Annotated in this window: 48 protein-coding genes and 1 pseudogene (1 of these 49 only partly in view); 27 read left to right on the forward strand and 22 right to left on the reverse strand. The window is 61.9% G+C overall.

Annotation, left to right across the window (positions count from 1 at the left end):
* The 7 genes from rdgB to QRN10_RS13325 all read right to left on the reverse strand — a co-directional run.
* Positions 1-163, reverse strand: partial view of an RdgB/HAM1 family non-canonical purine NTP pyrophosphatase gene (rdgB, locus tag QRN10_RS13295; RefSeq protein ID WP_285428524.1) — the beginning only. 434 nt of this gene lie to the left of the window's left edge; the window shows 163 of its 597 coding nt (coding positions 1-163); it begins with the start codon at positions 161-163; the stop codon falls past the left edge of the window.
* Positions 160-594 carry a DUF4426 domain-containing protein gene (locus tag QRN10_RS13300; protein ID WP_181076521.1) on the reverse strand — a complete coding sequence of 145 codons (435 nt, stop codon included), beginning with the start codon at positions 592-594 and terminating at the stop codon, positions 160-162. Before QRN10_RS13300 ends, rdgB begins: the two co-directional genes overlap by 4 nt.
* 21 nt (positions 595-615) lie before the next feature.
* A complete protein-coding gene (gene metW / locus QRN10_RS13305; RefSeq protein WP_181076522.1) occupies positions 616-1,236 on the reverse strand; it encodes a methionine biosynthesis protein MetW in 621 nt (206 codons plus the stop codon).
* A 7-nt stretch (positions 1,237-1,243) separates the two neighbouring features.
* Entirely contained in the window at positions 1,244-2,383 is a 1,140-nt protein-coding gene (metX, locus tag QRN10_RS13310; RefSeq protein ID WP_181076524.1) for a homoserine O-succinyltransferase MetX, read from the reverse strand.
* 140 nt (positions 2,384-2,523) lie between these two features.
* Positions 2,524-3,111, reverse strand: a complete 588-nt coding sequence (locus QRN10_RS13315; protein ID WP_181076526.1) for a YggT family protein — start codon at positions 3,109-3,111, stop codon at positions 2,524-2,526.
* Between the two features lie 24 nt (positions 3,112-3,135).
* Positions 3,136-3,954, reverse strand: a complete 819-nt coding sequence (proC, locus tag QRN10_RS13320) for a pyrroline-5-carboxylate reductase (RefSeq protein ID WP_285428525.1) — start codon at positions 3,952-3,954, stop codon at positions 3,136-3,138.
* 33 nt (positions 3,955-3,987) lie between these two features.
* A complete protein-coding gene (locus QRN10_RS13325) occupies positions 3,988-4,674 on the reverse strand; it encodes a YggS family pyridoxal phosphate-dependent enzyme (protein ID WP_181076529.1) in 687 nt (228 codons plus the stop codon).
* A gap of 57 nt (positions 4,675-4,731) precedes the next feature.
* Between QRN10_RS13325 and QRN10_RS13330 the strand changes: the two genes are divergently transcribed.
* Positions 4,732-5,766 (forward strand): type IV pilus twitching motility protein PilT, encoded by a 1,035-nt coding sequence (locus tag QRN10_RS13330; RefSeq protein WP_253509705.1) that lies wholly within the window; start codon positions 4,732-4,734, stop codon positions 5,764-5,766.
* Positions 5,767-5,827: 61 nt separating this feature from the next.
* Here the strand turns inward: QRN10_RS13330 and QRN10_RS13335 are convergent, their stop codons facing one another.
* Positions 5,828-6,463: a C40 family peptidase gene (locus tag QRN10_RS13335; RefSeq protein WP_181076532.1), complete on the reverse strand. Its 636-nt coding sequence runs from the start codon at positions 6,461-6,463 to the stop codon at positions 5,828-5,830.
* A gap of 249 nt (positions 6,464-6,712) precedes the next feature.
* Here QRN10_RS13335 and QRN10_RS13340 point away from each other — a divergent pair, with 249 nt between their 5' ends.
* Entirely contained in the window at positions 6,713-7,141 is a 429-nt protein-coding gene (locus QRN10_RS13340) for an NINE protein (protein WP_219855145.1), read from the forward strand.
* A 72-nt stretch (positions 7,142-7,213) separates the two neighbouring features.
* On the opposite strand, the gene QRN10_RS13345 is transcribed toward QRN10_RS13340, so the two are convergent.
* From QRN10_RS13345 to gshB, 7 genes are all read right to left on the reverse strand, one after another.
* Positions 7,214-8,485: a dihydroorotase gene (locus QRN10_RS13345; protein ID WP_285428527.1), complete on the reverse strand. Its 1,272-nt coding sequence runs from the start codon at positions 8,483-8,485 to the stop codon at positions 7,214-7,216.
* Positions 8,482-9,486 (reverse strand): aspartate carbamoyltransferase catalytic subunit, encoded by a 1,005-nt coding sequence (locus QRN10_RS13350; RefSeq protein WP_181076535.1) that lies wholly within the window; start codon positions 9,484-9,486, stop codon positions 8,482-8,484. Before QRN10_RS13350 ends, QRN10_RS13345 begins: the two co-directional genes overlap by 4 nt.
* A 24-nt stretch (positions 9,487-9,510) precedes the next feature.
* Positions 9,511-10,017 carry a bifunctional pyr operon transcriptional regulator/uracil phosphoribosyltransferase PyrR gene (pyrR, locus tag QRN10_RS13355; RefSeq protein WP_181076537.1) on the reverse strand — a complete coding sequence of 169 codons (507 nt, stop codon included), beginning with the start codon at positions 10,015-10,017 and terminating at the stop codon, positions 9,511-9,513.
* An 82-nt stretch (positions 10,018-10,099) separates the two neighbouring features.
* A complete protein-coding gene (gene ruvX / locus QRN10_RS13360) occupies positions 10,100-10,537 on the reverse strand; it encodes a Holliday junction resolvase RuvX (RefSeq protein ID WP_003176676.1) in 438 nt (145 codons plus the stop codon).
* The gene (locus tag QRN10_RS13365) at positions 10,537-11,106 is read right to left on the reverse strand and encodes a YqgE/AlgH family protein (protein WP_181076539.1); all 570 of its coding nucleotides are present in this window, start codon (positions 11,104-11,106) and stop codon (positions 10,537-10,539) included. The genes ruvX and QRN10_RS13365 overlap by 1 nt, the downstream gene beginning before the upstream one ends.
* Before the next feature lie 54 nt (positions 11,107-11,160).
* Positions 11,161-12,066, reverse strand: coding sequence for an energy transducer TonB (locus tag QRN10_RS13370; RefSeq protein ID WP_181076540.1), 906 nt, complete (start codon positions 12,064-12,066; stop codon positions 11,161-11,163).
* Positions 12,067-12,583: 517 nt separating this feature from the next.
* A complete protein-coding gene (gene gshB, locus QRN10_RS13375; protein WP_034139670.1) occupies positions 12,584-13,555 on the reverse strand; it encodes a glutathione synthase in 972 nt (323 codons plus the stop codon).
* 238 nt (positions 13,556-13,793) lie between these two features.
* Between gshB and pilG the strand changes: the two genes are divergently transcribed.
* Genes pilG through QRN10_RS13405 form a run of 6 tightly spaced genes read left to right on the forward strand, consistent with a single transcriptional unit; the run spans position 13,794 to position 23,518 of the window.
* Complete coding sequence (gene pilG / locus QRN10_RS13380; protein ID WP_181076543.1) at positions 13,794-14,201, forward strand: twitching motility response regulator PilG; 408 nt, start codon at positions 13,794-13,796, stop codon at positions 14,199-14,201.
* Positions 14,202-14,246: 45 nt separating this feature from the next.
* On the forward strand, positions 14,247-14,612 hold the full coding sequence (gene pilH / locus QRN10_RS13385; RefSeq protein WP_181076545.1) for a twitching motility response regulator PilH: 366 nt from the start codon (positions 14,247-14,249) through the stop codon (positions 14,610-14,612).
* 12 nt (positions 14,613-14,624) lie between these two features.
* A complete protein-coding gene (locus QRN10_RS13390) occupies positions 14,625-15,149 on the forward strand; it encodes a chemotaxis protein CheW (protein ID WP_181076547.1) in 525 nt (174 codons plus the stop codon).
* Entirely contained in the window at positions 15,146-17,197 is a 2,052-nt protein-coding gene (locus tag QRN10_RS13395; protein WP_181076548.1) for a methyl-accepting chemotaxis protein, read from the forward strand. The genes QRN10_RS13390 and QRN10_RS13395 overlap by 4 nt, the downstream gene beginning before the upstream one ends.
* 53 nt (positions 17,198-17,250) lie before the next feature.
* Positions 17,251-23,070, forward strand: coding sequence for an Hpt domain-containing protein (locus QRN10_RS13400; RefSeq protein WP_285428528.1), 5,820 nt, complete (start codon positions 17,251-17,253; stop codon positions 23,068-23,070).
* On the forward strand, positions 23,063-23,518 hold the full coding sequence (locus tag QRN10_RS13405; RefSeq protein ID WP_253509701.1) for a chemotaxis protein CheW: 456 nt from the start codon (positions 23,063-23,065) through the stop codon (positions 23,516-23,518). The genes QRN10_RS13400 and QRN10_RS13405 overlap by 8 nt, the downstream gene beginning before the upstream one ends.
* Positions 23,519-23,573: 55 nt before the next feature.
* Here QRN10_RS13405 and QRN10_RS13410 read toward each other — a convergent pair whose 3' ends face one another.
* Both QRN10_RS13410 and QRN10_RS13415 read right to left on the reverse strand, forming a co-directional pair.
* The gene (locus QRN10_RS13410) at positions 23,574-24,209 is read right to left on the reverse strand and encodes a LysE/ArgO family amino acid transporter (RefSeq protein WP_181076553.1); all 636 of its coding nucleotides are present in this window, start codon (positions 24,207-24,209) and stop codon (positions 23,574-23,576) included.
* Positions 24,210-24,231: 22 nt separating this feature from the next.
* On the reverse strand, positions 24,232-25,038 hold the full coding sequence (locus tag QRN10_RS13415) for a 2OG-Fe(II) oxygenase (protein WP_285428529.1): 807 nt from the start codon (positions 25,036-25,038) through the stop codon (positions 24,232-24,234).
* Between the two features lie 288 nt (positions 25,039-25,326).
* On the opposite strand from QRN10_RS13415, the gene QRN10_RS13420 reads away from it, so the two are divergent.
* Entirely contained in the window at positions 25,327-25,962 is a 636-nt protein-coding gene (locus tag QRN10_RS13420; RefSeq protein ID WP_285428531.1) for an NBR1-Ig-like domain-containing protein, read from the forward strand.
* A 20-nt stretch (positions 25,963-25,982) separates the two neighbouring features.
* Here QRN10_RS13420 and QRN10_RS13425 read toward each other — a convergent pair.
* A pseudogene (locus QRN10_RS13425) lies at positions 25,983-26,269 on the reverse strand (HigA family addiction module antitoxin).
* Between the two features lie 779 nt (positions 26,270-27,048).
* Between QRN10_RS13425 and QRN10_RS13430 the strand changes: the two are divergent.
* The 12 genes from QRN10_RS13430 (at position 27,049) to madM (ending at position 35,965) form a co-directional block, all read left to right on the forward strand.
* Positions 27,049-27,309: a DUF6124 family protein gene (locus QRN10_RS13430; protein ID WP_253509698.1), complete on the forward strand. Its 261-nt coding sequence runs from the start codon at positions 27,049-27,051 to the stop codon at positions 27,307-27,309.
* Positions 27,310-27,701: 392 nt separating this feature from the next.
* On the forward strand, positions 27,702-28,085 hold the full coding sequence (locus QRN10_RS13435) for a polymorphic toxin type 44 domain-containing protein (protein ID WP_253509697.1): 384 nt from the start codon (positions 27,702-27,704) through the stop codon (positions 28,083-28,085).
* Positions 28,063-28,482 (forward strand): hypothetical protein, encoded by a 420-nt coding sequence (locus QRN10_RS13440; protein WP_266247251.1) that lies wholly within the window; start codon positions 28,063-28,065, stop codon positions 28,480-28,482. Before QRN10_RS13435 ends, QRN10_RS13440 begins: the two co-directional genes overlap by 23 nt.
* A gap of 353 nt (positions 28,483-28,835) precedes the next feature.
* On the forward strand, positions 28,836-30,506 hold the full coding sequence (mdcA, locus tag QRN10_RS13445) for a malonate decarboxylase subunit alpha (protein WP_285428532.1): 1,671 nt from the start codon (positions 28,836-28,838) through the stop codon (positions 30,504-30,506).
* Complete coding sequence (locus QRN10_RS13450; RefSeq protein ID WP_285428533.1) at positions 30,507-31,340, forward strand: triphosphoribosyl-dephospho-CoA synthase; 834 nt, start codon at positions 30,507-30,509, stop codon at positions 31,338-31,340.
* A complete protein-coding gene (locus QRN10_RS13455) occupies positions 31,340-31,639 on the forward strand; it encodes a malonate decarboxylase subunit delta (RefSeq protein ID WP_285428534.1) in 300 nt (99 codons plus the stop codon). Before QRN10_RS13450 ends, QRN10_RS13455 begins: the two co-directional genes overlap by 1 nt.
* Positions 31,632-32,474, forward strand: coding sequence for a biotin-independent malonate decarboxylase subunit beta (locus QRN10_RS13460; RefSeq protein ID WP_285428535.1), 843 nt, complete (start codon positions 31,632-31,634; stop codon positions 32,472-32,474). Before QRN10_RS13455 ends, QRN10_RS13460 begins: the two co-directional genes overlap by 8 nt.
* Entirely contained in the window at positions 32,471-33,241 is a 771-nt protein-coding gene (gene mdcE, locus QRN10_RS13465; RefSeq protein ID WP_285428536.1) for a biotin-independent malonate decarboxylase subunit gamma, read from the forward strand. Before QRN10_RS13460 ends, mdcE begins: the two co-directional genes overlap by 4 nt.
* A complete protein-coding gene (locus QRN10_RS13470; RefSeq protein ID WP_266247247.1) occupies positions 33,235-33,831 on the forward strand; it encodes a malonate decarboxylase holo-ACP synthase in 597 nt (198 codons plus the stop codon). The genes mdcE and QRN10_RS13470 overlap by 7 nt, the downstream gene beginning before the upstream one ends.
* On the forward strand, positions 33,828-34,727 hold the full coding sequence (gene mdcH, locus QRN10_RS13475; RefSeq protein ID WP_253509689.1) for a malonate decarboxylase subunit epsilon: 900 nt from the start codon (positions 33,828-33,830) through the stop codon (positions 34,725-34,727). The genes QRN10_RS13470 and mdcH overlap by 4 nt, the downstream gene beginning before the upstream one ends.
* A gap of 67 nt (positions 34,728-34,794) precedes the next feature.
* Positions 34,795-35,199: a malonate transporter subunit MadL gene (gene madL, locus QRN10_RS13480; protein ID WP_061434475.1), complete on the forward strand. Its 405-nt coding sequence runs from the start codon at positions 34,795-34,797 to the stop codon at positions 35,197-35,199.
* A 1-nt stretch (position 35,200) separates the two neighbouring features.
* Positions 35,201-35,965 (forward strand): malonate transporter subunit MadM, encoded by a 765-nt coding sequence (gene madM, locus QRN10_RS13485; protein ID WP_181076572.1) that lies wholly within the window; start codon positions 35,201-35,203, stop codon positions 35,963-35,965.
* Positions 35,966-36,082: 117 nt separating this feature from the next.
* Here madM and QRN10_RS13490 read toward each other — a convergent pair whose 3' ends face one another.
* Complete coding sequence (locus QRN10_RS13490) at positions 36,083-36,997, reverse strand: LysR family transcriptional regulator (protein ID WP_181080654.1); 915 nt, start codon at positions 36,995-36,997, stop codon at positions 36,083-36,085.
* Positions 36,998-37,140: 143 nt separating this feature from the next.
* Between QRN10_RS13490 and trhA the strand changes: the two genes are divergently transcribed.
* A complete protein-coding gene (gene trhA, locus QRN10_RS13495) occupies positions 37,141-37,758 on the forward strand; it encodes a PAQR family membrane homeostasis protein TrhA (RefSeq protein WP_034101246.1) in 618 nt (205 codons plus the stop codon).
* Here the strand turns inward: trhA and QRN10_RS13500 are convergent.
* Positions 37,753-38,655: a LysR family transcriptional regulator gene (locus tag QRN10_RS13500; RefSeq protein ID WP_285428538.1), complete on the reverse strand. Its 903-nt coding sequence runs from the start codon at positions 38,653-38,655 to the stop codon at positions 37,753-37,755. The two genes, trhA and QRN10_RS13500, sit on opposite strands and share 6 nt — an antisense overlap.
* A gap of 105 nt (positions 38,656-38,760) precedes the next feature.
* Here QRN10_RS13500 and QRN10_RS13505 point away from each other — a divergent pair, with 105 nt between their 5' ends.
* The 3 genes from QRN10_RS13505 to QRN10_RS13515 are packed head-to-tail and all read left to right on the forward strand — an operon-like array spanning position 38,761 to position 41,290.
* A complete protein-coding gene (locus tag QRN10_RS13505; protein ID WP_285428539.1) occupies positions 38,761-40,002 on the forward strand; it encodes a D-amino acid dehydrogenase in 1,242 nt (413 codons plus the stop codon).
* A 10-nt stretch (positions 40,003-40,012) separates the two neighbouring features.
* Entirely contained in the window at positions 40,013-40,363 is a 351-nt protein-coding gene (locus QRN10_RS13510; protein WP_253509684.1) for a RidA family protein, read from the forward strand.
* 24 nt (positions 40,364-40,387) lie between these two features.
* Positions 40,388-41,290 carry a transporter substrate-binding domain-containing protein gene (locus QRN10_RS13515; RefSeq protein WP_253509683.1) on the forward strand — a complete coding sequence of 301 codons (903 nt, stop codon included), beginning with the start codon at positions 40,388-40,390 and terminating at the stop codon, positions 41,288-41,290.
* Positions 41,291-41,450: 160 nt separating this feature from the next.
* Here the strand turns inward: QRN10_RS13515 and QRN10_RS13520 are convergent, their stop codons facing one another.
* The gene (locus tag QRN10_RS13520) at positions 41,451-42,170 is read right to left on the reverse strand and encodes a 16S rRNA (uracil(1498)-N(3))-methyltransferase (protein WP_253509682.1); all 720 of its coding nucleotides are present in this window, start codon (positions 42,168-42,170) and stop codon (positions 41,451-41,453) included.
* Positions 42,171-42,261: 91 nt separating this feature from the next.
* A complete protein-coding gene (locus QRN10_RS13525; RefSeq protein ID WP_181080663.1) occupies positions 42,262-43,668 on the reverse strand; it encodes an adenosylmethionine--8-amino-7-oxononanoate transaminase in 1,407 nt (468 codons plus the stop codon).
* Positions 43,669-43,941: 273 nt separating this feature from the next.
* Between QRN10_RS13525 and QRN10_RS13530 the strand changes: the two genes are divergently transcribed.
* Positions 43,942-44,493, forward strand: a complete 552-nt coding sequence (locus QRN10_RS13530) for a cytochrome b (protein WP_181080664.1) — start codon at positions 43,942-43,944, stop codon at positions 44,491-44,493.
* A 32-nt stretch (positions 44,494-44,525) separates the two neighbouring features.
* A complete protein-coding gene (locus tag QRN10_RS13535) occupies positions 44,526-45,104 on the forward strand; it encodes a YceI family protein (RefSeq protein ID WP_034101238.1) in 579 nt (192 codons plus the stop codon).
* Positions 45,105-45,217: the final 113 nt, after the last annotated feature.

The raw sequence follows: 45,217 nt of genomic DNA on the forward strand, positions 1-45,217 counted from the left end.
TGAGGATGGCGTTTTCGACGAACGACAGGCCGGTCTCTTCCGGCTCCACCTGGCTGAACTCGCCGATGGAGCGCAGTTGCACGCAGTCACCGAGCATGGCCTGCAGTTCTTTGAGTTTGCCGGCGTTATGGCTGGCCAGTACCAGTTGAGTCAGGTTCATCATTCGGCCGGAAACAGTTCTTGGTTGAATTGGAAGCTATGCGCTTTGCCGCCGGTTTCAACATTGATGGTAAAGGTCTTGTATTCGCGCTGGGTCACGGAGTACGGCGCGAGGTAGCTGATCCCGTTTTTCTCATCGATTTGCTTGAACGTCAGGATCTCGCTTTTGCCACCCAGGTCCTTGATGGTACCGGTCACCTGAGCCGCGCCCGGCGTCACTCCCTTGATCACGGTCACATTGATCAGCCCTTTTTCCTTGCTGCGCACCACGCCGATTTTCTGCGCGGTCTCCGGGGGCAGGAAGCTGGACGTGAATGTGTTGTAGTGAACGGTGATATCGCCGAAGTCCTTCTTGCGATTTGCGTCGATAGCGTCCGCGGCCATGGCGCTGGCGCCCAGGCAGGCGGTCAATAGAAATACAGCCAGGCGGCTCATGAGCGTCCCTCTTGAAAATGATTAGACGGCAATCTTGTGGTCGGCCAGACCGGGGCTGCTGACCCGGTAGATACCAATTTCGCCCAACAGGTTGGGCCATAGTTTACTCGCCCAGCCGTGACGGTGCTGTTGGTCGACGGCGAGGCGGTTGATCACCTTGGCTTCACGCTCACCACACAGGGCTTCGAAGTCTTCGAAGGTGCAAAAGTGGATGTTCGGCGTGTTGTACCAGGTATAGGGCAGGAAATCCGATACTGGCATACGGCCCTTGGTGGCCAGGTACCAGCGGCAGCGCCAGTGCCCGAAATTGGGGAAGGTGATGATGCACTGGCGGCCTACGCGCAGCATCTCGTCGAGGATGCGGTCCGGGTAGTGCACCGCCTGCAGGGCCTGGGTCATCACCACGATGTCGAAGCTGTTGCTGGCAAAGTTGCCCAGGCCCTTGTCCAGGTCTTGCTCGATCACGTTGATGCCCTTGGCCACGCACTGGGCGATGTTGTCCGCGTCGTTTTCCAGGCCGTAGCCGGTGACTTGCTTGTTGTCCCGCAGCCAGCTCAGCAGTTCGCCATCGCCGCAGCCCAGGTCGAGCACGCGGCTGCCGGCGGGGATCCAGTCTTGGATGATTTCCAGGTCGGCTCTCATGGCGTTCTCACACAGTTATGCGGTTCATATAGTTGCCGAAGGCCTGCAGGTAGCGCGGGATCGGAATCAGGAAGGCATCGTGGCCTTGCGGAGCATCGATCTCCAGGTAGCAGACGTCCTTGCGCGCGGCCATCAGGGCATCCACCAGCTCACGGGAGCGGGCCGGCGAGAAGCGCCAGTCGGTGGTAAATGACATCACACAGAACTTGGCCTTGGCGATCTCAAAGGTTTTCGCCAGGTCATCGTCGTGGTTGGCCGCCGGGTCGAAGTAGTCCAGGGCCTTGGTCATGAGCAGGTAGGTGTTGGCGTCAAAACGCCCGGAAAACTCCTCGCCCTGATAGCGCAGGTAGCTTTCCACCTGGAACTCGACGCTGTGGAAATCGTAGTTGAGCTTCTCGCTCTTGAGACCGCGGCCGAATTTCTCGCCCATGGAATCATCGGACAGGTAAGTGATGTGGCCGACCATGCGCGCCAGCATCAGGCCGCGCTTGGGAATCACGCCGGCTTCCTGAAACGAGCCACCGTGGAACTCGGGGTCGGTGAGGATGGCCTGGCGCGCCACTTCGTTGAAGGCGATGTTCTGCGCCGATAATTTAGGCGCCGAAGCGATAGCCAGACAATGGCGCACCCGGTCCGGGTAGGTGATGGTCCATTGCAGCGCCTGCATGCCGCCCAGGCTGCCGCCGATCACCGCCGCCCACTGGTTGATACCCAGCCGATCGGCCAGGCGGGCCTGGCTGTGCACCCAGTCTTCCACGGTGAGCACCGGGAAATCGGCGCCGAACGGCTTGCCGGTTTCCGGGTTGAGGCTGCTGGGGCCGGTGGACCCGTTGCAGCCCCCGAGGTTGTTGAGGCTGACCACAAAGAACTTGCGCGTGTCGATGGGCTTACCGGGGCCGATGCAGCTGTCCCACCAGCCGGGCTTGCGCTCATCGACGCTGTGGAAACCTGCGGCATGATGATGGCCGGACAGGGCATGACAGATCAGCACGGCATTGCTCGCCGTGGCATTCAATTGGCCGTAGGTTTCGTAGATCAGGTCGTAGGCTGGCAGCGACCGACCACAGGCCAGGGCCAGCGGTTCGCTGAAGTGCGCCACTTGGGGCACGACCAGTCCAACAGAATCGGGGGGGAAGGCAGTTGGCATCGACCCTGCTCTCGTCTAAATGAGGCGTAAGTCTAAAGAGCGGGGACCCCAGCGGCAAGCAAAGGCCTGCACGGATGCAATTCAACGGTGCAGATACAAAAAGTGGGAGGGAGCAAGCTCCCTCCCACCTTTGATCCGGATCAGATCAGGCCAAACAGCTCTTTAGGCATGAACGCGTAGAACGCCAGGCGCGGAATCACCCAGCTCTGCAGCAGCTGGATGGCGATAAACGCGAAGATCGGCGAAATATCCAGGCCGCCCAGGTTGGGAATCAGGCGACGGAACGGCGCCAGCACCGGTTCGGTGATCTGGTAGACCAGCTCGGCGCCCGGGCTGCGGCTGCCGGGGGCGACCCACGACAGGATCACGCTGATGATCATCGACCAGAAGATAATCTTCAGGAACAGCGAAAAGATGCCGATCAGCGCCCAAGGCAACAGCAGCACGGTGAAAGCCTGGTAGCCGTTGAGCGACAGCACGACCACAAACAGCAGGATCTGCAGCAGCAGGGCCAGTACCAGCGACGACATGTCCAGCCCGAACAGGCTCGGGATCACTCGGCGCAGTGGCTTGAGCAACGGCTGGGTGGCCTTGACCACGAACTGGCACAGCGGGTTGTAGAAGTTCGCCCGCACCAGTTGCAGGATAAAACGCATCAGCACGATCAGCAGGTACAGGCTGCCGAGGGTCTGGATGATGAAGATCAGGGCGTCATTGAGTCCAAGCATCATGTATTCCTTCGTAGGAGACGATTATTTGCCCAGTTGCTCGGCCAGCTCGGCCGAACGGTGTGCCGCGGCACCCAGCGCTTTTTCCACCAGGGCTTCGAAGCCTCCGGCCTGGAACGATTCGATGGCGGCCTGGGTGGTGCCACCCGGCGAGGTCACGCGGCGGCGCAGCTCTGCGGCGTCTGCATCGCTGGACACCGCCATATGCGCGGCGCCCAGTGCGGTCTGCTCGGCCAGTTGTTCGGCAACGTCCTTGGGCAGGCCCAGTTTCACACCGGCGGCGGTCATGGCTTCGATCAGCAGGAAGAAGTACGCCGGGCCGCTGCCGGACACGGCGGTCACCGCATCCAGTTGCTGCTCCTGTTCCAGCCACAGGGCGATACCCACGGCGGACAGCAGCTCCTGCGCCTGGTCGCGTTGTTCGGCGCTCACCTGGGCGGTGGCGTACAAACCGCTCACGCCCTGGCGCACCAACGCCGGGGTGTTGGGCATGCAGCGCACGATCGGCTGCGCGCCCAGCCAGTTGTGCATGCTGGCGCAGGTGATGCCGGCGGCGATGGATACCACCAGTTGATGCGGCTGCAGATGGGCGCGCAGGCTTTCGCACACCGCTTTCATGGCCTGTGGCTTGACCGCCAGTACGACCACATCGACGCCCTGGATGGCCTCGGCGTTGTCGGCGAAGGTCTCGATGCCGTGTTCGGCACTGATGCGGGCTCGGGTGTCGGCGCCCGGGTCGCTGGCTCGGATCAGGGCCGGCTCCAGGCCCTTGGCCCGCAGGCCGCCGATCAGGCTGGCCGCCATGTTACCGGCGCCGATAAAGGCAATACGCGTGTTACTCATGACAGGTCCTTACTCAAAGAGAAGTCAGCCATTTCAAGGCTGGCCGTAGTCGCGGGCGCCAAACAGAGCGGTACCGATCCGCACCCAGGTAGCGCCTTGGGCGATGGCCGATTCAAGGTCGTGGCTCATGCCCATGGAAAGTGTGTCGAGCGCCAGGTTCAGGCTGGCCTGCAGGTCGCGTACCGTGGCAAACGCGGCGTCTTGCGCGGCACGATCGTCGGTCGGCTCCGGGATCGCCATTAAGCCGCGCAGCGACAGACGCGGCAGGGCAATGATGGCGTTGGCCAGGGCCGGCAGGTCGGCGGGCGTACAGCCGGACTTGCTGGCTTCGCCGCTGACGTTGACCTGAATGCAAATATTCAACGGCGGCAGCTCGGCCGGGCGTTGCTCGGACAGGCGTTGTGCAATTTTCAAGCGGTCCACGGAATGCACCCAGGCGAAGTGCTCGGCGATCGCACGAGTCTTGTTCGATTGAATGGGGCCGATGAAGTGCCAACTCAAGGGCAGGTCGGTCAATTCGGCCTGTTTGCTCAAGGCTTCCTGCAGATAGTTCTCGCCAACGTCACGCAGGCCGGCGGCATAAGCTTCGCGCACGGCTTGTGCGGGTTTGGTCTTGCTCACGGCCAGCAGGTGGACGCTGTCGGGGTCACGTTGCGCGGCGGCGGCCGCGGCGCGGATGCGCTGGCTAACCAGGCCGAGGTTGTCTGCTATCGTCGACATTCAAGTTGCGCCCGTGGATATGGAGTCCGCGGCATTCTACTGGAAATGGAAAGCCCTATGGATATCGCTCAATTGCTGACGGTCAGCGTGCGCCGAGGCGCCTCCGACCTGCATCTCTCGGCAGGCCTGGTGCCAATGTTAAGGATCGATGGCGAGGTTTGGCCCCTGGATTGGCCCGTACTTTCAGCCCGGCAAGTTGCAGATTTGCTGAGCCCGTTGCTTAACGAGCACCAACAAAAGGATTTCGAAACGTCTCTTGAAACTGATTTTTCCTTCGAGCTGCCCGATGTGGCACGGTTCCGGGCTAACGTGTTCCAGCAGGATCGCGGCATGGGCGCAGTGTTTCGCACCATCCCGACGGAGGTCCTGAGTCTGGAGAGGCTGGGCCTGGGCGATGTATTCCAACGTATCGCCCGGTTACCGCGCGGCCTGGTGCTGGTGACCGGGCCTACCGGTTCAGGCAAGTCCACCACCCTGGCGGCGATGATCGACTACCTCAACCAGCACCGGCGCCAGCACATCCTCACGTTGGAAGACCCCATCGAATTTATCCACACGCCGAAAGTCGCCCTGATCAATCAACGCCAGGTGCACCGTGATACGCACAGTTTTTCGGTAGCGCTGCGCTCGGCATTGCGCGAAGACCCCGATGTAATCCTGGTCGGCGAGCTGCGCGACCTGGAAACCATCCGCCTGGCATTGACCGCAGCGGAGACCGGGCACCTGGTGTTCGGCACCTTGCACACCACCTCGGCGGCGAAAACCATAGATCGCCTGGTCGATGTGTTCCCCGCAGGCGAAAAGGCCATGGTGCGTTCGATGCTGTCGGAGTCGCTGCAAGCCGTGGTGTCCCAGGTGCTGGTGAAGAAGCTCGGCGGCGGGCGTGCGGCGGCCCATGAAATCATGCTGGGCACACCGGCAATTCGTAATCTGATCCGTGAAGACAAAGTGGCTCAGATGGTCTCGGCGATGCAGACGGGGGGCGCGCTGGGGATGAAGACACTGGATATGAGTTTGAAGGCGCTGGTCGCGCAGGGCGTGATCAGCCGGGAAGAGGCGCGGGAAAAGGCGAGGGTGCCTGGGGATATATAAGCAGGCTTAAATGTGGGAGGGGCTTGCCCCCTCCCACACTCGACCGCATTCGAGCTTCAGATCAGCGTTGTACTACCCGCATAGTGTTCTGCTCTTTCGGCAGAACCCGCTTGGCAATTACGTAGTTCTTGTCCCAGAACGGCTTTTTCAGCGTGTCGATGCTCACCGACTTGCCACGTCGTGGTGCGTGGATAAAACGGTCGTTGCCCAGGTAGATGGCAACATGGTTGACCTGGCGGCTCTTCAACTTGAAGAACAGCAGGTCGCCCGGTTTCAGGTCTTTGCGGTCAACCTTCAAACCGTGACCGGCAGCCATGGCGTTGGAGGTGCGTGGCAAATCCACCGCTTTTACATCGTTAAAGGCATATTTCACCAAGCCACTGCAGTCGAACCCTTTACTTGGGCTGCTGCCGCCCCAACGATAAGGCGTACCGAGCACATTCACCGCGCGGCTGAGCACGTTGCTGCTCTGCTTGGTGTTAACGGCCATCAGGCCCGGGGTCGCTTTACCGTGGGCCTTGCTCAGTTGAGTCGGACGGTTGACGGTCGGCTTGGAGGCTTTGGCGGTGCTCGGCGTGCTGTGGACTTTAGGGGTGAAACCGTTGACGTTTGGAAGTCGTTGCTCACGATTGGTGGCGTGGGCGGCCAGTGGCATTAATAGGCAAATGGTTAGCCATGTCTTGAAAAATGGTCGCATTAGGCGTGGCTCTTGTGGGTTTGCGCGCAACTTTATAACAGCTTTTGATGTCGTTCTCAGGCCGTTTGTCGACTGAACCTTGGGGTCAAATTCAGGAAAACGCGACAAATCGCCGCAATTGTCCTACACAAGGCAGGTGGCATAAGGCTTTCAGGGCAGGGAAGATACCACTCGCCGTACGTCGGGCGCCTGTAAAAAAGTCACAAAGAAAGTGAAAAAATTTATCTATCGAGGCAAAAGAGGTACGCGATGAACACCTATCAACAGATTGGCCCGCAGCAAGACACCCACAGCAAGGTGATCGGTTACCTGCTGTGGATTTTCGGTTTTACCGGCGCGCATCGCTTTTATTACGGTAAACCGGTCACCGGTACGATCTGGTTTTTTACCTTCGGCTTGCTGGGTATCGGTTGGCTGATCGACCTGTTCCTGATCCCGGCCATGGACCGCCAGGCAGACCTGCGCTTTACCGCCGGGCCCATCGAATACAACCTGGCATGGATTCTGTTGACGTTCCTAGGGGTGTTCGGCGTGCACCGCATGTATCAGGGCAAATGGATCACCGGGCTGATTTACCTGCTGACCGGCGGCTTGTTTCTGGTGGGAGTGCTGTATGACTTTCTGACGTTGAACACTCAGATTTCCATCCGCAATGCAGAGCGCAATAACGGGCGTTGATATCTCTGGCTGAATAGAAAGCTGAGTGTGGGAGGGGTAAGTTCCCTCCCCACACCTTTTCCCCGCGACCGTTTAGGCCTGGTAGCTGATGCGCCCATCCACCAAGGTGTAGCGCACGCTCGCTGGCAGGCTATGGCCGATAAACGGGCAGTTTTCGCCCTTGGACAGCCAGTGTTCCCCGGCGAGGGTAGAGCTGGCCGGATCAAACAGCACCAGATCCGCCGCCGCCCCCACCGCCAACTTGCCAGCCGGCAGACGCAACGCCTCGGCAGGGCCGCTGCTCAAGCGCGCCAGCAGCGTCGGCAGGTCCAGCAAGCCTTCTTCCACCAATGTCATCGCCAGTGGCAATAACAGCTCGACGCTGCTGATGCCAGGCTCGGTCGCACCGAAGGGCGCCAGCTTGGCATCGCGCTCGTGGGGTTGGTGATGGCTGGAAATCGCCGAAACCACGCCCGATTTCACCGCCGCGCGCAAACCTTCCCGGTCTGCCAAGGTGCGCAGGGGCGGCTGTACGTGGTACAGGCTGGAGAAGTCGATCAGCGCCTCGTCCGTCAGGATCAACTGATACAGCGCCACATCCGCCGTGACCGGCAGGCCGCGGGCCTGGGCCTGAGCGATCAGGGCCACGCCCCGGGCACTGGTCAGCTGGCTGAAGTGCGCGCGCACGCCGCTTTGTTCCACCAGCAACAGGTCGCGGGCCAGGGCCACGGTTTCGGCGGTTTCCGGGATGCCCGGCAGCCCGAGGAAACTGGCCACGGCGCCTTCATGGGCCAGGCCGCCTTCGGCCAGGTCGCGGTCCTGGGAGTGGAAGATCACCGTCAGGTCGAAAGTGGCCGCGTACTCCAGTGCGCGGCACAGGGTGCGGGTGCTGCGGAAACTTTCCAGGCCGTTGCCGAACGCCACGCAACCGGCATCGCGCAGGGCGATCAGCTCCGCCAGTTGCTCGCCGTCCAGACCTTTGCTCAGGGCGCCGATGGGGAACACTTTGCAATTGCCGGCTTCGCGGGCGCGGTCGAGGATCAGTTCGGTCACCGCCGACGTATCGAGGATCGGCTTGGTATGCGGCGGGCAGCACAGGCTGGTCACGCCTCCGGCGGCGGCGGCGCGGGTTTCGCTGGCGATGCTGCCTTTGCGGCTGTAACCCGGCTCGCGCAGGGCGACGCTCAGGTCCACCAGACCTGGCGCGGCTACCAGGCCCTTGGCGTCGATGCGTTCGCTGGCGCTGAAACCGGCAGGCGCGGCGCCGATGGCGATGATCTTGCCGGCTTCCACATGAAGATCGGTGATTTGATCCAGGCCGCTGGCCGGATCGATGACTCGGGCGCCGAGAATGCTGAGCTTCACTGGGCGTTCTCCTGCTCGAATTGACGTTGCGCGGTTTGCCCGCTCATGGCCATGGACAAGACCGCCATGCGCACGGCGATGCCGTAGGTCACCTGGTTGAGAATTACAGACTGGTTGCCGTCGGCCACCGCCGATTCAATTTCCACCCCACGGTTGATCGGCCCCGGGTGCATCACGATGGCATCCGGCTTGGCGCCGGCCAGGCGTGTGGTGGTCAGGCCGAACAGGCGGTAGAACTCGCCTTCGCTCGGCAGCAGGCCACCGGCCATGCGCTCGCGCTGCAGGCGCAGCATGATCACCACGTCCACATCCTTGAGGCCTTCGGTCATATCGGTGTAGACCTTCACGCCGTACTGCTCGATACCGATGGGCAGCAGGGTTTTCGGTGCGATCACGCGAATATCCGGGCAGCCCAGGGTCTTCAGGGCCAGCATGTTCGAGCGCGCCACCCGCGAGTGCAGGATGTCGCCGACGATGGCCACCGAGAGGTTTTCAAAGCTGCCCTTGTGCCGACGAATGGTGAGCATGTCGAGCATGCCCTGGGTCGGGTGGGCGTGGCGGCCGTCGCCGCCGTTGATGATCGCCACCTGCGGGCACACGTGCTCGGCGATGAAATGCGCGGCGCCGGAGTCGCCGTGGCGCACCACGAACATGTCGGCGGCCATGGCTTCCAGGTTGCGCAGGGTGTCGAGCAGGGTTTCGCCCTTGCTCGCCGACGAGGTGGATACGTTCAGCGTAATCACGTCGGCCGACAGCCGCTGGGCCGCCAGTTCAAAGGTGGTGCGGGTGCGCGTGGAGTTCTCGAAGAACACGTTGCAGATGGTTTTGCCGCGCAGCAGCGGGACTTTCTTCACTGCCCGGCCGCCGACTTCGAGGAACGAGTCAGCGGTGTCGAGGATTTCGGTGAGCAGTTCGCGGGGCAAACCGTCGAGGGACAAGAAGTGTTGCAACTGACCCTGAGCATTGAGCTGCAGCGGGCGCTTGGCATCTAGAGGCGTCATCGCGGGGACTCTTTACAAGGCGGTTTAAGGGGCGAGGTCTTGCAGTTCGAGTTCGAGCGGCGTGGGACCGGACAATTTTACCCGCTGATGGGCTTGCAGCGACAGGGTGGCGCCGACCACATCGGGGCTGATCGGTAATTCGCCGGCGTCCAGGTCCAGCAGGCACACCAGGGTCACGCTGGCCGGGCGGCCGTAGTCGAACAGTTCATTCATGGCCGCGCGAATGGTGCGCCCGCTCATCAGTACGTCGTCGATCAGCACCAGGTGCTGGCCTTCGATTTCAAAGGGCAGGGCGGATGGGCGGACTTGCGGGTGCAGGCCGTTCTGGCTGAAGTCGTCGCGGTAGAAGGACACATCCAGCGTGCCGAGCGGCGACTCGCTGCCCAGTGCTTCGAGCAACGCCTGGGCGACCCATACGCCACCGGTGCGGATGCCAATAAAGCGCGGTTCGTTGATGCCGCGGTGTTCCAGGTGCGCCTTGAGGCGTATTGCCATCTGGCTGATCAGTTCGGCGGGATTGGGCAGGCTCATGGTGGCTCCTTCTAGGCCTTGCGCCTCGAGGTGGCGGCAGGGGGCGGGCTCAAACGTAAAAAGACGCGGCAAGCCGCGTCAGTCAGGATTCAAATAAAGCCGTGTTTTCATCCAGCCACCCCTGCAAAAGCAGGGCGGCGGCGATGGCATCCACGGGGTTGTCGCGGTAGCTGCCCTTCTGCCCGCCACGGTCACGGCGTTCACCCTTGGCTTCGAAGGTGGTCAGGCGCTCGTCATGGGTATAGAAGGGGATGTTGTAGCGGCCATTGAGGCGGCGCGCGAACTTCTCGGCGCGCAGGCACATGTCGCTGGGCGTGCCGTCCATATTCAGGGGCAGGCCGACGACGACCGCGTCGGGTTTCCATTCCTTGATCAGGGCTTCGACCTGATTCCAGTCCGGGATGCCGTTCTGGGCCTTGAGGGTGCACAGCTCGCGGGCCTGGCCGGTGATAACCTGGCCGACCGCCACGCCGATCTGCTTGGTGCCGTAGTCAAAACCGAGGATCAAGCGCAAAGCCATCAGGCGTGCCCCGCCTGACTGGTCAGCAGGCTGAGGTTGACCCCAAGCTTTGCCGCCGCCGCGTCCAGGCGCAGTTCGCTGGCGGTGCTGAACAGAATGTCGGGGTCAAACGGGCAGGTCAGCCAGGCATTGCCGGCCAGCTCGGCTTCCAGTTGTCCGGCTTCCCAGCCGGCATAACCCAGGGTGATGACGCTTTGCTCGGGGCCCACGCCGTCGGCGATGGCGAACAACACGTCCTGGGAAGTGGACAGCGACACACCGTCCAGGTCCACCGTGGCCTGGAACGTCGGCCCGGTAGGGTGCAATACGAAGCCGCGATCGGTCTGTACCGGGCCGCCAATGTAGATCGGCACGCCCTGGCAACGTGCCGGCGGGTCAACTTCGGGGCGCAGTTGCTCGAGGATATCGGCCAGGTTCAGCTCCTGCGGGCGGTTCACGATCAGCCCCATGGCACCATTGGCCGTGTGCTCGACGATGTAGGTCAAGGTGTGCGCAAAGTTCGGGTCGGCCATGTGGGGCATGGCGATCAGGAATTGGTGCTTGAGGTAGGTCGGGCTGACATTTTTCATGCCCGCTAGTGTGGCGGCGCGGGGGCGAACTGACAAGCCAGGTGTGAGCGCCGATCAGTTGCTGGAGAGTCGATCGCCCTTGGCGAATTTCCAGGTGCGGATGATTTCCAGGCGGTCCACATCATTCAAGTCCCCGGTGAACGGTGCAAACGGCGCCGCCAGGCGCACGATGCGCTGGGCGGCCTGGTCCAGCAGCGGCTGCCCGGAAGATTCCAGCACCTGCACTTCATACAGCGTGCCGTCGCGGTTGATCGACACCAATAGGCGCAGATTGCCGTAGATCTGCTGGCGGCGAGCTTCTTCGGGATAGTTCAGATTGCCGATGCGCTCGACTTTCTTGCGCCATTCGTCCTTATACCAGGCGCCTTTATCACGCATGGTCGAGGCCGCGTTCAGGCGGTAGATGCGTGGGCGCTTGGCGTACAGCTGTTGTTCGTTGGCCAGTTCGGCTTCCAGGCTGGAGATCTCGTCGGACAGTTGCGAGCTGTCGAACGTCGGCGCCGGTTTTACCGGCTCGGGCTGCGGCTCGGTCTTGGTCTTCTCGCGCTGGGTCGGGGCTTTCTGCGGCTTGGGCGCCACGGTGGTCACAGCGGCTTTTGGCGCGGCCTGCTTGACCTCCGGCTTGGGCGCCGGCGGCGGCGTGACTTTATTGACCTTGTTGTCCTGGAAGGGCGCCACTTCAGTGGTCTTGGGGACCGCTTTCTTGTCCAGCGTGCCACTGCCTTGCTGATTATCCTGCGCGAGAAAGTCGGCCTTTTCAGGCTTCTTTTCGCTTTTGAAGGTGGCGAGGGTGATTTCCAGGGTCTTGGTGATCTGCTTGGGCTCGACCATGGTAAAGCCCACGCCGAGGATGACGGCCAGGTGAATCAACGCTGCCAGGAACAGGGTAAAACCGAGCCGATCAGCCGGGCGCACGCCGCTGTGGGAGAGTTCGGGGGGCAGCTCGGACGGGAGGGACATAAAAACCAACATCGCGTATTTCGAGGTTCGGCATGATAACGCAATGTTGGTTTTTAGCTTCATGCGACAAGTTACAAGCTGCAAGCTTTGGCGCGGTCAGCCTTGAACTTGCCGCTTGGAGCTTGTCACCTGCAGCTTCGCGTCTATCGCGGCAATCAACATTTCGCCGATGTTCGTGCCAAATGCGTTATCGGACTGGAGGGACATAAAAAACCAACATCGCGTATTTCGAGGTTCGGCGTGATAACGCAATGTTGGTTTTTAGCTTCATGCGACAAGTTACAAGCTGCAAGTTTTGGCGCGGTCAGCCTTAAACTTGCCGCTTGGAGCTTGCCACCTGCAGCTTCGCGTCTACCGCGGCCATCAACATTTCGCCGATGTTCGTGCCAAATGCGTTATCGGACTGGAGGGACATAAAAACCAACATCGCGTATTTCGAGGTTCGGCATGATAACGCAATGTTGGTTTTTAGCTTCATGCGACAAGTTACAAGCTGCAAGCTTTGGCGCGGTCAGCCTTAAACTTGCCGCTTGGAGCTTGCCACCTGCAGCTTCGCGTCTATCGCGGCCATCAACATTTCGCCGATGTTCGTGCCAAATGCGTTATCGATCTCGCGGATGCATGTCGGGCTGGTCACGTTGATTTCAGTGAGATGCTCGCCGATCACGTCCAGACCGACAAACAGCAGGCCTTTTTCCCGCAGCGTCGGGCCGACCTGCGCGGCGATCCAGCGGTCTTTGTCCGACAGCGGACGTGCTTCACCGCGCCCGCCGGCGGCCAGATTGCCTCGGGTCTCACCGGCGGCCGGGATGCGCGCCAGGCAATAATCCACCGGTTCGCCGTCGATCATCAGGATGCGCTTGTCGCCGTCCTTGATTGCCGGCAGATAGGCCTGGCCCATAATTTGCTGGCTGCCCAGCACGGTCAGGGTTTCCAGGATCACCGACAGGTTGGGGTCGCCGGCGCGGTGGCGGAAGATCGAGGTGCCGCCCATGCCGTCCAACGGTTTAAGGATCACGTCACCGTGTTTGGCGGCGAATTCACGCAGCACATCGGCGCGGCGGCTGACCACGGTGGGCGGGGTGCATTGCGGGAAGAGGGTGGCGAACAGCTTTTCATTGCAGTCGCGCAGGCTCTGCGGCTTGTTGACGATCAATACGCCGTCGCGCTCAGCCTGCTCCAGCAGGTACGTGGAGTAGACGAACTCCATGTCGAACGGCGGGTCCTTGCGCATCAGGATCACGTCCAGATCGCTCAGGGGGCTGTCGATTTCATCCTGCAGTTCAAACCATTTTTCGGGGTTGGCGAACACTTGCAGCGGGCGCATGCGCGCACGGGCCTGGCCCTCGCCCTGGTACAGGTCGCGCTGCTCCATATAGAACAGGGTCCAGCCACGGGCCTGGGCGGCCAGGAGCATGGCCAGCGAGCTGTCCTTTTTATAGGAAATGCTGGCGATAGGGTCCATGACAATGCCGACGCGAACGCTCATGGGGGATTTCCTCTGGCAAATTGGGCGCATAAAAGTGGCGTCAGAGTGGCGCTGACGCTGTTGTGGGTCAAGGAAAAACCACCTGGCGGGTGCCTCGATAGATTGCTCCCCGAGACTGTGCTAAAAAGGCTGCCACGACGCAGCAGGCCGTGAATTCCAAGGCCCGCGGCGCTCATCCTGTGCAACATCAGGCAGTACACACCGAAAACCGATTCGCTGTGGCGATGGTAGAGCAGATATGGAACAGCATTCCAACGCCTTGAGGGTGATGGTGATCGACGATTCGAAGACGATCCGCCGTACCGCCGAGACGCTGTTGAAAAACGCGGGGTGCGACGTCATCACGGCCATCGACGGTTTCGATGCCCTGGCGCGGATTGTGGATCATCACCCGCACATTATCTTTGTCGACATCATGATGCCGCGCCTGGATGGCTATCAGACCTGCGCCCTGGTGAAGAACAACCCGGCGTTCAAGGCGATCCCGGTGATCATGCTGTCATCCAAGGACGGCCTGTTCGATAAAGCCAAGGGGCGCATCGTGGGGGTCGACCAGTTTTTGACCAAGCCTTTCAGCAAGGAAGAACTGCTGGGTGCGATCAAGGCCTACGTGCCGGGGTTCGCCGCAGTGGAACAAGCACACTGACGCCGCTTCACAACGCCGGCGCCGACCAATGTAGTGGGGAAAACCATGGCACGTGTTCTGATCGTCGACGATTCGCCGACCGAAATGTACAAACTCACCGGCATGCTGGAAAAGCACGGGCACGAAGTGCTCAAAGCCGAAAACGGCGCGGACGGCGTGGCCCTGGCCCGTCAGGAAAAACCCGACGCCGTGCTGATGGACATCGTAATGCCGGGCCTCAATGGCTTCCAGGCCACCCGCCAGCTGTCCAAGGAGCCGGAAACCAACGGTATCCCGATCATCATCATCACCACCAAGGACCAGGACACCGACAAGATCTGGGGCGCGCGCCAGGGTGCCAAGGATTACCTGACCAAACCGGTGGACGAAGAAACCCTGATCGCCACCCTGAACAAGGTGCTGGCCGGCTGACGGCACGCCATCATGACCGAGTCGCAGACCGCCTTCGAGCTGTTGCTGGACATCGACCGCCGCTGTCGCCTGTTGGCCGCCGACCTGCCGTCCCAGGATGCCGGCTTGCAGCGCTGGAGCGGGATTGGCTTTCGGGTGGGCGCGCACTGGTTTGTGGCGCCGATGGGGGAAGTCGCCGAAGTCCTGCATGAGCCGCGCTGCACGTTAATGCCCGGAGTCAAGACCTGGGTGCGAGGCGTGGCGAATCTGCGTGGGCGGTTGTTGCCGGTGATGGACCTCGGCGGGTTCCTCGGCGAGGCGCTGTCCAAGGCGCGCAAGCAACGGCGGGTGCTGGTGGTGGAATTCAATGACCTGTTTGTCGGGTTGCTGGTGGACGAGGTGGTGGGCATGCAGCATTTCGCGCAAGACGCTTTATTGGCCAGCGCCCAGCCAGGCGCGCCGTTTATCCAGGGCCGATTTGACGGCGAGCCGCTCTGGCAGGTCTTCAGCCCCTTCGCCCTGGCCCAGGCGCCGGGCTTCATGGATGTCGCCGCATGACCACCGTGACCCCGCCCAAACCCCAGGCCGGCTCGCGCAGCCGCTCGCAGATCATCGTGCTGTTTATCGCGCTGATCGTGTTCATCATGTTGTTGTTCGCCAACTTCGCCTACCTCAATACCCAATCCACTTACGACAAGCAGTACATCGGCCACGCCGGTGAATTGCGCGTGCTGTCCCAACGTATCGCCAAGAACGCCACCGAAGCCGCCGCCGGCAAGGCCGCCGCGTTCAAGCTGCTGGGCGAAGCGCGCAACGACTTTGCCCAGCGCTGGGGCTACCTGAAAAAAGGCGACCCGCAAACCGGCCTGCCCGCCGCCCCCAGCGCCGTGCGCGGCGAAATGCGCGCGGTGCAGACCGACTGGGAAGCCTTGCTGAAAAACACCGACGCGATCCTGGCCAGCGAACAAACGGTGCTGTCCCTGCACCAAGTGGCGGCGACCCTCGCCGAAACCGTGCCGCAATTGCAGATGGAATCGGAAAAAGTCGTCGATATCCTGCTTCAGCGCGGCGCGCCGGCCAGCCAGGTAGCCTTGGCCCAGCGCCAATCGTTGCTCGCCGAGCGCATCCTGGGCGCGGTCAATACCGTGCTTGCCGGCGACGAAACCGCCGTACAGGCTGCCGATGCCTTCGGTCGCGATGCCAACCGCTTCGGCCAGGTGCTCAATGGCATGCTCAACGGCAACCCGGGGCTGCGCATCACTCAGGTCGAAGACCGCGATGCCCGCGCACGGCTGGCGGAAATCGCCGAGCTGTTCGAATTCGTTTCCGGCTCGGTGGATGAAATCCTGGAAACCTCGCCCCAGTTGTTTCAGGTGCGCGCCTCGGCGAGCAATATTTTCAACCTCTCCCAGACCCTGCTCGATGAAGCCTCGCGCCTTGCCAGCGGCTTTGAAAATCTGGCCGGCGGGCGCAGTTTCGACACCATCGGCGGCTACGTACTGGGCCTGCTGGCGTTGACCTCGATCATCCTGATCGGCTTGGTGATGGTGCGTGAGACCAACCGCCAGTTACACGAAACCGCCGAGAAAAACGAGCGCAATCAGAACGCGATCATGCGCCTGCTCGACGAAATCGAAGACCTCGCCGACGGCGACCTCACCGTGACCGCCTCGGTCACAGAGGATTTCACCGGCACCATCGCCGACTCCATCAACTATTCGGTGGACCAACTGCGCGATCTGGTGGCCACCATCAATCTTACCGCCGGGCAAGTGGCCGGTGCAGTGCAGGAAACCCAGGCCACCGCCATGCACCTGGCACAAGCGTCCGAGCACCAGGCCCAGCAAATCGCCGAAGCGTCCACCGCGATCAACCAGATGGCCCAGTCCATCGACCAGGTGTCGGCCAACGCCGCCGAATCCTCCGCGGTGGCCGAGCGCTCGGTGGAAATCGCCAACAAGGGCAACGAGGTGGTGCATAACACCATCCATGGCATGGACAACATTCGCGAGCAGATCCAGGACACCGCCAAGCGCATCAAACGCCTGGGCGAGTCCTCACAGGAGATCGGCGATATCGTCAGCCTGATCGACGACATTGCCGATCAGACCAACATCCTCGCCCTCAATGCGGCAATCCAGGCCAGCATGGCCGGCGACGCCGGGCGCGGGTTCGCCGTGGTGGCCGATGAAGTGCAACGCCTGGCCGAGCGTTCATCGGCGGCAACCCGGCAGATTGAAACCCTGGTGCGGGCGATCCAGGCCGATACCAACGAAGCCGTGATCTCCATGGAGCAGACCACCACCGAAGTGGTGCGCGGCGCGCGGTTGGCGCAGGACGCCGGGGTGGCGCTGGAAGAGATCGAGGGCGTGTCGAAAACCCTGGCGGCGTTGATCCAGAGCATCTCCAACGCGGCGCAGCAGCAGACCTCGTCGGCGGGGCAGATCTCCCTGACCATGAACGTGATCCAGCAGATCACCACGCAGACCTCGTCGGGTTCCACCGCTACCGCCGAAAGCATCGGCAACCTGGCGAAGATGGCGAGCCAGTTGCGCCGGTCGGTGTCGGGTTTCACCCTGCCGCCGCCCAAGCAGGTCGACAGTTGACAGGTACAGGTTTCAAGAACACCAGCAATCCATGAATTCAAAGCGGAGCAGTTATGGTTGATCGGCACGACTACGTGGCCCTCGAATGGGTCAAGGACGACATTGCCGAGACCTTGCAACACGCCCGTTCGGCGCTGGACGCTTACGTCGAAACCGCCGACGGCGATGTGATCGACGAATGCCTGGCCGGCATCCACCAGGTGCACGGCGCGCTGCAGATGGTCGAGTTCTACGGCGCGGCGCTGCTGGCTGAGGAGATCGAGGCATTGGCGATGGCCCTGCGCGACGGGCAGGTCGGCCAGCGCGATGAGGGCATCCGCCTGCTGCAACAGGCCTTTGGCCAGTTGCCGCTGTACCTCGACCGCGTGCACAGCGCTCGCCGTGACTTGCCGCTGGTCGTCCTGCCGCTGCTCAACGACCTGCGCAGCGCCCGCGGTGAAAGCCTGCTGTCGGAAACCAGCCTGTTCAGCCCGCAACTGCTGTCGATTGCGCCGTTGCCCGACGAGGCCCTGGCCCGGCGCGCAGGGCCGGACCTTCACGAACACCTGCGCCAATGGCACCAACTGCTGCAACAGGCGCTGGCCGGGTTGCTGCGCGAAGATCACGGCCCGAGCAACCTGGAAGACATGGCGCGGGTGTTCGCGCGTCTGGAAGCGCTGTGCCAGGGCGCACCTCTGTTGCCATTGTGGCAAGTGGCCTCGGCGCTGGTCGAGGGCATGCTCACGGGCGTGATCGCCAACAGCCCGGCGCTGCGCAGCCTGCTCAAGGCCAGCGACAGGCAGCTCAAGCGCCTGCTGGCCCAGGGCATCGAGGGCATCAACCAGTCGGCGCCGGATGACCTGCTCAAGAGCCTGCTGTTCTATGTCGCCAAAGTCACCCGCCCGACGCCCCGCATGCAAAGCTTGAAAGAACGCTACGGCCTGGACGATGCCTTGCCCGACAGCGCCGTGGTGGATGCCGAGCGCGCGCACATGGCCGGGCCGGATCGCAATGCGATGGGCTCGGTACTCGGTGCGTTGTGCGAGGAGCTGGTGCGGGTCAAGGAGCGCCTGGACCTGTTCGTGCGCAGCGACCGCCAGCACGCCAGCGACCTTGACGCGCTGCTGGCACCGTTGCGACAGATCGCCGATACGCTGGCGGTGCTCGGCTTCGGCCAGCCGCGCAAAGTGATCATCGACCAGCTCGCCGTGGTGCTGAGCCTGGCCCAGGGCCATCGCGAACCGGACGATGCGGTGCTGATGGATGTGGCCGGCGCGCTCCTTTACGTCGAAGCCACGCTGGCGGGCATGGCCGGCACCGTCGAGCCGGAGAGCCGCGAAGAAAGCCGCCTGCCCACCACCGACCTGACCCAGATTCACCAATTGGTGCTGCGCGAATCCTGCCAGTGCCTGCGCCAGGCCAAAGAATTGGTGATCGACTGCATCGAGGCCGACTGGGACCGCCAACGCCTGGAATCCCTGCCGGAACTGCTGAGCCAGGTGCGCGGCGCGCTGGCCATGATCCCTCTGCCCCGGGCGGCCAGCCTGATGCGCGGTTGCACCGATTACGTCGATGCGCAGTTGATGGTCGACGAACAACCGCCGAGCGAGACGCAATTGGCGCACTTCGCCGACGTAATCAGCAGCCTGGAGTATTACCTCGAACGCATGCTCCAGGACCCGGATGCCGCCGGCGAACGGGTGCTGGAATTGGCCACCCAGGGGCTGGCCGCGCTCGGCTACCTGCCGGCGGAAAAACCCTGGCGCCAAGCCCTGGCCGCGCCGGACGGTGCACTCTCTACCGAGGCTGCGCCCAGCCAATCCCAATTCGACGCATTGGCCAGCCCCACGTCGCGCCTCAACCCGCCGGCCTTGCAGCGCCCCGGCAGCCTGTTGCCGCCGCCGGCCGATGAAGCGCCGGTCGACGATGAGTTGCGCGAGGTGTTTCTCGAAGAGACCGACGAAGTCCTCGAGGTGCTGCACCGCTATCTGCCCAACAGCGCGGACAAAAACGCCCAAGGCGAGATGCGCCGCGCGTTTCACACCCTCAAAGGCAGCGGCCGCATGGTGCGCGCCCTGGTGCTGGCGGAACTGGCCTGGGCCGTGGAGAACCTGCTGAACCGCGTGCTCGAACGCAGCGTGACCCTGGGCCCGCAGGTGCAACAGGTGCTGGATGAAGCCGTGGCACTGTTGCCGGAATTGATCGCCGATTTTGCCCAGGGCGCCCAGCGCCAGCGCGATGAAGTCGACGCCCTGGCCGCCCGTGCCCATGGGTTGGCCAGTGGTGTCGCCGTGACGGCCGCCGAGCCCCATGACCCGCTGCTGCTGGAGATCTTTCGCAACGAAGCCCTGAGCCACCTCGACAGCCTCAACCGCTTCCTGGAACAGGCCGCCGAGCATGTGCCGCTGCAAGTCAGCGATGAACTGCAACGGGCCCTGCACACCCTCAAGGGCAGCGCCTACATGGCCGGCGTATCGCCCATCGCCGAACTGGCGCGGCCGCTGGATCACCTGACTCGCGAGTACAAGGCTCACCGCCTGCCGCTGGACCTGGATGAAGTGGAGCTGCTGCTGGAAGCCGAAGGCCTGTTCCAGCGAGGGTTGCGTCAGTTGGACAGCGACCCCCTTGCACCGATCTCGGGCGCGGCGGACCTGATTGCACGTACCCAACAGCTGCTCGAGCGCCAGCTCCAGGCGTTGCTCGACGCGCCCAGCAGTGGCCTGCGCATCAAGCGCAACCCGCACCTGATCGCCGATTTCCTGGCCCAGGGCATGGACATCCTGCTCGATGCCGAAAGCCTGCTGCGCCGCTGGCAGCAACACCCCGGCGAGCGCCAGGAACTCACCGCGCTGCAGGATGAGCTGACCACCCTCGGCGAAGGAGCGCATCACGCCGATCTGCATGCCATCGACGAGCTTTGCGAAGCCTTGCTCGACCTGTACGGCGCCGTGGAAGAAAGCAGCCTGGCGGTCAGCGAGCGGTTTTTCCAGGAGGCCGAACAGGCCCATGAAGCGCTGATCAACATGCTCGACCAACTCGCCGCCGGCCAGGAGATCAGCCCCGCGCCGGCTCGTGTACAGGCCTTGCGCGAGCTGTTGGATGAAGCCCTCGACCCCTCGGCCACCGGCCTGATCACACGCCAGGGCGACCGCGCGCCGAACATTGCCGAACTGGGCGCGGCGACGCGGCAGTTGGATCACGCCACCACCGTGGACGATGAGATCGTCGAGATTTTCCTGGAAGAAGCGGTCGATATCCTCGACAGCGCCGGGCAATCCCTCAAGCGCTGGTTGCTGGAGCCCGAGAGCATGGCGCCGTTGTCGTCGTTGCAGCGCGACCTGCACACCCTCAAGGGCGGCGCGCGCATGGCCGAGATCGCGCCGGTAGCCGACCTGGCCCATGAACTGGAAGGCCTTTACGAAGGCCTGGTCGACCGTCGCTACAACTACTCCAACGAACTGTCCCAGGTGTTGATGGCCAGCCATGAACGGCTGGCGCTGCAGCTGGAAGAGCTGCACCAGCATCAGGCCCTGAGCGACAGCACGGAGCTGGTGGCCAAAATCCGGGCGCTGCGCCACAACGGCGCCCCGGCAGCCGCCACGCCGGCGAGCGACGCGTCGAGTGCCGACCCTGAGTTGCTGGAGATCTTTCTCGAAGAAGCCGCCGACATCCTCGACAGCTCCGGCGCCGCGCTGCTGCGCTGGCAGGCCGAGCCGAGCAATCGCCAGGAGGTCGAAACCCTGCTGCGCGACCTGCACACCCTCAAGGGCGGCGCGCGCATGGTCGAGATCGGTCCGATTGGCGACCTGGCCCATGAACTGGAGTTTCTCTACGAAGGGCTGTCCGCCGGCCAACTGGTTGCAAGCCCGGAGCTGTTCGCGCTGCTGCAAGGTTGTCACGATCGCCTGGCACAGATGATCGACGCGGTGGCCGACGGCTTGCCGGTGGGCTCGGTGGACAAACTGATCGAGCGCATCAAGAGCCTGGTGCACCCCAGCGACGAGCCGCTGGGGCCGGTGGCGTTGCCGACGGGCAAGACCGAGGCGGCGGTGGACCCGGCCGCCGATACGGTAAAAATCTCGGCGGATCTGCTTGATGACCTGGTCAATCTGGCCGGCGAAACCTCGATCTTCCGAGGGCGGATCGAGCAGCAGGTCAACGATGCCAGCGTCGCCCTCAACGAGGTGGAAACCACCATTGAGCGCATGCGCGATCAGTTGCGCCGCCTGGACACCGAAACCCAGGGCCGCATTCTCAGTCGCCAGCAAGTCGAGGCCGAGCGCCTGGGCTACGAAGAATTCGACCCGCTGGAAATGGACCGTCATTCGCAACTGCAGCAATTGTCTCGCGCGCTGTTCGAGTCGGCCTCGGACCTGCTGGACCTCAAGGAAACCCTGGAACGGCGTAACCAGGACGCGCACAACCTGTTGCAGCAGCAGGCGCGCATCAACACCGAGTTGCAGGAAGGCCTGATGCGTACCCGCATGGTGCCGTTCGAACGCATGCTGCCACGGCTCAAACGTATCGTGCGGCAGGTGGCGAGTGAGTTGGGCAAGGATGTCGAGTTCATCGTCGGCAATGCCGAGGGCGAAATGGACCGCAACGTGCTGGAACGCATGGTGGCGCCGTTGGAGCATATGTTGCGCAACGCCGTCGACCACGGCCTGGAGTCCCGGGAGGTGCGCCTGGCCGCCGGCAAGCCGGAAAAGGGCCGCATCACCCTCGACCTGACTCATGAAGGCGGCGATATCGTCTTCGACATGCGCGACGACGGTGCCGGCGTGCCGCTGGACGCGGTGCGGCGCAAGGCGATCAAGCGCGGCCTGCTCAGTCCTCAGCAAGAGATCAGCGACCGTGACGTGCTGCAGTTCATCCTGCAACCGGGCTTCTCCACTGCGGAAAAAATCACCCAGATTTCCGGGCGCGGCGTGGGCATGGACGTGGTGCATGAAGAAGTGCGCCAGCTCGGCGGTTCGATGGTGATCGACTCGACGCCGGGGCAGGGCGTGCATTTCCGCATCCGCCTGCCTTTCACCGTGTCGGTCAATCGTGCGTTGATGGTGCAGTGCGCGGACGAGCAGTACGCGATCCCGCTCAACACCATTGAGGGCCTGGTGCGTGTGCTGCCCCATGAACTGGCGGGCCACTATCAGCAGGACCCGCCGTGCTACGAGTATGCCGGCCAGCGCTATGAGCTGTTCTACTTGGGCGACCTGCTGCACACCGTCGCGCGCCCGAAACTGCTGGGCCAGTACCAGCCCGTGCCGGTGCTGCTGGTACAGTGCAATGAGCGGCATGTGGCGGTGCATGTGGACGCCATGGCCGGCACGCGTGAGATTGTGGTCAAGGGCTTGGGCCCGCAATTTTCCGGGGTAAAAGGCGTCTCGGGGGCGACCATTCTCGGAGACGGTCGCGTGGTGCTGATCATCGACCTGCTGGCCCATATCCGCGCCCGGCCAGCGGCATTGCCGGCCCAGGCGAGCCACGCGCCGCTGATCCTCAACGATCCCCTGAAAAAGCGCCCGCTGCTGGTGTTGGTGGTCGACGACTCGGTGACGGTGCGCAAAGTCACCAGCCGCCTGCTGGAGCGCAACGGCATGAACGTACTCACCGCCAAGGACGGCATTGACGCCCTGGCCGTGCTTGAGGAACACACCCCGGACCTGATGTTGCTGGACATAGAAATGCCGCGCATGGACGGCTTTGAAGTGGCGATTCAGGTGCGTAACGACCCGCGGCTGATGCGCCTGCCGATCATCATGATCACCTCGCGCACCGGCCAGAAACACCGCGACCGGGCTATGGCCATCGGCGTCAACGATTACCTGGGCAAGCCGTACCAGGAGTCGGTGCTGCTCGAAAGCATCGCTTACTGGAGCAAGTCCCATGCTTGACCATCGCGCCAGCCAGGTCACCGGCCTGCTTCTGCCCCTGGCTGACCGGCACCTGATACTGCCCAACGTGGCCGTGGCCGAACTGATCGATTTTCAGCGCGGCGAACCGGCCAGTGATGCGCCGCCGTGGTATTTGCGGCAAGTCACCTGGCGTGACCGGCAAATCCCCCTGATCAGCTTTGAAGCCGCCTGCGGCGAAGCTATTGTCGTCGGCGAACGCTCGCGCATCGTGGTGCTGAACGCACTGGGCGGGCGGCCGACCTTGAAGTTCATCGCACTGGTGATCCAGGGGATTCCGCGGTCGTACAAGCTCGACAGCGAGCTGAGCTATGTGGACGTGCCGCTCAGCCCGCTGGAGCTGGCAGCGGTGCAGGTGGGCGAGCATGTGGCGAAGGTGCCGGATTTGATGGGGCTGGAAGCCTTGCTGGTCGAGTCAGGCCTGGCCTGAGCTGCGCATTTTCTGAGAAATGAAAGGCGTCCTATGATGAGGGGCCTTTTCCGGTTCAGGGACGCTGCAGCCGATGAAAATCAGCAATCAGCATACCCGCCAGATACACCATCAAAATCACCACGCCCGCGTCCAATAAACGCCAGACTTTTGCCGAACGGAATAGCCCCGTCAACCTCTGGCATCCCAACGCCAAAACCACAAACCACACCAGCGACGCAGTCATTGCTCCGACGGCAAAGAACGCTTGTTGGCTGACGGGCTTTACCGCGCCAATAGAGCCAATTAGCACCACGGTATCCAGCCAAGCATACGGATTGGCAAATCCAAGTATCACCGCTGTGCGCAGCAATCCCCGTTGTGAGGTGAGGTTGCTTCGAGTGTCCGGCATCGACTGGTTACGCAGACAAGCCAATAACCGCTGCCAGCCGAACCACAATAGGTAGGCCGCTCCCGACAGCAGCAGAAACGCCACTAAACCTGGCTTTGTGCCAAGTAACGAGCCCAAGCCCATGACCCCAAGAGCGATGAGGATGATGTCGGCGAACACGCATACCGCCACCACCCCCCAGACAGGGCTGCGACTGACACCCTGGCGAATAACCAGGGTGTCCTTCGGTCCAGGAGCGGCGAACAGTCCGATGCCCAGTAACAGGCCTTCGAGATAAAAAGCGTTGAAGTCTGGAGTCATGAAGCGCTCAGCCGCCTGTGTATCAGATCAATTGAAGGGGGTGATTACCGAAGCTGGTATGGCGCGTGTTGGCGGCGTTTTTCAAGTCGATCGGCTGGTGGCGGAAAAAGCTTGTCAGTTCCTGCTCCGAATCAGGGTTGACGAAGTAAATGAGAGAGCTGAGCGGCATTGGTCTCCGAGGCGTCAGAACCGCGTGGTACGCAGCGGGAATCGCACAATCCGAGAGCTCGGTCAGTAACGATCCGGCCAAGATTGCTACCTCGTTCTCCAAGAGGCGCACTGGCTCCAGCGAGCTGCCTCGAACCAGAACGAGGCCATCACGAGTAGGCTTGATAAATGACAACAGATGACCATCCTCGTGAGGATCCTGAGCAAACTGGCGCTGACCCGACCCGGAATTAGCTCCATAGACACACAGTTGCAGATAGGACGCTGCACGCAAAGAGTTCAACGAAGTGGCTCCAAACTCCGCGCAAATTCCGTCCATCAATCCCTGGGCAAGCTCGCTGATCTGTTGTTCAAAAGCTGTGACGGCGGCAAAAAAATCACTTCGTGTGAATTCAAAGGCTCTTCGTTTTAATGAATGTGCAGGCCAGTAACAAAATCGCTCACATAGGTCTGGCTGCTCCTCAAGGCTCGAGTCCTCAGCGCCAAAGGGGAAAAATCCATCGGTGTCTTTTTCGAAGGAAAACGAGGCTTTGGTGGCTGGTGATATTGCGGGGTATCCATCAACGATTTTTTTGTAATCCAGCAGCATCGCTTCTGATATTTGCAGGGTGCCGAAGCCTGTTTGAGCAATGGATTCACAGCACGCTTTAATGTGGTTCATGGCTATATCCAAAGGTAGATGTAAAGGAATGCAACAAACACTAGGTTCGCAAGCATGCGAGAAACTACGACACTGGATATGACCGGCTAAAAGGGTGCCATCCATGTCCTTCACAACATCGCCAGCAGGTGGCGAGTGTGCATGGTTCAAGACACGGGGCGGCGGACAGGTTGTCTTTTTTGGCGGACAAAGAAATGACGTTCACCTAAAAACGGGAACCGTACACTTCGTATGAATATAAGAACGCGAGATACCCTCAGGTCATTGGTTGCACGGCGCAGCCGCGAATTGGGCAAGCCGCTGACTGCGCTGGCCAAGGAAGCAGGAATTTCCAGGACTTACCTGTACGGTCTAGCGGCTGGAGCGACCAGGGACCCATCGGTACGCACGCTGATCAAGCTGGCGAAGGCATTGCAGGTTTCTCCCTTGCTGTTGTTTCGCTACTTCGCTGACCTGACAGGCGCGCCCGCTAATGCGTGCTCAATGGCTACCACCAATCGGGCTGCAGGTATTGATGATCCGGAGGACGTTGCGGTGTTCAATGCCGATGTCACGACGCCTGATCAAGCCGTCGTGTTGCCGGGGGAAGTTTTTCAGAAAACCTGGGAGATTCAGAACCTGGGCACACGACCTTGGCGAGGGCGACGACTGGTGCGTGTTGATAGGGAATATGTGATTGCCCGCCGCGCAGATCCACAAGGCCAGTTGGAGGTTGTGATGGATATTCATTTGCGTAGCCTGCACAGCGAGCTCCCTATTGCCGATACGCTGCCGGGCCAGCCGGTGCATATCAGTGTGGAGTTTGCAGCACCCAAAGAGACCTGCACGGTGGCTTCAGTCTGGAGAATCGAGGATGAGCAGGGGAAACCCTGTTACGGGCCTGCGTTCATTTTGCATGTAGTGGTTAACGTCATGGCGCGTTGAGCGTCCGGTTGGCTTTTTCCTTAGTCAATCCGCGCAAACCGCTCAATCATCGGCTGCTCCCGATGCTCGGCCTGCCACAAGTCGTGGGCACTTTGCATCGACAACCATAACTGCGCAGTACTCACGCCGGCTCGCTCCAACCTGACGGCAAGGTCTGGGCTGACGGGGGCGTGGCCATGCAAGATCCTTGAAAAAGTCTCGCGGGCGAAGCCATGGCGTCTGGCAATTCGGTGATGGTAATACCGAGGGCCGGGACTACATCCTCAAGCAGAATTTCGCCTGGGTGAGGTGGGTTGTGCATGGCTATATGGGGCTTAGTGTTCGGACTCATCATGTTTGCCCTTGGTGGGATTTGGACGAAAAAGGCTAGAGAGGCGAGTCCCGAGCAACAACCTGAAATCCTTGTCGGAATATTCTGTGTGGCGAGCGGGCTTGCCCTAATGCCGTTCAGTTAAGCGAAAGTGATTCACTGTAGGAGCGAGCTTGCTCGCGAAAAACGCCCAGGCAACGCGTTCATTCTCGATAAGCGCGGTGGCCCTGAGTTCTTCGCGAGCAAGCTCGCTCCTACAAAAAGCCTTAACTGAACGGCATTAGGGCTTGCCCCGCGTTGGGCTGCGCAGCAGCCCCAAAACCTGCCAACTCGGTTTACCTGAAGCAACGCATTTATCTTGCTGGGGCTGTTGCGCAGCCCAACGCGGGCGGTGCGACGATTCGACAAGCCCGCTCGCCACAGAAAGCGCTTTGCGCTTGCGAGGTGTGACCAGCCTTCGGATTTTTCCTGCAAGATTTTGGGCCGTGCATGAACTTGTCGCGTGCAGCCCGCGCGCCTAGTCTTCGACCCGTCATCGCAAAAAACGGTGACACGGACGTGCAAGTCCGGTTACATGTCGGCGCACCAACGCCCATAGCCATTCAGCGGGCGTTTTTTATGCCTGCTGTATTTGTTATGGCGGCTGTGCGTGGGAGACCTTTCGGGGTCTGCCGGGGTCCGATATGCCCGGTCTTGCACACCTGCGCACAGCTGCCACCTTAATTCGCGTGCAAGCGGAAAAGGGCAGTCTCCATCACATATCGGAGTTGTAAATCATGGTCAAACCTACACCCAATCCACCCACAAGCCTCTTCACGGTAAACCCCCACCAAAACACCGAAACCCTGCTGGTCAACGCCAGCGAAACGCTGTCCTCCCTCAACGCATTGACCTGCAACCTGGCCTTCGACCTGGACACTTCCCAGCGCGCCATCATGCTCGGGATCCAGCAAATGGCCGAGTTGGGGCAGTTGTTAGTGGATAGAGCGCTGGAACAGGTAAGCCCTTCGCCGGAAAAGGTTCCAAACAGGGGCTGATCATTTCCTTTTGGGATCGCTATCTAACAGACACCACTGAGCAAATGTGGGAGGGGCGGTGCGACGATTCCACTTGCTCCCGATGGCGGTGTATCAGCCTCAGTAACTGTTACTGAACCATCACTATCGGGGTAAGCCCCTCCCACAATCTGTAGAGCTCAATCATCGGCTGCTCCCGATGCTCGGCCTGCCACAAGTCGTAGGCGCTTTACATCGACGGCCATAGCCGTGCGGTAGCCACGCCGGCCCCAAAAAGTCTTACTTTGCTCCTAACCGATGTAAGACGTGGATCGAAAAGTAGTCTGAAGTTTCTGTAAGTTCATTTCCCGAGTTTTGGCTGATTTTTGAGTGCTAGCTTTTGACGCTCAACCCCATCAGCGAAGGATTCGCAAATGGCTGTCCCTCCAATGCCCCCAGGCGTGTCGCTGCAAGACAATATCGCCCTGGCCAACAACCGCAGGATGCATTTGAAGCCTGGTTCGGCGTTCACCTATTCATGGTTTTACTCACAAGTCAGAGGGCGTGGCCCTTGGGATTACAAACAGAAAAGTCGCGAGTACGAGGCGTTTGGTAACTTCAACTATGGGGTTACCGGAACGGTGTTGGGTATCCCCGAAGGTGTGTTGCTTAGAGCGGCAGGTGCTGCGCAAAAATCAGCGGGTACCTCTCGGACGGAATTTGGAGATTGGTGGGGTGATGCGCCATATGGCGATGACCATAGCGACCAGCATTGGATCAAGGAGGGCATCGAATATGCCAGAGCTCAAGGGTATTAAGTGGTCGGTCCAGGTCTTGCTCAACGGGTTGCTGGTGGTGTGTCTCGGGTACTTGGGCGTTGGTTGGTTGATGAGTCCCGGTACACCGGAGTTGGATGAGGTAGTACTCAGGTATTCCTTGAGTAACGGCAACTCTATTTATGGCGTGCGGAATAGTCAGGGTGGTGCGACGGTGGGCTTTTCCTACAGGTACTACGTCCATAAGAATCTGGGTAATGATCACGAAATACTCACGTCATTGGTGTCGGCACATCCATTTCTAAAAACCAAGGAGCCTGATGTCCAAGTGACCCAGGTGGATGGAGTCCTCCACCTCATTGTTCGTGGGGAGGTTTATGAGTACCGCAGCTACCCGCTTGACGCTTTGGGGGCTGTGAGCATCGACATGAGGCTGTAGGCCTGCTGGCTTCGGATTTTTCCTGCAAGATTTTGGGCCGTGCATGAACGTGTCGTGTGCAGCCCGCGCGCCTAGTCTTCGTCCGTCATCGCAAAAAACGGTGACACGGACGTGTTCCCACGCTCCCGCGTGGGAATGCAGCCCGTGACGCTCCGCGTTGCCTATGCGCAGTAGTCGAAATTTGCAGCGTCTGGCGCGACGCGGAGCGTCCCGGGAGACATTCCCACGCAGAGCGTGGGAACGATCACCTCGATCCATTACTCCAGCCGTAATGATCCGTCGCCCAGCTTGATTGATGACCCCCTGAATCACTCCTAAGGTACAGCCCACGACAGCAAACCCGTGGAGCGACCATGACAACAACAATAAACCCCGACTCGCGCTGGACGCGGCGGCGTGACGAGAAGCTGCGGCGGCTCAGGCTGGTCAAAAAAATCGCAGACGGGGCGGTTTTGCCCGGCGACAGGATTGTCGAGGCCCTGGAAGCCCTGATCCTCCCCGGCGACCGCGTGGTGCTGGAGGGCAACAACCAGAAGCAGGCCGACTTCCTCTCGCGCTCCCTGGCCAAGGCCGACCCGGCCAAGCTTCACGATTTGCACATGATCATGCCCAGTGTCGGGCGGTCCGAGCACCTGGACCTGTTTGAAAAGGGCATCGCGCGCAAGCTGGACTTTTCCTTCGCCGGCACCCAATCCCTTCGCATCAGCCAGTTGCTGGAAGACGGTCTGCTGGAAATCGGTGCGATCCACACCTACATCGAACTCTATGCCCGCCTGGTAGTGGACCTGATCCCCAACGTCGTACTTTCCGCCGGTTTCATGGCCGACCGCGCCGGCAATATCTACACCGGCGCCAGCACCGAGGACACCCCCGCGCTGATCGAGCCCGCGGCCTTCAGCGATGGCATCGTCATCGTGCAGGTCAACCAGTTGGTGGATGACGTCACCGACCTGCCCCGTGTCGACATCCCCGCCAGTTGGGTGGATTTCGTGGTGGTGGCCGACAAACCGTTCTACATCGAGCCGCTGTTCACCCGCGACCCCCGCCACATCAAGCCCGTACATGTGCTGATGGCGATGATGGCGATCCGTGGCATCTACGAAAAACACAACGTGCAGTCGCTCAACCACGGTATCGGTTTCAACACCGCTGCCATCGAACTGATCCTGCCCACCTACGGCGAATCCCTGGGCTTGAAGGGCAAGATCTGCCGCAACTGGACCCTCAACCCGCACCCCACCCTGATCCCGGCGATTGAAAGCGGTTGGGTGGAAAGCGTGCATTGCTTCGGCACCGAACTGGGCATGGAAAACTATATCGCCGCCCGGCCGGATGTGTTCTTCACCGGCCGCGATGGCTCGATGCGCTCCAACCGCATGGTTTGCCAACTGGCCGGCCAATACGCGGTGGACCTGTTTATCGGCGCCACCCTGCAAGTCGATGGCGACGGCCATTCCAGCACCGTGACCCGTGGTCGCCTTGCCGGCTTTGGCGGTGCGCCGAACATGGGCCATGACCCGCGTGGCCGTCGCCATGGCACCCCGGCATGGTTGGATATGCGCCACGGCGACGCACCGCAAGCGCTGCTCGAACGCGGCAAGAAACTGGTGGTGCAGATGGTTGAAACCTTCCAGGAGGGCGGTAAACCGACCTTCGTCGACACCCTTGATGCCGTGGAGGTGGCGCGCAAAAGCGGCATGCCCCTGGCGCCGATCATGATCTACGGCGACGACGTCACCCACCTGCTTACCGAAGAAGGCATCGCTTACCTGTACAAGGCGCGCTCTCTGGAAGAACGCCAGGCGATGATCGCCGCCGTCGCCGGGGTCACCGCCATCGGCATGCGCCATAACCCCAAGGACACCGCGCGCCTGCGCCGCGAGGGTTTGATTGCTTTGCCCGAAGACCTCGGCATCCGCCGCACCGACGCCACCCGCGAGTTGCTGGCCGCCAAGAGCGTGGCCGACCTGGTGGAGTGGTCCGGTGGCCTGTACAACCCGCCCGCCAAATTCAGGAGCTGGTAAATGCGCGCCCTCAAACTGCACGAACTCAGCCTCGCGGATCGCCTGGCGGATATGGCCGTCGACGCGCTGATCGACGAAGCCGACCTGTCGCCCAAACCCGCCCTGGTGGACCGTCGCGGCAACGGCGCCCACCACGATTTGCACTTGGGCCTGATGCACGCGTCGGCGTTGTCGTTGTGGCCGATGTTCAAGGCAATGGCCGAGGCGGCGATTGAATTCGGCGAGGTCGGCTTGCCGCTGCGCGAAGCGCTCGGTCGCATCGGTCGCGACGGCGAGCAGGCCATGCTCGCCACCACCGGCGGGGTGAACACCCATCGCGGCGCGATCTGGGCCCTCGGCCTGCTGACCGCATCGGCTGCCCTGGAACCGCGTGCCCTGACGCTCAACGCGGCCAGACTGGCCCTGCTCAACGACCGTTATGCACCTCAACCGATGAGCCACGGCGCCCAGGTCGCGCGACGCTACGGTGCACGCGGTGCCCGTGAAGAAGCGCAACTGGGCTTCCCTGCCGTGACCCAGCGCGGCCTGCCGCAACTGCACCAGAGTCGCCGCCGGAACGCCGGTGAACAGAACGCGCGTCTTGATGCCTTGCTGGCGATCATGACCGAGCTGGCCGACACGTGCGTGCTCTACCGCGCCGGCACCGAAGGCCTGCAAGCCATGCAACACGGCGCCCAAGCGGTGCTCGACGCCGGCGGCAGCGCCACCCTGGCCGGCCGCCGCAGCCTGCACGCACTGGACAACCAACTCCTGGCCCTGAATGCCTCCCCCGGCGGCGCCGCCGACCTGTTGGCCGCCTGCCTGTTTATCGACCGCCTCGACGGAGCGTTGTGATGGAAACCTTATCCTTTGAATTCCCCGCCGGGCAGCCGCCAAAAGGCCGCGCGCTGGTAGGTTGCGTCGGCTCGGGTGACCTGGAAGTGCTGCTGGAGCCGGGCACGGCCGGGCGGTTGACCATTCAGGTGCAGACTTCGGTGAACGGCGCCGAGCAGCGTTGGCTGCACCTGTTCGAGCGGATCTTCCAGGAGCACACGCCACCGGCCCTGAATATTGATATCCACGACTTCGGCGCCACCCCCGGCGTGGTGCGTCTGCGCCTGGAACAGGGTTTCGAGGAGATCGGCCATGACTGACTTGCTCAGCAAATACAGCTTTGTCGAGCTCGGTGCGCGTCAGCGAGCCAAGGCGCTGCTGGATACCGGTACCTTTCGCGAACTGATCGACCCGTTCCAGCGCGTCATGTCGCCCTGGCTTGGCCGCCAAGGCGTCGTGCCGCAGGCCGATGACGGGGTGATCATCGCCAAGGGCAGCATCGGTGGCTTGCCGGTGGTGGTGGCGGCCATCGAAGGCAACTTCCAGGGCGGCAGTCTCGGTGAAGTCGGCGGCGCAAAAATCGCCGGTGCGCTGGAGCTGGCCGCCGAAGACAACCGCAACGGCATCCCTACCCGCGCCGTGCTGCTGCTGGAAACCGGCGGCGTGCGTTTGCAGGAAGCCAACCTGGGCCTGGCCGCGATTGCCGATATCCACGCGGCGATAGTCGACCTGCGCCAGCACCAGCCGGTGATCGGTGTGGTGGCGGGCAGCGTTGGTTGTTTCGGCGGCATGTCCATCGCGGCCGGGCTGTGCAGTTACCTCGTCGTGACCCGCGAGGCACGGCTGGGCCTCAATGGTCCGCAGGTGATCGAGCAGGAAGCCGGCTTGGAAGAATACGACTCCCGCGACCGTCCCTTTATCTGGAGCCTCACGGGTGGTGAACAGCGCTTCAACAGTGGCCTGGCCGACCGTTATGTCGGCGACGATGTGGCGCAGATTCAGCAGACCGTCAGCGCGTTGTTGCAGCAAGGCGTGCCCGCCCAGCAACGCAGTCGCCAGGCTGATTATTACCTCGCACGCTTGGCCGAGTTGGACGCCATACCGCAAATCGACCCGGCGACGGTGCGCGAGCTGTATCAAGGAGAACGCTCATGAGAGGCTTGCAGTGGTTCAACGCATTGACCGCCGGCGCTCCACCTGTAGACGGTTTGCCGGCGTCGCTGAGGGTTGCCGACGCTGTATTGGGTGAGCAAAAGGTGCGCTTTGTCGCCGTGATCACGGACGCGCAAAACCGCTTCCCTCGGGCGCGCAATGGCGAAGTCGGCCTGCTCGAAGGCTGGGGCCTGGCCAAGGCCGTCGATGAGGTTATTGCCCGTGGCGACAAGCGCCCGATCATCGCCATCGTCGATGTGCCCAGCCAAGCCTACGGCCGTCGCGAAGAAGCCCTCGGCATCCATCAGGCCCTGGCCGCCGCCGCCGATGCCTACGCCCGCGCTCGCCTGGCCGGCCACCCGGTAATTGCGCTGCTGGTGGGCAAGGCCATGTCCGGTGCGTTCCTGGCCCACGGTTACCAGGCCAACCGCCTGATCGCCCTGCGTGATCCCGGTGTGATGGTGCACGCGATGGGCAAGGCTTCGGCCGCGCGGGTGACCTTGCGCAGCGTCGAAGAGCTGGAAACCCTAGCCGCCAGCGTGCCGCCCATGGCCTATGACATCGACAGCTATGCCAGCCTCGGTCTGCTGTGGGAGACCTTGTCGGTCAGCCAGATCGAACAGCCCACGGCGGACGATGTGGCGCGGGTCAGTAATTGCCTGGTGAATGCGATCAAGGATGTCGGCAGCACCGATCTGCGCGGGCGCCTGGGCGCGACTAATCGCGCGGCGTCCAGCCATGTTCGCCAACTGCTGCGGGAACAATGGTGAACGCCCACGACTTGCTCTGGGGCATGACCCCGGCGCACCTGCCCGCCGATGCACCGGCCTGGGGGCTGGAGGCGCTCGGCGCCGGCCACCCGGTGGTGGTGCGCCGCGCCATCGCCGCACCGGGTTATGTGGCGGTTGGTGTGCGCGGGCGTTTGCGTGAGCAGCGTTTCGCCACCGAGATGCCGCTGGCGGCGGTGCAGCGGCGAGTGATACCGGAAGCGTTGCGCGGGGTGATCTCGCCGAGGGATTTGCCGGCGTTGCGCGCGCTCGACCAATTGCGGCCGGTGCTGGCGCAGGAAACGTGGGGCGTTGCAGGCAGCGCGGGTTTCGAGTTGGCCAGCGGGATTGAAGCGTTACATGCCCAGAGTGATCTGGATTTGATTCTGCGCACGCCCGAGCCTTTGGCCAGAGGCGATGCTGAAGACATTTTGGCGATTATTGATAGGGCAGAGTGCCCCGTCGATCTGCAACTGCAAACCCCGTTCGGCGCTGTCGCCTTGCGCGAGTGGGCCAGCGGCTCACGCCGTGTGCTGCTGAAAACCGATCGCGGCGCCCACCTCGTGCTCGACCCCTGGCAGGCCGTGGCATGAGCAGCCTCCTGGTGTTTCCGGGGCAGGGGGCGCAGCGACCCGGCATGCTCCAGTCGTTGCCCGAACCTGTACTGGAAGAAGCCAGCGATGCTCTGGGCGAAAACGTGCGCCTGCTCGACTCCGCGCAAGCCCTGGCCAGTACCCGCGCCGTGCAGTTGTGCCTGTTGATCGCAGGTACGGCCCACGCTCGCCTGTTGGCGCGCACCCCGGACTATGTGGCGGGCCTGTCCATCGGCGCCTACCCGGCTGCGGTGATCGCCGGGGCTCTGGATTTTGCCCAGGCAGTAAAACTGGTAAGCCTGCGCGGCGAACTGATGCAAAACGCTTATCCACACGGCTACGGCATGACGGCGATCATCGGCGTGGAGTTATCCACCGTCGAAACACTTCTCGCCGCCATCCACAGCCCCGAAACCCCGGTGTACCTGGCCAATATCAACGCCGATAACCAGAGCGTGATCGCCGGCAGCGACGAAGCCATGAAGCGCGTCGCCGCGCGTATCAAAGGCAACGGCATCGCCAAGCGCCTGGCCGTGAGTGTGCCGTCCCATTGCGCGTTGCTGGCGCAACCGGCCGAGGCCCTGGCCCAGGCATTTGTCCCGCTCAAGGCGCCGCGCATCACCTACCTGAGCAGCACCCGAGCGCGGCCGATTCACAACCCCGAACACCTGCGCGACGATCTGGCCTTCAACATGTGTCGCGTCGTTGACTGGCGCGGCACCGTGCAAAGCGCCTACGAACGCGGTGTGCGCCTGCAAATCGAAGTGCCTCCGGGCGCCGTGCTCACCGGCCTGTCACGCCGCGTGTTCGAGCAAGGCACGGTGATCGCCTGCGAGGGCGCGCGCCTGGATACCTTGCAGGCCCTGCTGGAAGAGGAGGAGCGCCGCCACCGATAAAGCACTACCCAAGGCTGTCGAAGCACAAAAACAACAATGTCGATCGAGCACTTTGAGGACAACAACAATGATTATTTACGGTGTGGCACTGCTGGCGATCTGCACGCTTGCAGGGGTGATCATGGGCGACATGCTTGGCGTGTTGCTGGGCGTCAAATCCAACGTGGGCGGGGTGGGGATCGCCATGATCCTGTTGATCTGTGCCCGCCTGTGGATGCAAAAGCGCGGCGGCATGACCAAGGATTGTGAAATGGGCGTGGGCTTCTGGGGCGCCATGTATATCCCCGTTGTTGTGGCAATGGCCGCGCAGCAGAACGTTGTAACCGCGTTGCACGGCGGGCCGGTGGCGGTGCTCGCCGCCATCGGGTCGGTGGTGGTCTGCGGTTGTACCATTGCCTTGATCAGCCGCACGCATAAAGGCGAACCGTTGCCCGATGAAGAACCGCTGATCGTGCCTGCGGGAGGTCGCTGATATGTGGGATCTCATCGAAAAGGGCCTGGAGCATAACGGCCTGATCACTGCGTTTGCCTTTGTTGGCGTGGTGATGTGGATTTCCGTGGTGCTGTCCAGGCGCTTGACCTTTGGCCGCATCCACGGCTCGGCGATTGCCATTGTGATCGGCCTGGTACTGGCCTGGGTCGGCGGCACGATTACCGGTGGCCAGAAAGGCCTGGCCGACCTGGCGCTGTTTTCTGGCATCGGCCTGATGGGCGGCGCGATGCTGCGTGACTTCGCCATTGTCGCCACGGCGTTTGAAGTGCAGGCCACCGAAGCGCGCAAGGCCGGGATGATCGGCGTGGTTGCGCTGCTGTTGGGCACCGTCCTGCCGTTTATCGTCGGCGCGAGCATGGCCTGGGCATTTGGTTATCGCGATGCGATCAGCATGACCACCATCGGCGCGGGTGCCGTGACCTACATCGTCGGCCCGGTGACCGGCGCGGCGATTGGCGCGACGTCCGATGTGATGGCGCTGTCGATTGCCACCGGCTTGATCAAGGCGATCCTGGTGATGGTCGGCACACCGGTGGCGGCGCGCTGGATGGGCTTGGACAACCCGCGCTCGGCGATGGTCTTCGGTGGCTTGGCCGGCACCGTGAGCGGCGTGACGGCAGGGCTGGCGGCGACGGACCGGCGCTTGGTGCCGTATGGCGCGTTGACAGCGACGTTCCATACCGGGCTTGGGTGCTTGCTCGGGCCTTCGCTGCTGTACTTCATTGTGCGTGGGTTGGTCGGCTGACGATCGTTCCCACGCTCCGCGTGGGAATGCATCCTGTGACGCTCCGCGTCACGCCTTCAAGAGCGGACGCAGAGCGTCCAGGGCTGCGTTACCACGCGGAGCGTGGGAGCGATCATCTCAAGCCTGGCGGTTGGCATACATCCGACACTCCGCCAGCAGCGCCAGTAAATTCGGGTCTCGCTCCTTGGCCTTCAAAAACACCACGCCAATATGCTGCTGCAACCGATACCTGGCTTGCAGCGGTATCAGCTTCACGCGGTTCTCGTACACCGCCGCAATCCTGCCCGGCAGCAGCGCATAACCTACCCCCGAGCTGACCATGCTCAACAGCGTGAAGATGTCATTGACCTGCATCGCCACCTTCGGCTCGAACCCCGCCTGCTTGAACACTCGGTTGCCGTCCTGGTGGGTGGCGAAGCCTTGGGTGAGGGTGATGAAGGTGGCGTCGCGCACGTCGGCCAGGTCGATTTCCTGCTCGCGGTCGAAAGGCGAGTCGGCCGGGGTGGCGAGGAAGATATCGTCGCAGAACAGTTCGATCTGTTCGCAGTCCGGGTCGTTGGCGTGTTCGTCCAGGGAGATGAGGATCGCGTCGACTTCCATGTTCTTGAGCTTATAGAGCAGGTCGAAATTGGAGCCGAGGATCAGGTCGATGTTGAGTTCGCTGCGGCGTATCTTCAGGCCCATGATCAGTTGCGGCACGGTTTTGACCGTCAGCGAATACAGCGAGCCGAGCTTGAAACGTTCGGCGGAGAAACCGGCGGCCTCGCGAGTCAGGCGCACGCTGTCGACCACATCGGCGATCAGTTTCTGTGCGCGCTCTTCGAGAACGTAGGCGCTTTCCAGCGGCGTGAGGTTGCGCCCCTCATGTTTGAACAGCGGGCAGCGCAGGGCGTTTTCCAGTGAATGAATGGCGCGGTGCACGCTGACATTGCTGGTCTGCAGCTCGGCGGCGGCGCGGGCCAGGTTGCCGGTGCGCATGAACGCCAGGAAGATTTCGAGTTTTTTGAGGGTGAATTCTTCGTCGATCAGCATGGCCGTGGCTCTGGTTCGCGTGGGGTCGATTGTGCCCGCAAAAGCGCTCGGCGTCCTCGGAACGTCACACGGCACTTGCACTCTGATGCGCAAGGCCGGAGGCTTGCGGCCAGTCGTCAACGGTTACGGGAGGTCAGTGATTCATGTACCACGGGGAACGATTCAACGCCTGGAGCCATTTGCTCGGTGCCGTCGCGGCGTGTATTGGCGCCGTATGGATGCTGGTGGTAGCCAGTCTGGATGGCAGCCCCTGGAAGATCGTCAGCGTGGCGATTTATGGCTTTACGCTGATGGTGCTGTACAGCGCGTCTACTGTGTATCACAGCGTGCAGGGGCGGCGAAAAGAGATCATGCAGAAGGTCGATCACTTTTCCATCTACCTGCTGATCGCCGGCAGCTACACGCCGTTCTGCCTGGTGACCCTGCGCGGGCCGTGGGGTTGGACGCTGTTCGGGATTGTGTGGGGGCTGGCGGTGATCGGCATCCTGCAGGAGATCAAGCCGCGTTCCGAGGCGCGCATTTTGTCCATCGTCATTTATGCGGTGATGGGCTGGATCGTGCTGGTGGCGGTCAAGCCGCTGATGGCCGCGCTGGGCACGGCGGGGTTTATCTGGCTGGCGGCGGGCGGCGTGCTGTACACCGTCGGCATCATCTTTTTTGCCCTGGAGCATCGCCTGCGGCATTCCCATGGTATCTGGCATTTGTTTGTGATCGGCGGCAGCGTGCTGCATTTCGTGGCGATCATGCATTACGTGCTATAGCCGCTGCAGCATCGCGTCGGCGCGCTGGCCGAAGATCTCCAGCAGCTTGGCCAGCGTGTGCGGTGGCGGCTCATCGGCACGGGTCAGGGCGTAGAGGGTGATCGGCAACGTTGGGGTCAGCGTGCGGATGCAGGTGGTGGCGGTGGAGGCGCCGAGGGCGGTGAAGGGGTCGATTACCGTTAACCCGGCGCCGGACTCGACCATGGCCCGCGCCAGGGCGTAGGTCTGCACCGAGAGAGTCACGCGCGGCGGCGGCGTAACGCTTTCCAGGTAGTTGTCGAGCCTGGCCGACAGTGGGTCGGCGCTGGACAGGCCAATCAGCGGCGCGCCGGCCAGGTCGTTCAGGGCCAATGGCGTGCTCAGAGCCTCTTCGGGCCAATAGCCCTTGGACGCCAACGCCACCAGCACACCATTGGCCAGCTCTTGGGTGGTCAAGCCTGGATGGCCGGAGAAGTTGAGGGTCAATGCGAGGTCGATCTCGCGCATCAACAGCTTGTGCACCAGCTCGCGGCTATGGTCGCTGGACAGCTCGCAGGCCATGTCCGGGTAATCGCGGGTCCATTCCAGGATTGCCGGCGGCAGCAGCGACAAGGCCAGCGCGGGGATCGCGCCGATGCGCACGCTGTGTCCCGGTGCGCGGCGCAGGCTCTTGGCCAGGCGCCGCACGGCTTGCAGGCTGTCGGTGACTTTATCGACTTCGCGCTCCAGCGCCAGCGCTTCCGGCGTGGGCTGCAACTTGCCGCGCACCCGCAGAAACAACGGGAAACCCAACTGCAACTCGGCGTGCTGCAGCACCTTGGTCACTGCCGGTTGTGACACGTGCAACAACTGCGCGGCAGCGCTGACGGAGCCGGTCTGGCGGATGGCCTGGAAGATCTCGATATGACGCAAGCGCATGGCATGTCCATAACCTTTGTTTATAGGCGGCCTATCTTTATTCATTGTCGGTGACGTGTCACCTGCCCCTACGCTGAGCGCTCTTAATCAGGACAGGGGACAAGCATGGCCAGGCAGGTTTGCATTATCGGCGGCGGAGTGATTGGCCTGACCAGTGCCTACGCACTGGTGCGCGCCGGTCATGACGTCACGGTGATCGACGCACGTGAGCGTTTGGGCAGCGAAACCAGCTATGCCAACGGCGGGCAACTGTCTTACCGCTACGTCGCGCCGCTGGCCGATGCCGGTGTGCCGTTGCAGGCGCTCGGGTGGCTGCTGCGCGGCGACTCGCCGTTGAAACTGCGCCCGCGTCTGGACCCCCGACAATGGCGCTGGATGGCGGCGTTTATCGGCGCCTGCCGAGGCTCGGTGAACAAGCGCAATGCCGCGCACCTGCTGCGTCTGGCGGCCCTGAGTCAAAACACTTTGCAGCAATGGCGCGTCGATGATCGCTTTGACGGCTTCGACTGGCGGCGCAACGGCAAGCTGGTGATGTTCCGCAATGCGGCTACCTTCGAGCATGCGCGCAGCAAAGTCACCGATATCCTGCAGCAGCAGGTGCTGTCGGCGCTGGACTGCGCGCGCCTGGAGCCGACGCTGGAGGCGGGCGGTTTTGTCGGCGGTATTTACACGCCAAACGAGGAAGTCGCCGATTGCCATGCGTTCTGCCAGCGTTTGGCGGCGCGCCTGGAGGCGTCGGGGCGTTGCACATTTATATTGGGGCGCAAGGTCACCGGTATTCGTCATGCCGAGGGTGCGGTGCAGGCGCTGGAGCTGGGCGAGGAGGTCATGCCGGTGGAGCACCTGGTGCTGGCTGCCGGGCACCGCAGCGCTGAATTGGCCTTGCCTGGCGTGTCGCTGCCGCTGTATCCGCTCAAGGGCTACAGCCTGAGCGTGCCGATTGGCGAGCAGCATCGCGCTCCGAACGTGAGCATCACCGACTACGACCGCAAGGTGGTCTATGCCCGCATCGGCGAACAACTGCGAGTGGCGGCCATGGTGGATATTGTCGGTTTCGACGCCAGCCTTGAGCCTAAGCGTCTGGCGCTGATGAAACGCCAGGCGACCGAGACATTTCCTACAGCTGGTGACTATGCCCATGCGCTGGAATGGGCCGGCATGCGCCCGGCCACGCCGACCGGTGTGCCGCTGATCGGCGCGAGTGTTTACCGCAACCTGTGGCTCAACCTGGGCCACGGCGCTCTCGGGTTTACCCTGGCCTGCGGCAGCGGCCAATTGCTCGCCGAACTGATCGGCCAGCAGCAACCTTCCATCGATATGCAGGGCCTGTCGCCCCGCGCCGCATGAGGACGCTTCCATGACCCTTCATCGAATCAACACCACCGAACGCCTCAGCGGCGCCGTGACCTTCAATGAGCTGGTATTCCTGTCGGGCCAGGTGCCGGGCGACGGTCAGGATGTGGCCACCCAGACCCGCGAAGTGCTGGCGAAAGTCGACGCGCTGCTGGCCCAGGCCGGCAGTGACAGAGACCACCTGCTCAATGCGACCATCTATCTCAAGGACATCGACAGCGGGTTTGCGCCGATGAACGAAGTGTGGTCCGCGTGGCTGTCGCCGGGGATGGCGCCCAGCCGTACGACCCTGCAAGCACAGCTGGCTCGGCCGAGCGTGTTGGTGGAAATCAGTGTGATTGCTGTACGTACATAACCAAACAACCAACGGAGCATAACAATGAAAAAAATCCTGTTGACCGGCTGCGCAGTGGGGCTGTTGTGGGGCGCGCAGGCCGTGGCGAACGAAGCGGCCTTGAGCGGTACGCTGAGCAAGATCGCCAACGCCAAGTCGATTACCTTAGGGTATCGCGACGCCTCGGTGCCGTTTTCGTACGTGGGCGATCACAGCGGCAAACCCATGGGCTATTCGGTGGACCTGGCAAACAAGATCGTCGAACGCATCCAGCAGAAAACCGGGGTGCCCACCCTCAACGTCAAATACAACTTGGTGACCTCCCAGACCCGTATCCCGCTGGTGCAGAACGGCACCGTCGACCTGGAATGCGGCTCCACCGGCGTGACTGCCGAACGGCAGAAACAGGTGGCATTTTCCTACGGGTTTATCTATGTGAAAGGCCAGTTGTTGACGGCTAAAGACAGCGGCATCAACGGCTTCGCCGATCTGGCGGGCAAGAATGTGGTGACCACCGCGGGTACCACCAACGAGCGTTTCCTTAAAAGCTACAACGCCGAGCACAAGGCCAATATGTTTGTGATCAGCGCCAAGGACCATGGCGAAGCGTTCAAGATGCTGGAGACCGGTCGTGCGGCGGCGTTCTATATGGACGATGCATTGCTCTACGGCGAACGTGCCAAGGCCCGCGACCCGCACAACTGGGTGGTGGTGGGCGAGGAACAGTCGCGGGAGATCTACAGCTGCATGGTGCGCAAGGAGGACCCGCAGTTTCTGGCGGTGGTCAACGAGACCCTCGGTGACCTGTACCGCAGCGGGGAAATCAACGGGATTTACCAGCGCTGGTTTGAACAGCCGATTCCGCCCAAGGGCTTGAACCTTGAGTTCCCGATGACCAGCGAGTTGAAGGCGATCATTGCCAAGCCGGTCAGCGACCCGGTGGAGTGATGTGCTGATGTGGTAACCCAATCTAACTGTGGGAGCTGGCTTGCCTGCGATAGCATCACCCAAGTGTTACTGAAAGACCGAGGTGACTGCATCGCGGGCAAGCCCGGCTCCCACACAAGCCCGCTCCCACAGTTTTGATTGGGTTTGCAAAGTAAGGGCGTTAGAAGTCGCCCCAGAGTTGTTGGGCCACGGCCAATGCAACGACGGGCGCGGTTTCGGTACGCAACACCCGCGGCCCAAGGCGGGCGGCGTGGTAGCCGGCGGCTTGGGCTGTTTCGACTTCATTGTCGGTCAGCCCACCTTCTGGCCCGATCAAAAACGCCAGGCTCGACGGCTTGGCATGGCTGACCATCGGCTCGGCCACCGGGTGCAGCACCAACTTCAAATCCGCCTCGGTCTGCTTGAGCCAATCGGCCAGCAGCAGCGGCGGGTGGATCACCGGCACCGTCGAACGCCCACATTGCTCGCACGCGCTGATCGCCACCTGGCGCCAGTGCAGCAGGCGTTTATCGGCGCGTTCGTCCTTGAGGCGCACTTCGCAGCGGTCGCTGAAGATCGGCGTGATGGCGTTGACCCCCAGTTCAGTGGCTTTCTGAATCGCCCAATCCATGCGCTCGCCCCGGGACAGCCCCTGGCCGAGGTGGATGTGCAGCGGCGATTCGGTCTGGCCGGCGAAGCGTTGCGTGAGTTGCACGGTGACGCGTTTCTTACCGACCTCCAGCAACGCGCCGCGAAACTCCTGACCGGAACCGTCGAACAGTTGCACGGCATCGCCTTCACCCATGCGCAGTACGCGGCTGATGTAATGCGCCTGGGCTTCGGGCAGTTCAACCTCGCCGAGGCTCAGCGGGGTGTCGGTGAAAAAGCGGGACAGTCTCATGTCTGTTCTCTGGAAAAAGGGTGTGCAGAGCGGACGCGGAGCGTCCAGGGCTGCATTCCCACGCAGAGCGTGGGAACGATCATGGGGTGGTTTAGCCCGGATCGCGGAAGCCGGGGTGGAAATCTTTCGGCACCGCCACGCTGACATTGCTGTTGGTGGCGATGTCGATGCCTTCGCTGGCAACCTCGGCGAGGAAGTCGATCTGCTCCGGCGTGATCACATAGGGCGGCAGGAAATACACTACGCTGCCCAACGGCCGCAACAATGCGCCGCGCTCCAGCGCGTGTTCGAACACCTTGAGGCCACGGCGTTCCTGCCATGGGTAGGCGGTCTTGGTGGCCTTGTCCTGGACCATCTCGATGGCCAGCACCATGCCAGTCTGACGTACTTCCGACACATGCGGATGGTCGACCAGGTGCGCCGTCGCCGTGGCCATGCGCTGGGCCAGGGCCTTGTTGTTCTCGATAACGTTGTCTTCTTCGAAAATATCCAGGGTCGCCAAAGCCGCCGCGCACGCCAGCGGGTTGCCGGTGTAGCTGTGGGAATGCAGGAAGGCGCGCAGGGTCGGGTAGTCGTCGTAGAACGCGTCGTAGACATCATCGGTGGTGACCACCGCCGCCAGCGGCAGGTACCCCCCCGTCAGGGCTTTGGAGAGACACAGGAAGTCCGGACGGATGCCGGCCTGCTCACAGGCGAACATGCTGCCGGTGCGGCCGAAGCCCACCGCAATTTCATCGTGGATCAGGTGCACGCCGTAGCGGTCGCAGGCTTCGCGCAGCAGTTTGAGGTACACCGGGTGGTACATGCGCATGCCGCCGGCGCCCTGGATCAGCGGTTCGACGATCACCGCGGCGACCGTGGCATGGTGTTCGGCCAGGGTCTGCTCCATGGCCAGGAACATGGCGCGTGAATGTTCTTCCCAGCTCATGCCTTCGGGACGCAGATAGCAATCGGGGCTCGGTACTTTGATGGTGTCGAGCAGCAGCGCCTTGTAGGTTTCGGTGAACAGCGGCACATCGCCCACCGACATCGCGGCGATGGTCTCGCCGTGGTAGCTGTTGGTCAGGGTGACGAAGCGCTTTTTGTCCGGCAGGCCGCGGTTGAGCCAATAGTGGAAGCTCATCTTCAGCGCGACTTCGATGCATGACGAACCGTTATCGGCGTAGAAGCAGCGGGTCAGGCCTTCGGGCGTCATCGCCACCAGGCGTTCGGACAACTCGATGACCGGCTGGTGGCTGAAGCCGGCAAGGATCACATGTTCGAGTTGATCGACCTGGTCCTTGATGCGCTGGTTGATGCGCGGGTTGGCATGCCCGAATACATTGACCCACCAGGAGCTGACGGCGTCGAGGTAGCGCTTGCCTTCGAAGTCCTCCAGCCACACGCCTTCGCCACGCTTGATGGGGATCAGCGGCAGTTGCTGGTGGTCTTTCATCTGGGTGCAGGGATGCCACAGCACCGCGAGGTCGCGTTGCATCCACTGGTTGTTCAGGCCCATCGTGTCTCTCCTCGAAGCGGTCCTGCGACCGGCGCAGGCGAAACAATCGCGCAAGCCTATGCAAAGCAGGGCGGCGTCACAACCCATGGCGTGTTAATTGGCAGTAAACACAGGACGGACTGTCACGTTTCTCAGGAATAGTCCTTAATCCTTGGTTAACTTATCGTGCCTAGGCTCTTGATCGCATTTCTCGATATTTCAAAGCGAAATTTTCCGCTTTAATTCGATAGTTAACAGGCTAGTCTTGGGCGCAGCTCTTACGGGATTAAGTACATGCAGCTACGTAACTCACCGGCCCGGTATGGCTGGGTCAGTATGGTTTTGCACTGGGGCGTGGCCCTGGTGGTGTTTGGCCTGTTTGCCCTGGGCCTGTGGATGGTTGGACTCGATTATTACAGCGCCTGGCGCAAAGATGCGCCGGACCTGCACAAGAGCATCGGCATCACGCTGTTTGCGGTGATGCTGGTGCGGATCGTCTGGCGCCTGATCAGCCCGCCGCCACCGCCGCTGGCCAGCTACAGCCGCCTGACCCGCATCGGTGCCGCGTTTGGCCATATGTTCCTGTACGTCGGCCTGTTTGCGGTGATGATTGCCGGTTACCTGATTTCCACCGCAGACGGTGTCGGTATTCCGGTGTTTGGGCTGTTTGAAATTCCTGCATTGGTTTCCGGTCTACCGGACCAGGCAGACAACGCCGGCCTGGTGCACCTGTACCTGGCCTGGGTGGTGGTGGTCTTCGCCGGCCTGCATGGCGTGGCTGCGTTGAAACACCACTTTATCGATCGTGATGCGACCCTTACGCGAATGCTGGGGCGCAAAGCCTGATGTTCAACCTCGACTCACAAGGAATAGAAAGCATGTTGAAAAAGACACTCGCTGCTCTGGCAATCGGTACTGCTCTGCTGTCCGCTGGCCAGGTCATGGCTGCTGACTACAAGATCGACAAGGAAGGCCAGCATGCCTTCATCGACTGGAAAATCAGCCACCTGGGCTACAGCTTCATCCACGGTACTTTCAAGGACTGGGATGGCACGTTCAGCTGGGATTCGGCCAAGCCTGAAGCCAGCAAAATCGCAGTCGACGTGAAAACCGCCAGCCTGTGGTCCAACCACGCCGAGCGTGACAAGCACATCGCCAGCAAGGACTTCCTCGACGTTGCCAAGTTTGCCGACGCCAAGTTCGTGTCCACCGCCGTTAAATCCACCGGCGACAAAACCGCTGACGTAACCGGTGACCTGACCTTGCACGGCGTGACCAAGCCGGTGACCTTCAAGGCCACGTTCAACGGTGAAGGCAAAGACCCGTGGGGCGGCGAGCGCGCTGGCTTCAACGCCAAGACCACGCTGAACCTGAACGACTTCGGCATCAAAGGCCCAGGCCCGTCTTCCCAGACCCTGGACCTGGACATCTCGCTGGAAGGTGTGAAGCAGAAGTAATGGTGCGGGTTTAAGAAAAACCGGATCTCAGGGTCCGGTTTGCTGGGTGCAAAAAAATGGTTCTTCACGGAATCCCGGGAAACATAGAAACAAGAACGCCGATTTGATGGATG

The organism is Pseudomonas sp. lyk4-R2A-8 (assembly GCF_030209095.1).
GTDB lineage: Bacteria > Pseudomonadota > Gammaproteobacteria > Pseudomonadales > Pseudomonadaceae > Aquipseudomonas > Aquipseudomonas quebecensis.

Bases quoted from the DNA above. Each gene is read 5' to 3' on its own strand.
- QRN10_RS13300 (WP_181076521.1), bottom strand. From the start codon at position 594: ATGAGCCGCCTGGCTGTATTTCTATTGACCGCCTGCCTGGGCGCCAGC.
- metW (WP_181076522.1), bottom strand. From the start codon at position 1,236: ATGAGAGCCGACCTGGAAATCATCCAAGACTGGATCCCCGCCGGCAGC.
- metX (WP_181076524.1), bottom strand. From the start codon at position 2,383: ATGCCAACTGCCTTCCCCCCCGATTCTGTTGGACTGGTCGTGCCCCAA.
- QRN10_RS13315 (WP_181076526.1), bottom strand. From the start codon at position 3,111: ATGCTTGGACTCAATGACGCCCTGATCTTCATCATCCAGACCCTCGGC.
- proC (WP_285428525.1), bottom strand. From the start codon at position 3,954: ATGAGTAACACGCGTATTGCCTTTATCGGCGCCGGTAACATGGCGGCC.
- QRN10_RS13325 (WP_181076529.1), bottom strand. From the start codon at position 4,674: ATGTCGACGATAGCAGACAACCTCGGCCTGGTTAGCCAGCGCATCCGC.
- QRN10_RS13330 (WP_253509705.1), top strand. From the start codon at position 4,732: ATGGATATCGCTCAATTGCTGACGGTCAGCGTGCGCCGAGGCGCCTCC.
- QRN10_RS13335 (WP_181076532.1), bottom strand. From the start codon at position 6,463: ATGCGACCATTTTTCAAGACATGGCTAACCATTTGCCTATTAATGCCA.
- QRN10_RS13340 (WP_219855145.1), top strand. From the start codon at position 6,713: ATGAACACCTATCAACAGATTGGCCCGCAGCAAGACACCCACAGCAAG.
- QRN10_RS13350 (WP_181076535.1), bottom strand. From the start codon at position 9,486: ATGACGCCTCTAGATGCCAAGCGCCCGCTGCAGCTCAATGCTCAGGGT.
- pyrR (WP_181076537.1), bottom strand. From the start codon at position 10,017: ATGAGCCTGCCCAATCCCGCCGAACTGATCAGCCAGATGGCAATACGC.
- ruvX (WP_003176676.1), bottom strand. From the start codon at position 10,537: ATGGCTTTGCGCTTGATCCTCGGTTTTGACTACGGCACCAAGCAGATC.
- QRN10_RS13365 (WP_181076539.1), bottom strand. From the start codon at position 11,106: ATGAAAAATGTCAGCCCGACCTACCTCAAGCACCAATTCCTGATCGCC.
- QRN10_RS13370 (WP_181076540.1), bottom strand. From the start codon at position 12,066: ATGTCCCTCCCGTCCGAGCTGCCCCCCGAACTCTCCCACAGCGGCGTG.
- gshB (WP_034139670.1), bottom strand. From the start codon at position 13,555: ATGAGCGTTCGCGTCGGCATTGTCATGGACCCTATCGCCAGCATTTCC.
- pilG (WP_181076543.1), top strand. From the start codon at position 13,794: ATGGAACAGCATTCCAACGCCTTGAGGGTGATGGTGATCGACGATTCG.
- pilH (WP_181076545.1), top strand. From the start codon at position 14,247: ATGGCACGTGTTCTGATCGTCGACGATTCGCCGACCGAAATGTACAAA.
- QRN10_RS13390 (WP_181076547.1), top strand. From the start codon at position 14,625: ATGACCGAGTCGCAGACCGCCTTCGAGCTGTTGCTGGACATCGACCGC.
- QRN10_RS13395 (WP_181076548.1), top strand. From the start codon at position 15,146: ATGACCACCGTGACCCCGCCCAAACCCCAGGCCGGCTCGCGCAGCCGC.
- QRN10_RS13400 (WP_285428528.1), top strand. From the start codon at position 17,251: ATGGTTGATCGGCACGACTACGTGGCCCTCGAATGGGTCAAGGACGAC.
- QRN10_RS13405 (WP_253509701.1), top strand. From the start codon at position 23,063: ATGCTTGACCATCGCGCCAGCCAGGTCACCGGCCTGCTTCTGCCCCTG.
- QRN10_RS13410 (WP_181076553.1), bottom strand. From the start codon at position 24,209: ATGACTCCAGACTTCAACGCTTTTTATCTCGAAGGCCTGTTACTGGGC.
- QRN10_RS13415 (WP_285428529.1), bottom strand. From the start codon at position 25,038: ATGAACCACATTAAAGCGTGCTGTGAATCCATTGCTCAAACAGGCTTC.
- QRN10_RS13430 (WP_253509698.1), top strand. From the start codon at position 27,049: ATGGTCAAACCTACACCCAATCCACCCACAAGCCTCTTCACGGTAAAC.
- QRN10_RS13435 (WP_253509697.1), top strand. From the start codon at position 27,702: ATGGCTGTCCCTCCAATGCCCCCAGGCGTGTCGCTGCAAGACAATATC.
- QRN10_RS13440 (WP_266247251.1), top strand. From the start codon at position 28,063: ATGCCAGAGCTCAAGGGTATTAAGTGGTCGGTCCAGGTCTTGCTCAAC.
- mdcA (WP_285428532.1), top strand. From the start codon at position 28,836: ATGACAACAACAATAAACCCCGACTCGCGCTGGACGCGGCGGCGTGAC.
- QRN10_RS13450 (WP_285428533.1), top strand. From the start codon at position 30,507: ATGCGCGCCCTCAAACTGCACGAACTCAGCCTCGCGGATCGCCTGGCG.
- QRN10_RS13455 (WP_285428534.1), top strand. From the start codon at position 31,340: ATGGAAACCTTATCCTTTGAATTCCCCGCCGGGCAGCCGCCAAAAGGC.
- QRN10_RS13460 (WP_285428535.1), top strand. From the start codon at position 31,632: ATGACTGACTTGCTCAGCAAATACAGCTTTGTCGAGCTCGGTGCGCGT.
- mdcE (WP_285428536.1), top strand. From the start codon at position 32,471: ATGAGAGGCTTGCAGTGGTTCAACGCATTGACCGCCGGCGCTCCACCT.
- QRN10_RS13470 (WP_266247247.1), top strand. From the start codon at position 33,235: ATGGTGAACGCCCACGACTTGCTCTGGGGCATGACCCCGGCGCACCTG.
- mdcH (WP_253509689.1), top strand. From the start codon at position 33,828: ATGAGCAGCCTCCTGGTGTTTCCGGGGCAGGGGGCGCAGCGACCCGGC.
- madL (WP_061434475.1), top strand. From the start codon at position 34,795: ATGATTATTTACGGTGTGGCACTGCTGGCGATCTGCACGCTTGCAGGG.
- madM (WP_181076572.1), top strand. From the start codon at position 35,201: ATGTGGGATCTCATCGAAAAGGGCCTGGAGCATAACGGCCTGATCACT.
- QRN10_RS13490 (WP_181080654.1), bottom strand. From the start codon at position 36,997: ATGCTGATCGACGAAGAATTCACCCTCAAAAAACTCGAAATCTTCCTG.
- trhA (WP_034101246.1), top strand. From the start codon at position 37,141: ATGTACCACGGGGAACGATTCAACGCCTGGAGCCATTTGCTCGGTGCC.
- QRN10_RS13500 (WP_285428538.1), bottom strand. From the start codon at position 38,655: ATGCGCTTGCGTCATATCGAGATCTTCCAGGCCATCCGCCAGACCGGC.
- QRN10_RS13505 (WP_285428539.1), top strand. From the start codon at position 38,761: ATGGCCAGGCAGGTTTGCATTATCGGCGGCGGAGTGATTGGCCTGACC.
- QRN10_RS13510 (WP_253509684.1), top strand. From the start codon at position 40,013: ATGACCCTTCATCGAATCAACACCACCGAACGCCTCAGCGGCGCCGTG.
- QRN10_RS13515 (WP_253509683.1), top strand. From the start codon at position 40,388: ATGAAAAAAATCCTGTTGACCGGCTGCGCAGTGGGGCTGTTGTGGGGC.
- QRN10_RS13520 (WP_253509682.1), bottom strand. From the start codon at position 42,170: ATGAGACTGTCCCGCTTTTTCACCGACACCCCGCTGAGCCTCGGCGAG.
- QRN10_RS13525 (WP_181080663.1), bottom strand. From the start codon at position 43,668: ATGGGCCTGAACAACCAGTGGATGCAACGCGACCTCGCGGTGCTGTGG.
- QRN10_RS13530 (WP_181080664.1), top strand. From the start codon at position 43,942: ATGCAGCTACGTAACTCACCGGCCCGGTATGGCTGGGTCAGTATGGTT.
- QRN10_RS13535 (WP_034101238.1), top strand. From the start codon at position 44,526: ATGTTGAAAAAGACACTCGCTGCTCTGGCAATCGGTACTGCTCTGCTG.